The sequence below is a fragment of the Pseudomonas borbori genome (genome assembly GCF_900115555.1).
GTDB classification, from domain to species: domain Bacteria; phylum Pseudomonadota; class Gammaproteobacteria; order Pseudomonadales; family Pseudomonadaceae; genus Aquipseudomonas; species Aquipseudomonas borbori.
Genome location: NZ_FOWX01000004.1, coordinates 125878 through 182229, shown reverse-complemented (window position 1 = coordinate 182229; position 56352 = coordinate 125878). Strand labels below are relative to the sequence as shown.

Genomic DNA, 56352 nt, shown 5'->3' with positions numbered 1-56352 from the left:
AAGAGCGCCCAACCTCAGGACTCGCCAGCTCCACTCTGCAGTACCGAGGAAGCGACAATGGATGTCGCACCTATTGAGATGGGGCCTGAGCTGGTTGTGGCTGACACTGAAGGTCGTCCGCTAGTGAAAACACGGCTAATTACGCAAATTCCGGCAGGAGCGCCAACGTTCTCAGGCCCAAATGATGTCGCAGTAAAGCGTGGCCGACAGCTGGCCGCGGATCTCTTGAAAGGCGTAGCCACGCTACCCAATAAAACCCTTGAACTGGTATTTGACCCAGATATCCATAAGGGGTTGGTTGAAGGCACGCTAACCATCATGGAGGCCAAAGGGGGAGGACAGCGGGCTATTGCCATCGCCAGTGATAAGAAAATCGCTGGGCATGGCCGACTTCTTGAGGGTGGGAAAGCCAAGCAACTGGCCTCAGGCGCTTTCCATCTGCTCAGTATCGCCGTTGCCCAATCGCACTTGGCGGACATAAATCGGAGCCTGGCTGATATCCAGGGGGCCATCGAAAAACTACATCGGACGATTGACGACAAGGATCACGCCCAGCTCCGAGGCTCGATGAACTACCTCGAATACCTCGTGGGCTTTATGCGAGACCTGGAAACGCCCGATCTTTTCCCTCAGGAAAAACGCAATCAACTCGAAGCCATTAAGCACGAAACCATGCGTTGGATTGAGCAATTGCAGCTCGAGGCTTCACGCTTGAAGACTGATATTGACCAGCAGCGGGAGATCGATACTTTTGGCACTGGAGAAACCCACAAGGCATTGGTAGCCCATGCCAGCAAGGTAAATAGCCTGTTGCAGAAACGAGACGTGTTGTTAAGAGTTCTCGCGCTATTGGATATCGGTACGGCATACCTCGACCCAACAGCCAAAGGCAAGTGGACCCTAAGCCTGGGAGAAAAGTGTAGTCAGTCGTTCCAGGATATTGATGCGCTACTCACCAGCCAGCGTGATCGATCATTTGAACTGATGTCCAAAGCCATGTGGAATCGCAAGGGCACGTTAGAACAGAGACGTAACGAACTCGTCAGCCAAAACGAAGGGATGAGGGCGCTAACGCTTGAACACCAAAAGGCGTACAAGGCGACGACAGAAATGTTGTCACAGCACCTGAAGAAGTACCGTGACGATCATCAACCGATCCGTACAGCCCTCACCTTCGACCAACATGGCGAGGTGTGCAAGGTCACAATGTTCTAATTTTCGACTCCCCCGGAGAGAGAGGAGGGCTACCTCCTCCAAGCCATTAACTGCCCATAATAAGCGGTAAGCCCATGGAACGAGCGGACAACCTTCACCAATGTGCGCACTGCGCAGGAACGGGTACTTGCAGCAACAATAGTGCCGGCGAAAGTTGCGCGGTATGCATCAAAAAAAATGAATTACGAAAGGGTCAGTACTTCGGTCTGTCCTGCGGCACCTGCGGAGGCTTAGGTAAGACAGATACCGTCACCTACCGCATGACTCACCGGACCCAACCAATGCTTGCTTCCATGCTGGTCGTCATTTCTTTAACTCTGGTCACCATCTTTGGGCTTGGCAAGAGCCCGTACTTTCACGAGATCATGGCCTTCTGCACCACACTCATAGGCGGAGTAACTGGGTACTACTTCTCCAACAAAGGAGCAGGCGATACCAGGGCTTGACTCGCCCCCCCCAATAACCGGAATCCAGAGCCAGATGAAAGCGCGAGGCTTAGTGGAAAATAAGCGGCGCGCCACCTAACTACTCCCAGATCAACAAGCAGTTCGCTCATCTACGCTGACTTCCGTTAAGATCCGGTCGACATCGGAATTGCTGAAGGTTTAGAAATGGACTTCACCCCCGTCATCGCGCAAGCCTGGGGCACGCTGGGCTGGTTTATCCCGCTGATGCTGCTGCTCGGCCTGCTCAAGTCGCCCTGGGCCAAGGGCCAGATCGGCGAACTGCTGGTGCGGCTGTTTGCCCATTGGCAGTTGGACAAACAGACCTACCGCCGCCTGCACAACGTCACCCTGAGCACGCCAGACGGCACCACGCAGATCGACCACGTATTCCTCTCGCCCTACGGCATCTTCGTGCTGGAAACCAAGAACATGAGCGGCTGGATCTTCGGCAGCGAGCAGCAGCCACAATGGACGCAGAAGCTCTACAAGCGCACGTTCAAATTCCAGAACCCGCTGCGGCAGAACTACAAGCACCTCAAGGCCCTGGAAGCCACCCTGGGCGTTAACCCGGAGCATCTGCACTCGGTGATTACCTTCATCGGCGGCAGCATCTTCAAGACCGAGGTGCCGGCCAACGTCACTCAGGGCATCGGCTTTATCCGCCATATCCAGTCATTCCAGCAGCCGGTATTCAGCGAGGCTGAAGTCGACGCTCTGCTGCGCACCCTGCAAACCGGCCGCCGGGCGCCAACGCTCGCTACGAACCGTGAGCATGTGCAAAACCTCAAGCGCCGTAGTGATCCGACAGCCGAGCGGCAATGCCCGAAATGCGGCAGCGCCCTGCTGATCCGCACCGTGAAATCAGGGGCGAAAGCGGGGCAACAATTCTTGGGCTGCTCGGCGTTTCCCAAGTGCAGAACCGCTCAGCCAGCGGTGGCATTAACAAATTCCGATTGATGATGTTGGGCTATTCGACAGCCGGCTATTTTTAACGTGAGAAGCCTCAATCCTCCGTCTATAATCGCTGCATGTTGAATCCGACTGAAATCCGCCCAATTCTCAAGCAATGGGTCGTGAAAGCGATGCCCCACGAGGAGACTGACGTCTTCATCGAGGAGCTGTGCTTCATTGACAAGACCAGACGAGCAGATCTCGTCCATGCTAACGGGAAGCTAACCGCCTTTGAGATAAAGTCTCATGCAGACACTCTGGCCCGGTGGGAAGGTCAGCAGGAAGCTTACATGGCGTGCTTTGATGAGGTTTGGCTTTGCTGCCACTCAAAACATCTCGTGAAAGCATTGGAGTCTTGTCTTCCCCATGTCGGGGTTCTTGTCGTTGACGACTATTCAGGGCTGGCGATGATTAGAAAAGCCAAGTCTAATAAGTTCCAGAGCAAGTTCCATCTCACGGGTTTTCTCTGGCGCAATGAATTGGACACGCTTGCTAATCAACATGACGTGCCAATCAAAAGTCGCGATTTGATAAAAGAAGTGCGCCGCCAACTCAGCGACTCACTTCATATATCCGAGATCAGGGCGCACGTACTGGCATGCCTGAAACAACGGTACTGTTAGAGCAGTTCATCAGCATCAAGATCATCGAATTCATTATCAGCGTCAGCCATTGATTGAATCATCGCACAAATATGTTGATTGATTCGATATCCGTTCCACGTCCCGTTGTTTCCGTAGCTGGTAGACGTAGTAACGATTCTAGTATATTCACGAGTAGCCCAGCAGAAATCATCACCGTGATAACCAGGAAGATCCCTGATCTCTTGCGCGATTTCTATATATTTCACAAACTCTTTGTTTGCACCTTTTCGCCGTTGCCACCATTCTGTTGGCGTGTAATAACAACCAAAAGGAAGTACTGGCATGCCGGGGATATATTCCATAGGTGCGGTCGGATTTGTAGCCGCATAGTCTCCATACACCAGGTTAGATGTTATGCCACTGATGTCGACTCGCGACTGCCAAGCGACATCATAGCAAGCTGAAGAGCGAGTGCTATTTGATGCAGGCTTATCAATCGGGAAGGAAGTGCTCAGAAGAACCAGATTCTGAATTCCATACTCATTGAGCTGTCTCAGCGATAAATTAAAATCTGATCCCGACGCAGTACTTACCGGACTGGTAGCACCAAAATCCAAAATTACCGTTGCAGTATCAGGACTTTCAAGAGCGTCCAAAATCGACAATAACCTAATCCAGGATGTGGCGGTAGCCCTTCCTGGGCACGCAACTCTGATGGCTAAAGCCTGAAACTCTCGCTGCAGGGAAAGTGCACTTTGGATAACCTCTCGCTGAGGATCGTCATCAACCCATGAGACGACCGGTACAACATTCCCATTGACGCCTGCCACATCTGCAAAAAACCGTCGTTTATTTTCAAAAGCACCATCGGAATTATGCAACTCATTGGTACCGATAAACTCTTCGGCAACGTCCTTCGTAACTCTGGAGACGTCCAGAAAAAACTGATGGCCTGTCCAATCCGCGAGAAAGGTCTGCAGGTGTCTATCGTCATCACCTCGCATATCCAGCAAAGGCGTCAGGACGTCTCGCCTAGGATCCTCCAGATTTATCAAGGCCTTGATATCGTTTTGACCAACTCGTAAACAAGCTACGTATTGCATATTGCGCTCCTTGCATGTTGATAAGCATGGACTACGTCCGCCCTGCCGGTCAGATCCACAGTGCGCCCCGTGAGATCAGGCACGTAATGGCATGCCCTCACATTCTGCAGGGGATGTTGGGTGGGTCTATCGCGTGCAGACACTACGCCCGTCCCAGTGATCCTCGGAAAGCTGAGCAGGAGCCAAGAAAGATAGCAGTACGCCACCACAAAGCGAGGCGACTTTGGTCTGATTTCTTGGGGGGCGGCCTACGCAGGCATCCACGACCACTTCCGCGTCGGGAGCTCGTGATGATGATGATGCTCAGGAGCAGCAACTCTGATGAGAGTCAAATACGTGAGCAATTAGGGAACCCGGTTTACGGAGAATTAATCGTGGCCTGTCACCCTATTGCTCGCCCCGCCGCAATTCCAACCTGAGCGTGCACTAACCGAAAGTTTTCATAAATGGCTCAGCACAATGCCGGATTGCGGCGACCACATTCGGCGCCCGTTCGCAAAGCTCGGCTGAGCGAGCCAGTACCCGCTCCAGTGCTTGCAACTGCTCGCGGATCACTTCTTCTGGCCGCGCCACATCACACACCTGAGCGAACTCCAGCAGCCCTTGGCGCGACGCAAAGAGCGACTTGTTGCCAACAAGATCCAGCGCCAACACGTCCTCTGCAATGTAGGCCGTGGTGTTGACGATATCGTAGGCCGGTGCCAGCCGCGCATCGCGCTGGGTAGGGTCGGAATATAGCAGGCCGAAGTTCTTCAGATGGGCATCGCCGTTACCGACGATGCAGCTCAAGCTCACGATGGCGAATAGCTGCGCCAGCGAGTTCTGTACCTGCTCGGCCGGGCAGAACAAGCGGATGGCCTTGGCGATGGCCGAATAGCTCTTGCTGTATTTTTGCTCCGCAGCCAGTCCCATCAATGCCGCCATGTCCTCGAAGCCGATGGGGTTGAGCTGCTTATCCCGGTCGAAGCGGCGCATAACGAACAGCTTGGCGTTGCCGGACAGATAGAACTCCGGCACCGCAATGCCCGCGTCCCTGGCCACGGACATGCAGAGGAACTCGTTGATCGCCAGCCCCGGAAACTCGTCCCGGCCGCTCTTGATGATCAGCTCGGAGGTTTTCGAGGTGAAGCGCTGCGGCGCAGAGTCCTGCCGCTCTGGCACCAGTACCTTGGGCTGCACGCCCGATATACCGGCGCGCAGGATGTAGCGATCCACCAGGCCGGCAAAAATATCTTCTGCACCGTCCCAGGCGAGGATTTCGTCCAGCTTTTCTCCGGGGAACTGCTGCCTGCGCAACAGCGCATCGACCTCAGGCGAACTGACCGCTACCCGCCCGATAGGCGAACTGCTGCCAGACAGCGCCAGCAGCAACATCGGGTCAACGTTCGCCACCTTGGCCAGGCGGTTGCGCAACTGCTCCAGGACGTAGCCCTCTGGCAGGTTCATCTGGAAGATCGGGTGCAGTTCCCGGTGGCGGTATTCGTCCAGGCGCACCGGCATCAGCAAACTGATCGCCGCCTGCGCCTTGGCATCTTCGTGGTAGCGGAACAGATAGTCCCCAGCGCTGGTAATGATCTTCCCGCTGGCGCCCTGTGGCGTTGCAACCTGCAGCACGGCCGTCATCAGTCGAATACTCCGTGGATTTCGTCCAGCGTGGGCATGGCTGCCGGCACCACGCTGAGCTCACAGTCGAGGGCTGCCAGCACTCGCGCATAGGCCATCATCCCCACCGAGAGGTCGCCCTTTTCGATGGCGATAACCTTTTGTCGGGTGATGCCGGCCAGGGAGGCAAGTGCGGCTTGAGTAAGACCGCGATTCAGGCGGCGCTGGCGTAGCTGCTCGCCAAGTCGCAGCGTGATAAGGGAATAATCCATGTTCTGTATACGCAACAAGTGACATAAAATGTAACGTATACCGAACCACGGGGAAAATCAAAGCGGAAAAGGCTACTCAATTCCAAAAACCGACGCTACGCGGCCATATAGCGATCCACCACCAATCGCAATTCGCGGCTGCGTTGGCGGTAGGTTTCCAGCACCTGCTGATAGGTCTCTACGCTTGCATCCAATAGCGAGTACTGCAGGTCGAAGGCTTCGCTGTCCATCGCCTGCCACTGCGCGATCAATTGCAGATCCGGTTGGGCTTTCTGGCTTTGCGCATGGATCAGATAGGTCAGACCGGAGACGAAAAAATCAATCGTGTCCTCGACGCTCGCCAATAGCTCCAAGCATTGGCTGTGGGTCACTCCCTGCTCTTCGGTTCCCGGTAACAACATGCTGCCTCCTTTCACGCCGGTCCCAATCTGGGACTCATCAGTCCCTTATAGGGGCTGATCGGAGGCTGTCGCGTCAACACCTGATCCGCAACACGACCAGCAGCATCTGCTCAGTCATCGCCCGATGGAAAATCAAAACCTGACCGCTTCGCGGTACAAAAAACAGTACGCTGACGGCACAGTGCCCAGCTTTTACCGGCGATTTTCAAGGTAGTTGTCGCGTGAGCGTGTCACGCTGCCTTTGATGTTTGCTGCAGTACCGCTTCCCGCTCCGGGATTCAGGCACACGATCGGTGCCAGTGACCAGTTCCTGATGTCGCCGCTCCAGCGCTCCGGGTACCGTGCGCGTGCCGCCTCGTACAGCTCGATACGCTTGCCCAGCGTACTCGGCCAGGAGATCGAGCAGGTGCTGCCGGCCAGCCGCCTGCGCGAGGTGGTCGAGAGCGGCCAGCCGAGCGAGGCGCAACTGGCCTTCATCGAGGATCTGCTTGGCGTCTTCGGTTGAACGAACCGCCAGCCCCTATGCGCAACGGCGGTCTATAGTTTCAGTTCACCCCTCTTCCCGCTCTTACTGGCAAGGAGTCGTCATGAGCAAGGTTCACCACGTCGCCGTCCTGGTCGGCAGCCTGCGCAAGGGCTCGATCAACCGCAAGCTGGCCCTGGCCCTGGCCGAACTGGCGCCGGCCTCGCTGAAACTGGAAATCGTCGAGATCGGCGACCTGCCGCTGTACAACGAGGATATCGACCACGACCAGCCGCCCGAGGCTTACATCCGCTTTCGCGCCAAGCTCAAGGCGGCCGACGCGCTGCTGTTCGTCACCCCGGAATACAACCGCTCGGTGCCGGCGCCGATGAAGAACGCCATCGACGTCGGCTCGCGCCCCTATGGCCAGAGCGCCTTCAGCGGCAAGCCGGGCGCCGTGCTGAGCGCCTCGCCGGGCGCCATCGGCGGCTTCGGCGCCAACCAGCACCTGCGCCAGTCCATGGTGTTTCTCGATGTACCGATGATGCAGCAGCCAGAAGCCTATCTAGGCGGTGCCGGCAGCTTCTTCGAGGAGGCCGGCATGCTCGGCGACGGCATCAAACCGTTCCTGCGCAAGTTCATCGACGCCTATGCCGAGTGGGTGGAGCAGCAGGTAAAAGGCTGACCCGCGCGGGCCGCCGCGCATTCATCACCAACCGACCAGGAAGTCCCGACCAGGGTTGCCCCATGGCCGCAGCGTATGTCGAGGAAGCCTTCTGGCAGGATGCCGCCGTGGACAAGCGTCAGGTCGACGGGCTCGGCGCCGCCCTGGAGTTGCGCGCACGCAACGGCCAACCGATGGCCGACTTCCAACTGAAGAACGCCGAGCTGGCCGGCATCGATCTGGTCAACCACGGCGGGCACGCGGGCTTTAGCCTGCGCGACGCCGACCTGTACCGCGCCAACCTGCAGAATGCCCACCTGTTCGCCCTCGACCTGCGCGGCAGCTCGCTGATGAAGGCCGACCTGCGCCGGGCCAACCTGCACTGCGCCGACCTGCGCGACTGCAACCTGCTGGGCATCCTGCTCGACGGCGCGCGGCTGGACAACATCATCTGGGACCGCCAGCTGCTACAGGAGCGCAAGGGCCGCGAGCAACTGCGCGGCGGCGACAGCGTGGCCGCCATCCAGCTGTTCCAGGAGGCAGAGGAAACCTATCGTAACCTGCGCCTGCACCTGGAACAGGCCGGACTGTTCGAGCAGGCCGGGTTGTTCTTCCACCGCGAGATGGTCATGCGCCGCCTGCAGATGCCGCGCCACTCGGGCCGGCGTCTGCTGTCCTGGGTGGTCGACCTGTTCAGCGGCTACGGTGAGAAGCCGCTCAACGTGGTGCTGTTCTCCCTCGGCCTGATCGGCGTTTGCGGCCTGCTGTACTTCCTGGTCGGCGTGCGCCAGGGCGACCAGAGCCTGGGCCTGGCCTTCGAGCGCGGCCTGTGGGCCAATCTGACGGACCTGCTCGATTGCCTGTACTTCAGCGTGGTCACCTTCACCACCCTGGGCTACGGCGACATCACGCCCCAAGGCCTGGCCCGGCCGATCGCCGCCTTCGAGGCCTTCGTCGGCAGCTTCACCATGGCACTGTTCGTGGTGGTGTTCGTCAAGAAGATGACCCGGTAAGCGCCGCCGATCACGGGCACGACACACCTGTAGTGGGCTATCGCTCGCAGGCAGGAAGTCACCGAAACACCGGTTCAGCTCGGGATTGTGGATGCAGGGAAGTAGCACCGGGCGAACGCCCAAAAAAGAAAACCCCGCTGGTGCGGGGCCTTTGCAGACTGTGTACTGACCTCCGTGTTCCGCGCACCATCCTGGCGGCTATCCAGCGTGTCCCTTTTGGTTACTGTGCGCTTCCTGCGCTACGTCCATGAGCAGAAGGTTAGTCGCCCGCTGCCGATCGCAGTAGTGGCGATCGGCAGCACGCCATGTAAGCCAATACTTACATGGCGCCAATCTTCCGGCTCTATCATGCATCGTCGATCTTGTTAGATGCGGCCATCCTGGAAAAACAACAGATCCCGAACACGGCGGTCAGCGGGGGCTGGTCATGCGGGCTGTCGTTATTGCCCTCGGTTGCCTGGCCGCCAGTATCAGCCTGCCGACCCTGGCCAATGGTCAGAGCCAAATTGCCGATCCACAAGTCCGCGACCAGTTGCTCTGGGATGGCGGTTGTTTTGGGATGAAGTGCACGGCGCCGGTGGCACCTCGCTGTATTGCGCCAAGACCTTCACCGGCGCAGGTGGCGGCGGCCTGCTCAGCGTCAGCCCGATCTACAGCAGCCAGCAGTGAAAAGCGCCCTGCACTGCAACACCACTCGCCAGTGCAGCATCATGAACCCGCGCCATGTCTGTATGGCAGCCGATCTGCATAACCTCTATCCGGCGCTGGCGCGCATCGAGCAGACGCGGCGCAACGCCCGCTTCGGCGAGCTGCAGGTCGGCGAGCAAAGCGCTGGCTGCTCGACGTGCAACCGAGCCGCAGCTACTCCTCAAAGCGGCTCGTGGCATCGCGATCGCGTGGGTATCGTCTCGTCAGCGGAAACGGCGGTAACCAGGACTCGCGCCGGACGATCCAGCTCTCGTAGCTTGGCTTCAGTTGGTCAGGGGCATCCAAGGATCCCAGGTTCACTTCGATTTCGTCTGCGCTGCGGGCGAAAACGGACGAGCCGCAGCGGGGACAGAAAAATCGCCCGGCGTAGTCGCGTGTTTCGCCATCGATCGTCACCGCATCCTGAGGGAACACCGCCGATGCGTGAAAGAGCGCGCCATGATGCTTGCGGCAGTCGAGACAGTGACAAAGGCCGACCCGGTAGGGGCGTCCAGACGCCACGATGCGGACGTTGCCGCACAGGCAACCGCCGGTGAATCGGTCCATGCTGCGTCTCCTCTGCAATCGTCGAGAGCCATAGCGCCGGCGTCCAGGATGCGCCGTCCACTGAGGCGCTACGGCGCGACCCGCAACCGGCCTTTATCGGTGTTAGTGAAAATAGCAGCTAAAGGAACGCAGGGCCCCGCTTTGCCGACTCACCCGCTTCCGGGGCGCGGCGGCCGGAGGGCAAGTCGCTCACCGGCAAGACGGATGCCGCCGGGATGAGAGGCCCGCTCATGAGTATTCACGCTATCCCGACCGCGCCTTGACGCCCCTGCCCCCGCTTCAGCGCAACCATTGACCGGCCTCTTGCACCCGGGGCCATTGCCTCCCGGAGGGCAGCAGGTCGGTTTCAGGCCGCTGACCGTCGCTCTCGCCCAATTCCCGCCTCTCCATATCCGTAGGCTGGCCCTTTGCCTTGCCCTGCCAGGCAAAAAGGGGGGGGGGGCGCCTCCTCCGGCGCCATCGCGCACCGCCCGGCAACCCCCTCGCCTGACAGAAGGAGGATGCGACGCCCGGTTCACCGCAGCCAACGATGTTTCACCGCATATAAGGAAAACAATAAATGCAATTGAGCAGAAAAACCCTACTGGCACTGACCATCGCCGCCTCGACGAGCGCCCCGCTGGCCATGGCCAATCAGGCCGAAAGCCAGGGCTTCGTCGAAGACAGCCACCTGAAGTTCCTCACCCGCAACATGTACTGGCACCACGACTACCACACCTACCACGGTGACGACGTCGATCGCCGCGAGTGGGGGCAGGGCTTCCGCCTCGACTACACCTCCGGCTATACCCAGGGCACCGTCGGCTTCGGCGTCGACGCCAGCGCCTATGGCATCATTAAGCTCGATGGTGGTCAGGGGCACTCTGGCCGTGCTGGCGTACTGGTACCCGAAGGTGATGGCACCGCCGCCACCGCCAGTTCAGCCGGCGCTAATGTCAAGATGCGAATTTCCAACACCGAGTTGAAGTACGGCAATAACCTGCGCCCGTACAACCCGGTGTTCGCCGCTTCCGACCTCCGTCTGGTGCCGGGCACCGTGACCGGCCTGTGGCTGACCAGCAACGAGCTGGAGGGGGTGAGCCTGGAGGCCGCGCACCTGACCGCTGCCAAGGACTTCAACAGCACCAACAGTGACGATGACTTCTTCGCGGCTTACGCTGGCGTGGGTACCGATACGGCGGACTTCGTCGGCGGCAACTTCTCGATCACCGACCAGCTCAGCGCCAGCCTGTATGGCTCCGAGTACGCCGATATCTGGCGTCAGTACTACGGCAACCTCAACTACAGCTACCCGCTCAGCGATAGCCAGAGCCTCAACTTCGACTTCAACATCTATCAGACCGATGATGAGGGCAAAAAGCTGGCAGGCGAGATCGATACCACCGCTTACTCGCTCGCGGCGGCCTACACCATTGGTGCCCATACATTCAAGGTGACTTACCAGGAGATCGACGGTGACCAGCCGTTCGACTACCTCGGCCTCGGTCCGGGCACCTTCCACGACTCCATCTACCTTGCCAACTCCTCGCAGCTGGTGGACTTCAACGGCCCGAACGAGAAGTCCTACGGCGCGTTCTACAACTTGGACTTCGCCAGCTACGGCGTGCCTGGCCTGACCTTCGGTGTTCGTTACATCAAGGGCACCGACATCGACGGCAGCGACGTGGGCAACGGCGCCTATAGCTACTACGCCACCGCCGACGGCGAAGAGCATTGGGAGCGCGACGTCGACATCAAGTACGTGGTGCAGAGCGGCCCGGCCAAGAACCTCTCCACCCGCGTACGCTGGGCGACTCACCGCATCTCTGGCGGCGATGACAGCTGGGACGGCGATGCCGATCAGGTTCGTGTGATCCTCGAATACCCCTACGACATCTTCTGACGCGCCAGCGCCGGCCGGAGCACTCCGGCCGGCGTTTCACTGCGCCCGGGGCGCAAGCCAGGTCACTCCAGCAGCCGTTCCAGCAGCGTATCGCAGCCATCCAGCAGGGACTGGCTGACGAACTCGTGCGCCTGCTGCCCCTGCGCCATGCTGCCGGGGCCGCAGGCTACCCTGGCGATACGGGCGAAGAGGGTCGGCCCCACGTAGCCGCCTGACTGAAGAGAACAAAATAGAGAAATATCGAGCACACAACCGCTTAAAAAGCGAATTTTGGCATCCAAATTCGTGTGCTAAGGGAAGGGATGCCGCGTGCCAAAAACAATCGGTGGCCACCCTATTGATGAGGCCGAGCGTCTATATATGGGGTCGATTGCAGCCACTTATTTGTTCAAGGCAACCGGGTTAGGCATCGATAGAAAGCCCAATAGCATTCTCTGCCAATGGCCAACTTGTGCGCAAATCGGGGGCGCAGCTTTGGCGGTGGTGCGGATCCAGCAGGCCGCGGTAGCCGAGCGCCGAATAATCCACCTGCCCCCAGCGTCCTCAGAAAAACCACCTATGCTTTCTTGGCTAGCGGTCAGTTGCTGGCCGTGGTCACCCTGCCCCAGTGTTCAGCCCCCGCTTTCCTTTGTGAGGAGAAGCGTCATGCCTAGTTGTCGTCGTCTCAGCCTAGCCCTGCTTGCCTGGCTGGCGCTCGCCGGTTGGCCGGACCGGGACGTCCACTCCGCTGCGCAGACCGCGCCCGCATCCGCTGGCGTGTCTGCCGCCACGGAGCCGGGCGAAGGCGTGTTCCTCGCCGAGGAACTCGACCAGATGATGGCGCCTCTGGCGCTGTATCCGGACGCCCTGCTGGCCCAGGTGCTGATGGCCTCGACCTACCCTGGCAACGTCGCCGACGCCGTGGCCTGGTCCAAGGCGCACCCGGACGCCAGCGGTGACGACGCCGTGCGCCAGGTGGCGGACCAGCCCTGGGACCCGAGCGTGCAGTCGCTGGTCGCCTTCCCGGCGGTACTGGTCACCCTGGGCCAGGACCCGGCCTGGGTGCAGCGTGTCGGCGATGCCTTCCTCGCCCAGCCCGACGCGGTGATGGACTCGGTGCAGCGCCTGCGCCAGAAGGCACAGGCCGCCGGCAACCTCGAGTCCAACGAGCAGCAAACGGTCATCGTGCAGCCGGCAGAACCCGCCAGCACGACCACGGTGGTACAGCCAGCCAGCAGTCAGACCATCAGCATCGAGCCGGCCGACCCGCAGGTCATCTACGTGCCCAGCTACAACCCGACCGTGGTCTACGGCAGTTGGCCCTATCCGTCCTATCCGCCGGCGTATTACCCGCCACCACCGGGCTCCTACTTCGGCTCCGCGCTGGTCGCCGGTCTGGGTTTCGCCGCCGGCGTGGCGATCATCGATTCGCTGTGGGGCGACTGCAACTGGGGCCGCGGCGACGTCGACATCGACGTCAACCGCTACAACAACATCAACAGCAACCGGCAGATCAACGCCAACCAGAACAAATGGCAGCACAACGCGGTCAATCGCGACGGTGTGCCCTACCGTGACCGGGCCAGCCGCGAACAGTACGGCCAGCGCCTGCCCGGCAGCGAACAGCGCAATGACCTGCGCGGCCGCGATCCGGCGCGCGCCACCGAGCGCGAGCGCGAGCGCGCTCGCCAGAGCCTGACGGAGCGCGGCATCGATGCGCCGGCCACCAGCAACCGCGAGGCGCGCGAGCGCGCCCGGGTCGCCGACCGCGATCTGCGCAACCAACCGCAACGCGCCCAGGCCGGTGCTCAACCGCGCCAGGGCCGGCCAAGCAACACCCAGGCCCGCCAGCAGGCGCGCCAGCAGCACGCCAGCACGCCGCGCACGCGCGACAATGCCTTCGCCGGCGCCCGCAACCCCGCGCAGTCACGGGTCCAGGTCAACCGCGGCGAAGCCAGCCGGGCCGCCGCCAGCCGGCCACGCGCGACGAGTAGCAGCCGGCCGGTTCAGCGCCCTGCTCGCTCATCGTCCAGAGGTGGCGCCCGTCGGCGCTGAACGGAGGCTCGCCATGTACCCCATATTCCGCATGCTCCTGCCCGCACTGCTGCCCCTGCTGGCCCTGGACGTCCACGCCCAGCAGGCCTATCCCAGCCCGGCTGCTGCCGTCGAGGCGCTGATCGGCGCCCTGGGTACCGAACAGGGCGACCCCGTGCGCCTCGCCGCGCTGCTTGGCGATGACTGGCAAAACTATATTCCGACCGACAACATCGAGCGCAAGGATGTCGACGCCTTCCTCGCTCTCTACCGCGAGAAACATGTGATCCAGACGGCTGCACCAGATCGCGCGCACCTGGTGGTCGGCAACACGCCCTTGACCTTCCCCCTGCCGCTGCTCCAGAGCCAGGACGGCTGGCGCTTCGACACCAAGGCCGGCGGCGAGGAGATTCGCGCGCGGCGCATTGGCCGCAACGAGCTGGCCGCGATGGAGGCGGTGCGCGCCTACCACGATGCGCAGATGGACTATGCCGAGGTCGACCGCGACGGCGATGGCGTGCTGGAGTACGCGCAGCAGTTCATGAGCAGCGACGGCCACTACGACGGGCTCTACTGGCCCGAGGAACCGGGCCTCGAGCAAAGCCCGCTCGGCCCGCTGTTCGGCGACGAGCTGCCGGACGGCGAATGGCACGGCTACCACTACCGCATCCTCAACGCCCAGGGCCAGTCGGCGCCCGGTGGCGCCTACAACTACATGCTCGGCGACAACATGAGCCGCGGCTTCGCCCTGATCGCCTGGCCGGCTGACTATGGCGACAGCGGGGTGATGAGTTTCATGATCAGTCACGAAGGGCAGGTGTTCGAGAGCGATATAGGCCCGGACGGCGACCAGCAGGCCAAAGCCATGACCCTGTTCGACCCGGACAGCGGCTGGCACGTGGTCGAGGAGCCGGCAGCGCCCTGAGCGCCAGCCGGGCCCGCATCAGCGGACGGTCAAGCCCGTCAGGCTACCAGGCAGAATCGAACCGCAGGCGATACGATTGCGCCCAGGATCAGGTGCACCCCGAGTTTGCTCATGGCCACACCTGCCTGACCGGCAGCATCAATCAGCGTATCGATTTCTGGTTTTTCAACTGCCATGTCGGTGTACTTCTGCAAAGCGCTTCGATTCAGGTCGCACATGGCTGGCCTCCTCTGGTTCCGATCATCGTCGTGCCTGTGGGGCTTGGCCGCATTCTGTTCGGAGCAGGGGCTGGAAAAATGCCGCTTAGTGGCTTGAAGTGAACGGCATTGCAGGGCATGGGCGGGGCGTGCTCATTGCGCCTGACGCTGGCCGGGAACGATTTACCAGCCGACGCCAAAGCCCAGGCTGTAGTGGGTCTCGTCCAGCTCGCCTTCCGAGCCACTGACCAGGTCCTTCTCGGCCTTCATGTTCAACGAAGCCCAGTCGGTGACCTTGTAGCGCAGGCCCACCGCGGCATCCAGGGTGTAATCGGCGACATTGGCCAGCGGCTTGCCGACCTCGCCATTGCTGAACAGCTCGACGCTCTTGCCGACCAGGTAGCGGTTGTAGTCCCACTTCGCGCTCACGGCATAGAAGTTGTCCTTCTCGCCATTGGCATACAGGTAGTCGGTGCGGTTGAGCAGGCCGGCTACCGAGAACGCGCCCAGCTCGTTATCCCAGAACTGGTAACCCGGACCGGTACCGAGGGTGCGCTGCCGGGCCAGATCCTCGACCTGATCGCGCTTGTACTCGAGCCGCCCCTGCCAGAACCAGTGCTCGTCGAGAAAGCGGTCAAGGGCGTATTCGGCACCCCAGTTGTCCGTGGCCACCACACCGTCCTGGTACTCGCGGTCGTAGCCGGCTTCGGCATTGTGTCGCCACAGGCCATGACGGGCCTGGGTTTTCAGGTCGATGTCATAGTCATCGGTGTCGGTTTCGGCGCGTTTGTAGTCCAGCGCCGCGTCGATATTGCCCTTCCAGGTCAGGTCCTCGACCAGCGGCTTGGGCTTCATGATCCGCTCGATACTCGCCAGCTCGATGGTTCTCGGTCCTTCGCCATTGGCCAAGGTGACCTTGCCCTGCTCGGCGGCCAACAGGGCCTTGGCCCGCTCACCGGTCATCTTGCCTTCCTTGATCAGCAATTCCTGGTCGCTCTCCAGGGTGGCGATCTTCTTCCAATCCAGGGCAATAGCACCGCCGTAATCGGTTTCCAGGAGCAGCTTCTTGCCCTCGAAGAATTTGATGGTGCCGCTCAGCCGATCGCCGTTTTTCAACCACACGGTATCGGCCAGCAGAGGGCTGGTGGCTGCCGAAAGGGCCAGGCATAGCAAGGTTCTGGAAATCATAAGCGGGCTTGAACGGCTCTGATTGAATAAAAGCCGGGCATTATGCGCAAGCCCGGACACTGAACAAGGACTGACCGTCGGAATCAGTCGGAGTTCACGCCAGACGACCGGCGTCATACCGACACGGCCTCACCAGCCGAAGCCGATGCCCATCAGATAGTGGCGTTCGGATGAGGTGCGCCCCAGGCCACGGATCTGATCCAGTTCGTACAACAGCGACAGGCGAGCCCAGCTGTTGAGCCGGTAGCGCAGGCCGAACTCGCTGTCGAGTACATAGTCGACTTCAGCGATTTCGGGGATATGCAGTTCGGCGTTGCTGTAGAACTCCAGACGGGTGCCCCACAGCAGGCGCTTGTAGTCCCACTCCATGGAAAAAGTGTCGAATGCCAGATCTCCGGCAGTCGTATCGAAGTGAACACGATTGAACTGGCCGATCAGGTCGAAGCGGCCCAACTCGTCATCCCAGAAGCGATAACCGGGCCCGCTGCCGATCATCTGCAGGCGGGTGACGAACTCGAACTGGTCTTCCTGCTGCTCGCCGCCGACGCGCCAGAACCAGTGCTCGCTGAGGAAGCGGTCGAGGTCGTACTCCAGCTTCCAGTTATCGTCGACCTTGCTGCCGTTCTTGATCTCGTGTTCCAGATCGCCGGTCAGGACATGCCGCCAGCGACCATGCTCGACCCGGGTGTTGCCCTTGAGCTTCCATTCATCGGAGTCATCCTCGTTGCGCTCCATGTCCAGCTTGGCGTCGAGATTGCCCTCCCACAGCCGATCTTGCAGCACCGGCCGTGGCGGCACCAGGCGGGTAATACTGGCCAGCGGCACGGTCCGGCTGGTCGCATCGATGACCCGCACCATGCCTTTGCCTGCCGCGGCCAACTGTTGGCTGTGCTCGCTGCGCTTGCTGTCCACTCCCTGGCCCTGGCGACGCAGCAACAGGGGTTTGTCCGAACGCAAGGTATCGATATCCTTCCAGTCGATCAGCACCTGGCCGGCATAGCGGGTTTTCAACGCCAGCTTGCCGCCGTCGAGCAGCAGGATGTCACCGCTCAGGCGGTCGCCATTATTCAGCCAGACCGTGTCCGCCGACACCGGTAAGGCCAACCCCACGAATGCAGTTAACAGCAGGATGCGCAGCAGCATGGTCAGTCGACAACCAACGGGTCAGGGCAAGGCTGCCAAGCATGCCGCTTCGCCCCTGCCAGCGGCAAGCCAGCAAGCACGCCGCGAGGCGCTTTATCTGACCCTTGCACAAGTTCCGGCGGGCAAGGTGGTCAGCTATGGCCAACTGGCCGAGCTGGCCGGCCTGGGCCGCGCCGCGCGCTGGGTAGGACGCAGCCTCAGCCAGTTGCCGCAAGGCTCGACGCTACCCTGGCATCGGGTGATCGCCGCCAGCGGCCGCCTGAGCCTGCCGGCGGGCAGTGTCTCCGGCGCAGAGCAACGGGCGCGCCTGCGCGCCGAAGGCGTGCTGGTGGTCAATGACCGGGTGGATATCCGACGGCACGGCTGGCGCCCAATGGAGCACAGCGGTTAGAGTGCGCCCTGAATCCATTTTCCCCCTGCAGACAGAAACCCGCTCAATGCCCCGTAAAAGCTGGCGCGAAGCCCTCGCCGCCTATTCCAGCCCCTCCACGCTGGTGCTGTTGCTCCTCGGGTTCGCCGCCGGCCTGCCCTATATGCTGGTGTTCTCCACCCTTTCCGTGTGGCTGCGCGAAGCGGGGGTGGCGCGCGAAACCATCGGCTTCGCCAGCCTGATCGGCCTGGCCTACGCCTTCAAATGGGTCTGGTCGCCCCTGCTCGACCAATGGCGCCTGCCGCTGCTCGGCAGGCTCGGCCGGCGCCGCTCCTGGCTGGTCCTGGCCCAGGTGCTGATTGCCATCGGCCTGGCCGGCATGGCGCTGTGCGACCCGCAGACCAAACTGACCTGGCTGATTTCCCTGGCGGTACTGGTGGCCTTCGCCTCCGCCACCCAGGACATCGCCATCGATGCCTACCGCCTGGAAATCGCCGAAGACACCCGCCAGGCCGCCCTGGCCGCCAGCTACATGGCCGGCTACCGGGTCGCGGCGCTGCTGGCCACCGCCGGCGCCCTGTATTTCGCCGAGGGTTTCGGCTCCACCGTGCAGCTCTACCAGCACAGCGCCTGGGCCGGCACCTACCTGGTATTCGCCCTGCTGATGCTGCCGGGCCTGCTCACCAGCCTGTGGATGCGCGAACCGGCGGTGCCGCTGCAGACCCAGCTGGCTGCCGCGCTCTACGGTTTCAGCCACCAGATCGCGTCGGTGCTGGTGCTGATCGTGCTGCTGGTCTCGGTGCCGGCGATGCTGACCCAGTTCTACCACACCGATTTCGCCAGCCTGGTGCGCGGCGAAGCCAGCCTGCTCGACCTGCTGCTGGAAGACCGTGCCTTCCTGCGTGCCCTGCTCTACACCATCCTCACCACCCTGTGCCTGTCGCGCATGGGCCGCCGCGGCCTGGCGCCGGTGCTGACCCCGGTCAACGACTTCATCGTCCGCTACCGCTGGCAAGCCTTCCTGCTGCTGGGGCTGATCGCTAGCTACCGCATGTCGGACACGGTGATGGGCGTGATGGCCAACGTGTTCTACATCGACCAGGGCTTTACCAAGGACCAGATCGCCAGCGTCAGCAAGCTGTTCGGCCTGGTCATGACCCTGCTCGGCGCCGGCATCGGCGGCCTGCTGATCGTGCGCTTCGGCATCCTGCCGATCCTGTTCATCGGCGGCGTCGCCTCGGCGGCGACCAACCTGCTGTTCATGCTGCTGGTGAGCATGGGCGCCGACCTGCAGATGCTGATCGTCACCATCTCCGCCGATAATTTCAGCGCCGGCCTGGCCACGGCGGCGTTCGTCGCCTACCTGTCGAGCCTGACCAACCTGCAGTTCTCCGCCACCCAATACGCCCTGCTCAGCTCGATCATGCTCCTGTTGCCGCGGCTGATCGGCGGCTATTCCGGGGTCATGGTGGAGAAACTCGGCTATGAGCAGTTCTTTATCATCACCGCCCTGCTGGGGGTGCCGACCCTGATCCTGATCGTCCTGCAATGGAAGCGCGAACGCCCGCAAACCAACGGCTCGACGCCGCCCGAAGCGGCCGATACACCACCATTGAAGACTGAAGCCAACAGCTAGCCCAGATGTAAAAAGCCCCGGTACATGACCGGGGCTTTTGCATTGCCGGGGGCCGCTTAGAACTGCGCCGCATCCAGCAGGTACAGCGATTCGCTGCCGGCCTTGACCGAGGCGGTCAGCGAGTGGATGCGCGGCAGGATGCGGGCGAAGTAGAAGCGCGCGGTGCCGAGCTTGCTGGCGTAGAAGTCGTCCTGCTCTTGCTTGGCCTGTGCGGTGCGTGCCATCAAGGCCCACATGTAGGCGTAGGCGGTGTAGCCGAACACCTGCAGGTACTCGACCGAGGCCGCGCCGATCTCGTTGGGGTTGACCTTGGCCCGCTCCAGCAGATCACTGGTCATCTGCTCCAGGTTGGCGATGGCGGCCTTGAGCGGCTCGACGAACTCAGCCAGGCTGCTATCGGCCGAGTCGGTAAAGGCCTTGATCTCCTCGGCGAAGTGCCGGTAGAAGGCGCCGCCGCTGCCGATCACCTTGCGCCCGACCAGGTCGAGGGCCTGGATGCCGTTGGTGCCTTCGTAGATCTGGGTGATGCGGCAGTCGCGCACCAGCTGCTCCTGGCCCCACTCGCGGATGAAGCCGTGGCCGCCGAACACCTGCTGGCCGTGGATGGTGGTCTCCAGGCCCATGTCGGTGAGGAAGGCCTTGGCCACCGGGGTCAGCAGTGCCACCAGCTCTTCGGCGCGCTTGCGGGTAGCGGCATCCTCGCTGAACTTGGCGGTATCCAGTTGCATGGCGACGTAGCTGGAGAAGGCGCGGCCGCCCTCGTTCAGCGCCTTCATGGTCAGCAGCATGCGCCGTACGTCGGGATGCACGATGATCGGGTCGGCGACCTTGTCCTTGGCCTGCAGGCCGGTCGGCGCGCGGCTCTGGATGCGCTCGCGGGCGTAGTCGATGGCGCTCTGGTAGGAGCGCTCGCCGGTGGCCAGGCCCTGGATGCCGACGCCCAGGCGCTCGTAGTTCATCATGGTGAACATCGCCGCCAGGCCCTTGTTCGGTGCATCGACGATCCAGCCGGTGGCGCCGTCGAAGTTCATCACGCAGGTGCTGGATGCCTTGATACCCATCTTGTGCTCGATCGAGCCGCAGGACAGGGCGTTGTGCTCGCCGAGGCTGCCGTCGGCGCCGACCATGAACTTCGGTACCAGGAACAGCGAGATGCCTTTGGGTCCGACCGGCGCGTCGGGCAGCTTGGCCAGCACCAGGTGGATGATGTTCTCGCTCAGGTCATGCTCGCCGCCGGTGATGAATATCTTGGTGCCGCTGATCTTGTAGCTGCCGTCGGCCTGGGGCTCGGCCTTGGTGCGGATGATGCCGAGGTCGGTACCGGCGTGCGGCTCGGTCAGGCACATGGAACCGGCCCAGGTGCCGGCGTACATGTTCGGCAGGTATTTTTCCTTGAGCTCCTCGCTGGCATGGGCGTTGAGCGACAGACAGGCGCCGGCGGTCAGCATCGGGTAGAGGCCGAACGACAGGTTGGCCGCGTTGACCATCTCCTCGACCTGGGCCGAGATCACCTTGGGCATGCCCATGCCGCCGAACTGCGGGTCGCCACCGACACCGACCCAGCCGCCCTCGGCATAGGTCTGGTAGGCCTCGGGGAAGCCGGCCGGGGTCTTCACCGCGCCGTCGTGCCAGCTGCAGCCTTCCTCGTCGCCGCTGCGGTTGAGCGGGGCGATGATCCCCGCGGTGACCTTGCCGGCTTCCTCGAGAATGGCGCTGGCGGTGTCTTCGTCCACCACTTCGGCCAGGGCCGGCAGTTGGGCCCATAGCTTGGACACTTCGAACACCTCGTTGAGCACGAAGCGCATGTCGCGCAGGGGAGCTTGGTAGTCAGCCATGGAAAATCCTCGAACGAAGTAACAGGGTTAAGGCAGGCCTGGGAGTTTAACCGAGCAACATTTCGGACACATAGGGTCGTGTTATGACCAAATAGTCACAGCCTGCCTGGCAAATTCCAGGCAGCAAAAACCCGCCAACCGGCGGGCTTTTGCCTGACCTCAAGCGCTGGTCAGAGGCCGAAATGCTCGGCCGGCAGGCTCATCATGCACTCGCTGCCGGCCTCGGCCGCCGCCAGGTGCGCTGCAGTGCGCGGCAGCAGACGCTTGAAGTAGAAGGCGCAGGTCGCCAGCTTGGCCTGGTAGAAGGCCGCATCGCCGCTACCCGCGTCGAGCTTCTGTTGGGCGACCACGGCCATGCGCAACCAGAAGTAGGCCAGGGCAACGTAGCCGGAGTACATCAGGTAATCCACCGACGCGGCGCCGACCTCGTCGGGGTTCTTCATCGCCGCCAGGCCGATCTTCTGGGTCAGCTCACCCCACTGCTGGTTCAGCGTCGCCAACTGCGCCACGTAGCCCTTGAGCTGTGGGTGCTCGGCCTGGACCTCGCAGAATTTGTGGACGATCCGGGTGAAGCCGCGCAGCAGCTTGCCCTGGCTACCGAGCACCTTGCGCCCGAGCAGGTCGAGGGCCTGGATGCCGTTGGTGCCTTCGTAGATCGGCGCGATGCGGCAATCGCGGACCAGTTGCTCCATGCCCCACTCGCGGATATAGCCATGGCCGCCGAACACCTGCATGCCCAGGTTAGTCACCTCCAGGCCGGTGTCGGTCATGAACGCCTTGCAGATCGGGGTGAGCAAGGCCAGCAGGTCTTCCGCCTCCTCGCGCTGCTCGGCGCTGTCGGCACTGTGGGCCTGGTCGAGCAACTGCGCGGTGAAGTAGGCCAGGGCGCGGTTGCCCTCGTTGAACGCCTTCATGGTCAGCAGCATGCGCCGCACATCGGGGTGCACGATGATCGGATCGGCCGGTTTGTCCGGCGCCTTCGGCCCGGTCAGGGCACGCATCTGCAGGCGCTCATTGGCGTATTTCAAAGCACCCTGGAAGCTCGCCTCGCCGAGACACAGGCCCTGCATGCCGGTGCCCAGGCGGGCGTGGTTCATCATGGTGAACATGCAGTTGAGGCCCTTGTTGACCTCGCCGATCAGGTAGCCGGTGGCGCCATCGAAGTTGATCACGCAGGTGGCCGAGGCCTTGATCCCCATCTTGTGTTCGATCGAGCCGCAGGACACGCCATTGCGCTCGCCCGCCTCACCGCTTGCGTCGGCAAGGAACTTGGGCACGATAAACAGCGAGATGCCGCGGGTACCGGCCGGTGCGTCCGGCAGCTTGGCCAGCACCAGATGAACGATGTTCTCGCTCATGTCGTGCTCGCCGGCGGAGATGAAAATCTTGCTGCCGCTGATCGCATAGCTGCCGTCGGCCTGAGGCACGGCACGGGTCTTGATGATGCCCAGGTCGGTGCCGCAATGGGCTTCGGTCAGGCACATGGTGCCGGTCCAGCGGCCTTCGGTCATGCGGACCAGGTAGGTCTGCTTCTGCTCTTCGCTGCCGTGGGCATGGATCGCCGACATCGCGCCGTGGGTCAGGCCCGGGTACATGCCCCAGGAGGTGTTGCTGGCGCCGACCATCTCGCTGACCAGCAGACCGAGCGAATGCGGCAGCCCCTGGCCGCCGTAGGCCGGGTCGGCCGCCAGGCTCATCCAGCCACCCTCGCCGTATTGGGCGAAGGCTTCCTTGAAGCCCTTGGGCGTGGTCACCACGCCATTGTCGAACTGGCATTCTTCCTCGTCGCCGGAGCGGTTCAGCGGGGCCAGCACCTGCTCGCAGAATTTGGCGCCTTCCTCGAGGATGGCAGCGACCATGTCCGGAGTCGCATCGACGGCACCGAGCGCGGCGTAGCTGGCGGGAAAGTCGAAGACTTCGTCGATCAAGAAGCGCGTATCGCGCAGGGGGGCCTTGTACTCGGGCATGGTCGTTCTCCGTCAGGCAGGCGCGCAAGGCGCGGGTCGATACGCCTTACGCTACTGCCGGAGCGGGCTGCGCCACAACGACCGTACGCCCGCTGAATGCAGCGCCATAAACAGCCGGTACGCGGTCGGCGGATGGGTTAGCGGCGCCATCCTCCGCGCGATCGAGCACGATACCCATCGACGGCCAATAAAAAAGATCGGCAGCGTGTGCCAAACCCACGAGAGGCGATCTAACCGCTGGTTGATCCGTGACGCGAACCTTCCCCCCATACGAAAAAAGCCGCGACCCCGAAAAGTAGCGGCTTTTCCTGGCGAGATCGCGCTAGGGCTTAGTAGCCCAGGGCGAAGTCGTCTTCGTGCAGGTCCATCAGGTTGCCGGCACCGGACAACATGGCGGCCACGTGACTGCGGGTTCGCGGCAGGATGCGCGCGAAGTAGAAGCGCGCGGTCTGCAGCTTGGCCTTGTAGAAGGCTTCGTCGCCCGTACCGGCGGCGATCTTCTCGGCCGCCAGGCGCGCCATATCGGCCCAGAAGTAGGCCAGGCAGACGTAGCCGGAGTACATCAGGTAGTCGACCGAGGCCGCGCCGACTTCTTCGCGGTCCTTCATCGCCGCCATGCCGACCTTCATGGTCAACTCACCCCACTCCTTGTTCAACTGGGCCAAGGGCTCGACGAAGGCCTTGACCGCCTCGTTGCTTTCGTTGGCCTGGCAGAACTTGTGCACGATCTTGGTGAAACCCTTCAGCGCTTCGCCCTGGGTCTGCAGCACTTTGCGCCCGAGCAGGTCGAGGGCCTGGATGCCGGTGGTGCCTTCGTACAGCATGGAAATGCGGCTGTCGCGCACGTTCTGCTCCATGCCCCACTCGGCGATAAAGCCGTGGCCGCCGTAGATCTGCACGCCGTGGTTGGCCGCTTCGAAGCCGACTTCGGTCATGAACGCCTTGGCGATCGGGGTGAGGAAGGCCAGCAGTGCGTCGGCCTGCTTCTTCTCGGCTTCGTCCTGGCTGTACTTGACGATGTCGACCTGCTTGGCGGTGAAGTAGACCATGGCGCGGTTGCCTTCGGCGAAGGCCTTCATGGTCAGCAGCATGCGCCGCACGTCGGGGTGCACGATGATCGGGTCGGCGGCCTTGTCCGGCGCTTTCGGGCCAGTCAGGGAACGCATCTGCAGACGCTCGCGCGCATACTTGAGGCCGCCCTGGAAACCAATTTCGGCATGGGCCAGGCCCTGCAGCGCGGTACCCAGGCGAGCGGTGTTCATAAAGGTGAACATGCAGTTCAGGCCTTTGTTGGCCGGGCCGATCAGGTAGCCGGTGGCGCCGTCGAAGTTCATCACGCAGGTGGCGTTACCGTGGATGCCCATCTTGTGCTCGATCGAGCCACAGGACACGGCGTTGCGCTCGCCGACTGCGCCCTCGGCGTTCGGCAGGAACTTGGGCACGATGAACAGCGAGATGCCCTTGGTGCCCTGCGGCGCGTCGGGCAGGCGGGCCAGGACGATATGGACGATGTTGTCGGCCATGTCGTGTTCGCCGGCGGAGATGAAGATCTTGGTGCCGGAAACCTTGTAGCTGCCATCGGCCTGGGGTTCGGCCTTGGTCCGCAGCATGCCCAGGTCGGTGCCGCAATGCGGCTCGGTCAGGCACATGGTGCCGGTCCACTCGCCGGAAACCAGCTTGGTCAGGTAGGCATGCTTCTGCTCGTCGGTGCCGTGCTCGGCGATGGTGTTCATCGCGCCATGGGACAGGCCGGGGTACATGCCCCAGGACCAGTTGGCGGTACCGACCATTTCGCTGACCACCAGCCCCAGCGACTCCGGCAGGCCTTGGCCACCGTGGTCGACGTCATGGGCCAGGCTCGGCCAGCCACCCTCGACGAACTGCTTGTAGGCTTCCTTGAAACCGGTCGGGGTCTTAACCCCGGACTCGCTCCAGGTGCAACCTTCGGTGTCACCCACAGGGTTCAACGGCGCCAGGACCTGCTCACAGAACTTGGCGCCCTCTTCGAGGATGGCGTCGACCATGTCCGGGGTAGCGTCTTGGCAGCCAGGCAGGCTCTGATAATGCGCTTCGTAGCCGAGCAACTCGTCACGAACGAAACGGATATCACGCAAGGGGGCCTTGTAGTCAGGCATAGCGGTTAACCTCTGCGGTGGACTCTTAGTGTGTTTGGGTGACCGACTCGGCGGTCGCTTGGGGGATCGCTCCCGACTGCCTGGCGACGTCTTGGCTACCGAGCAATCAAACAAGTGTTTGAAACATACGTTTACGCCCCGCCCTTGTCAAGCGCCGCGGGACCGGCGAGCGGAGGTTGTGCAAATACCGGGCGGAGTTCCGCTCGCTGCGCGGCGAGACCTGCCGGACAGGTACTCGACGATGCACTGCTTGCGGCTGTGGAGGAGTCCGCTACGGCCTACGGATCGCAGATTTCTCGAGGGAATGGGTCGGAGCAGCGTGATCGGGGCTTTTGTAGAGCGCAAGCGGCTTGCTCATCGCTGAGGACGGGGGAAAGCGTAGCAGGCGCCTGGGCAGCGCGGGTCAGGTCGGGAGAAGCGGCGGACGCAACCGGGTCAGGCCTTGGTGTCGATCAACGTGCCCAGCACTTCGTCGGCGGTACGCACCACACGCGCACCGGCCTGCGCTTCGTGCTGGCCGACACGCAACGCCACCAGGCTCTCGCTCAGGTCCGCACGACCTTGCCCAGCCGCCCCGGACGACGGATCGACTTGATTCGGCGCGGGGGTCTGCGCCGCCTGTGGTGGCCCGGCAACGGGATTTCCGGCGATCTCGGCAGCGGCCTGATCGACCCGACGCTGCCCCGCCTGAATGCTGCTGATGCCTGAACTGAAGACGTTAGCGGAGATTTCCATAAACCAGCTCCCGCAGGTGAACTCCATCGATGCCCTGCATTGAAGCAGATATTCCGCCCGCAACGTACTGGCAAATAGCTATGGCAGAAGGCCTGCTTATAGCGCCAACCCCAGCAACGCCAGATCGAGACGCTCCGCCACCGCCGCCGGCGTCGCCTTGGCCAGGCGCGGCACTCGCCCCAGGCAAGGCGCCGGCAAGCGCTCGGCGAGGGTCGCCAGGTTCTCCTCCAGGCGCGACGTCTTGGGGTCGATCACGTTGGCCACCCAGCCGGCCAGGGTCAGGCCGTCGCGGGCAATCGCCTCGGCGGTCAGCACGGCGTGATTGATGCAACCCAGGCGCACCCCGACCACCAGAATCACCGGCAGACCCAGGCTGATCGGCAGATCCGACAGTGCGGCCTGACCGGCCAGCGGCACGCGCCAGCCGCCAGCGCCTTCGACCAGGGTGAACTCCGCGCCCTGGTCCAGAATCGCCTGCACCGGTCCGCGCAGCGCCTGCAGATCCAGCAGCACGCCGGCCTCGCGCGCGGCCAGATGCGGGGCGATGGCCGGGGCGAAAGCCAGTGGATTGACCTCCTCGTAGCGCAGCGCCAGGCTGCATTCGCCAAGCAGGGCCAGGGCGTCGTCGTTGCGCAGGCCGGCGGGCGTCCTGCTGCAACCGGAGGCTACCGGCTTGGCGGCGGCGGTCGACAACCCGGCCATGCGTGCGGCATGCAGCAAGCCGGCGGCAATGGTGGTCTTGCCGACTTCGGTGTCGGTGCCGGTGACGAAGAAGGCTGCAGTCATCTCAATTCTCTTTGCGCAAAATGCCGTAGACCACCCGATAGCTCGCCGGCAGTCCTGGCGCCTGGCGGAACCGCTCGTAGGCGGCGAGCAGCGCCAGCATCCGTGCGCGCCCGGTCAGGCCGCCCGGGCGACCGGGGTTGAGGTTGTGCGCGCCCAACGCCTTGAGCTCATGGGTCAGGCTGCGCAGATCGGGGTAGTGCAGCACCTCGGCCTGATTTTCCAGACTGAGCAGCTGCAGGCCGCTGTCCGCGCAGAGCTGCTGGTAATCGCCGAAACGGCGGAAGCGGTTGACGTGGACGAAACCGTCCACCGCCTGCCAGCTGTCGCGCAACTCCTGCAGGGTGCCGACGCACAGGCTGCTGAAGGCCAGCACACCACCGGGGCGCAATACGCGCCGCGCTTCGCCGAGCACCGCGGCAAAGTCCGCGCACCATTGCAGCGCCAGGCTGGAAAACAGCAGGTCGCAGGACGTGTCGCGCAGCGGCAGGCGTTCGGCATCGCCAGCGACAAACTGCTGCGCGCCACCCAATGGCCGGGCGTGGCGCAGCATGCCCTCGGCAATATCCAGGGCCACTCCCTCGGCGGCGCCGTAGCGCTCGCCCAGAGCACGACTGAAGTAGCCGGTGCCACACCCCAGGTCGAGCCAGCGTTGCGGGCTCAGACTGGCCGGCAAGCGCGCCAGCAACTCCCCGCCTACCTTGCGCTGCAGGGCCGCGACGCTGTCGTAGCTGTCGGCCGCGCGGGAAAAGGACGCCGCCACCTGGCGCTTGTCCGGCAGGCCGCCGGTCTGGAACGGCTCGCTCATCGGCTGCCCCCGACGTAGGGTGCGCCGTGTGCACCATGGGCCACACGCGAATGCTGGGGGGCATGCGATTGGTGCGCACAGCGCACCCTACGGGCATCAGTCATCACCGACCTCATGCAGAAAGGCCTGGATCGCCGCGGCGATCTCGTGGGGTCGCTCCAGCGCGAAGGCGTGGCTGGCGTTGTCGACCAGGCCGACCTCGACATCCGGCAGCAGCGCCAGCAGCGCGGGCGCCGCTGCTGCCGGCACCAGGCCGTCGCCACCAGCGAACAGGTGCAGCTGTGGGCCGACGAAGTCCTGCACGGCGGCGCGGGTATCCAGCGCCGCCAGCACATCCAGCCCGGCCAGCAGACTCTCGGCACCCGCCTGCGGCGCCGCGCCCAGCAGCAGCCGCGACAAGCCGCGTGGGTCCGCCGCGCCCTGGGCGCAGAGCAGGGCAAAGCGCTTCAGGGTGGCGCGTGCATCCGCCGCGCAACCCTGACGAAACACGCCGAAGGTCTCGGCCGCCATCGCGCTGGGCCAGGTCGGCTCGGCGACGAAGCGCAGATTGCTGGCCAGGCACAGCAGGCCGGCACAGCGCTCGCCACGCCGCGCCGCCAGCTCACTGGCGAGCATGCCGCCGAGCGACCAGCCACCGAGCCAGGCGTCCTGGGGCAGGTTGGCATCGAGCTCGTCCAGCCAGTCGGCGGGGGCGCTGGAATCGAGCAACGGCAAGGGCTCGATCTCGACCCGCAGGCGCGAATCGAGACCGCGCAGGGCCTCGGCCAGCGGCTCCAGTGGGGCAATGCCAAGGCCCCAGCCGGGCAGCAGGATCAGGCGATCACGCATCGCCATGCTCCAGTAGCGTCCAGCACTCGGCCAAGGCCTCCAGCAGCAGTTCGAGCTGGGCACTGCTGTGCGCCGCCGACAGGGTGACGCGCAGGCGTGCACTGCCGGCCGGCACCGTGGGCGGACGAATCGCGGTGACCAGCAAACCGCGCTCGCGCAACAGCTGCGACAAGCGCATGGCCCGGGCGCTGTCGCCGATCAGGATCGGCTGGATCGGCGTGGCGCTGTCCATCAACTCCAGACCCATAGCCCGGGCACCCTCACGGAAGCGTTTGATCAAGGCGTTCAAGTGCTCACGCCGCCAGTGCTCGCTGCGCAGCAGCTCCAGGCTCTTCAGGGTGGCGCAGGCCAGGGCCGGCGGCTGGCTGGTGGTGTAGATATAGGGGCGGGCGAACTGCACCAGGGTTTCGATCAGCTCCTCGCTGCCGGCGACGAAGGCGCCGGCCGTGCCGAAGGCCTTGCCCAGGGTGCCGACCAGCACCTGCACGTCATCCTGGCCCAGGCCGAAGTGCTCGACTATGCCGCCGCCCGTGGCGCCCAAAGGGCCGAAGCCGTGGGCGTCGTCGACCATCACCCAGGCGCCTTTGGTCTTGGCCGCCGCACACAGCGCCGGCAGGTCGGCCAGATCGCCGTCCATGCTGAACACCCCGTCGCTGACCACCAGGGTATTGCCCGTGGCCTTGTCCAGACGCGTGCTCAGGCTGGCCGCGTCGTTGTGCAGATAGCGCGAGAAGCGCGCCCCGGACAGCAGGCCGGCATCCAGCAGCGAGGCGTGATTGAGGCGGTCTTCCAGTACCGTATCGCCCTGCTCCAGCAGCGCGGTGACCGCGCCGAGGTTGGCCATGTAGCCGGTGGAAAACAGCAGCGCCCGCGGTCGCCCGGTGAATTCGGCGAGGGCCTCTTCCAGCTCGTGGTGTGGGGTGCTGTGACCGATCACCAGGTGCGAGGCGCCGCCGCCGACGCCCCAGCACACCGCACCGGCGCGCCAGGCCTCGATCACCTGCGGGTGATTGGCCAGGCCCAGGTAGTCGTTGGAGCAGAAGGCCAGCAGCTCGCGACCGTCGACCCGCACCAGCGGGCCTTGCGGGCTTTCCAGCAGCGGGCGTTGGCGATAGAGGCTGGCGGCACGGCGTTCGGTGAGGCGGGCGGCAAGGTCGAAGGGCATGCAAGCCTCGGCAAGGAGCATGGAAGTAGGAGCGGGCCATGCCCGCGAAATGCTCGCAGCCTTCGCGGGCATGGGACTAGGCGTCCCCCCCCCCGCTCCTACTCGGAAAAATCAAACTGCGGCGTTATAGAACAGCTTGGAGTCGCGCTGCTCGGCCAGCGCCTGCTCGATGGCCGCCTGATGCACCTCGTCGGCGTGCTCTTCGCGTGCTTCCGGCTGGATGCCGAGACGGGCGAACAGCTGCATGTCCTTGCCGGCCTGGGGGTTGGCGGTGGTCAGCAGCTTCTCGCCGTAGAAGATCGAGTTGGCGCCGGCGAAGAAGGCCAGGGCCTGCATCTGCTCGTTCATCGCCTCGCGCCCGGCGGACAGGCGCACATGCGACTGCGGCATCATGATCCGCGCCACGGCGAGCATGCGGATGAAGTCGAAGGGATCGACGTCCTGCTCGTCGGCCAGCGGCGTGCCCTGCACCTTGACCAGCATGTTGATCGGCACCGACTCCGGGTGCTCCGGCAGGTTGGCCAGCTGGATCAGCAGGCCGGCGCGGTCGTCCAGCGACTCGCCCATACCGAGGATGCCGCCGGAGCAGATCTTCATCCCCGCATCGCGCACGTAGGCCAGGGTCTGCAGGCGCTCGTTGTAGGTGCGGGTGGTGATGATGTTGCCGTAGAACTCCGGCGAGGTGTCCAGGTTGTGGTTGTAGTAATCGAGGCCGGCCTCGGCCAGGGCCGCGGTCTGCTCCTGGTCCAGCTTGCCCAGGGTCATGCAGGTTTCCAGGCCCATGGCGCGCACGCCCTTGACCATCTGCAGCACGTAGGGCATGTCCTTGGCCGACGGGTGCTTCCAGGCCGCGCCCATGCAGAAGCGGGTGGAGCCGATGGCCTTGGCCTCGGCGGCGGCTTCCAGCACCTTCTGCACCTCCAGCAGTTTTTCCTTTTCCAGGCCGGTGTTGTAGTGGCCGGACTGCGGGCAGTACTTGCAGTCTTCCGGGCAGGCGCCGGTCTTGATCGACAGCAGGGTCGAGACCTGCACGCGGTTCTGGTCGAAATGCGCGCGGTGCACGGTCTGCGCCTGGAACAACAGGTCGTTGAAGGGTTGTTCGAAGAGCGCCTTGACCTCGGCGAGGGTCCAATCGTGACGCAGGTGGGCAGCGGTGGTGGCGCTCATCGGTGATTCCTTGTTAGTTGTAGCGGCTGCTAAAGTCAGCCAGCACGACACGGATGTCCGGCATATTTAAGGAAGCTTTATGCGCTGTCAACCAGATGACCAACCCAAGGTTTACAACTGGTTAAAAAACAAACAGCATTGCGCACTCTGCGACGAAGCTGCCGACACCCCACACAGCCTCTGCATCAGTTGCGAAAGCGAGCTGCCCTGGCTCGGCGCCCGCTGCCAGGTTTGCGCCCTGCCACTACCGCACGCCGGCCTGACCTGCGGCGCTTGTCTGCAACGCCCACCCAGTTTCGATCGGGTCGAGGCACCCTGGCGCTACGCCTTCCCGGTCGATAGTTTGATCACCCGTTTCAAGCACCAGGCCAAGTGGCCATTGGGACGTCTGCTCGGCGGGTTGTTGTCACAGCACCTGCTGCATGCCTTCGACGAAGGCCTGGCCAGGCCCGACCTGCTGCTGCCGGTGCCGCTGGCCGAACGCCGGCAACGCCAGCGCGGTTTCAACCAGGCGGCGCTGCTCGCCCAGTGGCTGAGTGAACAGCTGCAGCTGCCATTGCAGCAACACTGGCTGCAACGGATTATCGATACCCCGGCGCAGCAGCAACTGGACGCCGCCACCCGCAAGCGCAACCTGCGCCGGGCCTTTGCCCTGGCGCCCACGAGCCGGGTCGGTGGCCTGCACCTGGCCCTGGTCGACGACGTGCTGACCACCGGCGCCACCGCCGAGAGTCTGGCGCGCCTGCTGAAAAAGGCCGGCGCGGCGCGGGTCGACATCTATTGCCTGGCGCGCACGCCAAAACCTGGGGACTGATGCAGACTCGGGCACTCCCCCCGGATTGCATCCGGGCTACGGAGCTAGGCTGATCGCCGCGTAGGCTGCGCCGCGCGCACCAAGCCCCATGCCATGGTGCGGCAGCCGGTGTGCACGGCGCATCCTGGCGCCAAGAGCCGGCGCAATCACGTCGACCGCAGCTTGCCGGGCCCCGCCCGGCCATGCATAAGCGCTACACTCTTCGGCCCAGAGACCGGAGCCGATCATGTCCCACCCATTTGCCGCACTCACCCCCGACCTGGTACTGGATGCCGTAGAGAGCATTGGCTACCTCAGCGATGCCCGCATATTGGCGCTCAACAGCTACGAGAACCGCGTCTACCAGGTGGGTATCGAGGGTGAAACCCCGCTGATCGCCAAGTTCTACCGGCCGCAGCGCTGGAGCGACGCGGCGATTCGCGAGGAACACAGCTTCACCTTCGAGCTGGCCGAGTGCGAGGTGCCGGTGGTGGCGCCGCTGCTGCGCGATGGCGAAACCCTGTTCGAGCACGCCGGGTTCCGCTTCACCCTGTTCCCGCGGCGCGGCGGTCGCGCACCGGAGCCAGGCAACCTGGAGCACCTCTATCGCCTCGGCCAGTTGCTCGGCCGTCTGCATGCGGTCGGCTCGCTGCGCCCCTTCGCCCACCGCGAAGCCTTGCAGGTGGAGAACTTCGGCCACGCCTCGCTGGCCACCCTGCTCGAGGGCGACTTCATCCCGCGCAGCCTGCTGCCGGCCTACGAATCGGTGGCCCGTGACCTGCTCAAACGCCTCGATACCCTGTTCGCCGACAACCCGGTGCAGGCGATCCGTCTGCATGGCGATTGCCACCCCGGCAACCTGCTGTGCCGCGACGACAGCTTCCACATGGTCGACCTCGACGACTGCCGCATGGGCCCGGCGGTGCAGGACCTGTGGATGATGCTGGCAGGCGAGCGCCATGAACGCCTCAGCCAGCTGTCCGAACTGATCGACGGCTACCAGGAGTTCCACGACTTCAACCCGCGCGAACTGCCGCTGATCGAAGGCCTGCGCTCCCTGCGCCTGATGCACTACAGCGCCTGGCTGGCGCGGCGCTGGGACGACCCGGCGTTCCCCCACAGTTTCCCCTGGTTCGGCAGTGAACGTTATTGGGGCGAGCAGGTATTGATGCTGCGCGAACAATTGGCGGCGCTGGACGAGGAGCCGCTCAGGCTGTTCTGACGCGATTGGCGATGCCCCGTAGCCCGGATGCAATCCGGGAACCCTAATCCCCCGGATTGCATCCGGGCTACGTCGACCTGGACGCCTACCATCACAGGTAAACCCTGAGACGTCGGCGCGCTGTAAAGCCTTTCTTACGCAAATCCGCTTTTCTCCTGGCAGGAAAAACCTGAGCATGCAGACAAGTGTCGAACGTCGCGACTAGAATCCACGGCCTTCGTTACCCGCCCAAACAAGGACTCTCCATGGCCACCGCCAACCCGCGTCGCGGGTACATTCTGGGCCTGACCGCCTATATCATCTGGGGCCTGTTCCCGCTGTATTTCAAAGCCATTCAGACGGTCCCCGCGCTGGAAATCATCGTCCACCGTGCCCTCTGGTCGGCCGTCTTCGGCGCCGCGCTGCTGCTGGTGTGGAAACACCCGGGCTGGCTGCGCGAGCTGCGCGACAATCCCAAGCGCCTGGCCGTACTGGCGCTCTGCGGTCTGCTGATCGCCAGCAACTGGCTGGTGTATGTCTGGGCGGTGAACAACGAGCGCATGCTCGAAGCCGCACTCGGCTACTACATCAACCCGCTGGTCAATGTGCTGCTCGGCCTGCTGCTGCTCGGCGAACGCCTGCGCCGCCTGCAATGGCTGGCGGTCGGCCTGGCCGCCGTGGGCGTCGCGCAGCAGGTGTGGCAGGTCGGCAGCCTGCCCTGGGTGTCGCTGGTGCTGGCGCTGACCTTCGGCTTCTACGGCCTGATCCGCAAACAGGCGCCGGTTGCCGCGCTGCCCGGCCTGGTAGTGGAAACCTGGCTGCTGTTGCCATTGGCGATCGGCTGGCTGCTCTGGCACCCGGCCGCGATGAGCAGCCAGACCGAGTTCTGGAGCACGCCCGAGGCGCTCTGGCTGATGGCGGCCGGACCCATCACCCTGATCCCGCTGGTGTGCTTCAACGCCGCCGCGCGCCACCTGCCCTACACCACCCTGGGCTTTCTGCAATACATCGCCCCGACCCTGGTGCTGCTTCTGGCGGTCGCTGTATTCGGCGAGCGTTTCGAGTCGAGCAAGCTGCTGGCCTTTATCTGCATCTGGGCCGGTCTGGCGCTCTACAGCGTCGATGCCTGGCTGACCCTGCGCAAGCGCGGTCAAGGCTGATCACGCCGGAGCGGCGCCACGCTGTACAAAAAACGCACAGCCAGCTGCATACCGCGTCAACCTTGGCATGCAGCCATCCATCCCGACCTTATCCACAGAAGCATCCCCGGCCTCTGTGCACAAGTTATTGAAACAGCTGCTTTTTTAACCAGAACCCGGAAAGCTGCGGGGCACTAGCAGGGGAGCCGGAACTCCCCAGCTTATCCACAGCGATACCCACGCCAGCCGTGGATATGTGCACAACTACGCATCGGTGCGCAGGTTGAGCTCCACCATCAGGTCGTCGGCGAGGGTTTCCAGCTTGGCCTGCAACACATCCAGGGACAACTCCAGGGGCACCGCCAACTGCGCTTCGGCGTGGAACAGCAACTCACTGCTCATCGGTGCCGGTGCCACTTCGGTGATCAGGCTTTCCAGGTTGACCCCGTGTTCGGCGAGCAGACGGGTGATGTCGCGGATGATGCCCGGGCGGTCATTGCCGACCAGGTCGAGATGAATCGCTTTCCAGTTGCCGGAGGGTTCGGCCCCGCCTTGCTCCAAGAGCACGCGAATGCCCTCGGCGCTCAGCCCCTGCAGCGCCTCGACCAGTTCGGCATGGGCCTTGGCCGGCACCGCGACGCGCAGAATCCCGGCGAACTGGCCGGCCATGCGCGACATGCGACTTTCCAGCCAGTTGCCGCCGTGGTCGGCCACGCATTGGGCGAGACGTTCGACCAGCCCGGGCTGATCCTTGGCGATGACGGTTAGTACCAGATGGTCCATGGCAAGCCTCTCGTTGTTGTTCAACAGTCAGGTAATGGAAATCCACGCGCGCGGCAGCGGCTGCGCGTTCAGTCGCCGTCTGGTGGCAATGCCAGCCAGTAGGTGTGGAACAGCTCGTCGCGCACATAGCCGAGCCGCTCGTACAACGCCTGCCCGGCCAGATTGCTCTTCGCCGTCTGCAACTGCAAACCGCAGGCGCCAGTGCTTTCGGCATGGGCGCGGGCGCTGTTCATCAGAGCTTCGCCAACCCCCTGGCGCCTGGCGGCCGCGAGCACATAGAGGTCGCTCAACAGCCAGGCCGGCTGCAGCGCCAGCGAAGCCTGGAACGGGTAGAGCTGGACGAAGCCCAGCGCCGCCCCCTGCGCGTCACGCGCCAGGAATAGCACCGAATCGCCGCTACTCAGGCGCTGCGCCAGAAAAACCCGGATCGCCGCCAGCGGCTTTTCCTCCCTGTAGAACTGCAGATAGCCGGCAAATAACCGGGTCAGGTCGTCGAGATCGGCCGGGCCGGCCGCGTGTATGCGCATCGATCACTTCCTCCGCTCACTCGGATTGCGCAGCGCCGCCATTGGCGCTTGGCGACCCCTGCTGTGATCGCAGTATAGGCAGCCTGGGCAACAGCCGCCGCGCAACCGGCGCAATTTATGTGTACCTGTTTAATTATTTTATGGAACAATAATCACCAATATTGAGAACAAAACACCATCCACGTGACTGCAAAGCGTCTCTTGGTCGTACGGCGACGCGCACCCACTGATTTTCCAAGAATCTTGATGTAGTATGCCGCGCCTTGGACTACAAGACTTTTCCCCCGGTCCGAAGCGGCTATCGAGTAGAGCTGAAGAGCTGAGCAGAGTGAGGCAAGTGATGACTGAACGCGTTCAAGTGGGTGGCCTGCAGGTCGCCAAAGTGCTGTTCGACTTCGTGAACAACGAAGCCATCCCCGGTACCGGCATCGCCGCCGACAAGTTCTGGACCGGCGTCGAGGCCGTGATCAACGAACTGGCCCCGAAAAACCGCGCCCTGCTGGCCAAGCGCGACCAGATCCAGGCGCAGATCGACGCCTGGCACCAGGCCCGCTCCGGTCAGGCTCATGATGCAGCCGCCTACAAGGCCTTCCTGCAGGAAATCGGTTACCTGCTGCCGCAGCCGGCCGACTTCCAGGTTAGCACCGCCAATGTCGACGAAGAAATCGCCCGCCTGGCCGGCCCGCAACTGGTAGTGCCGGTGATGAACGCGCGCTTCGCCCTCAACGCCTCCAATGCCCGCTGGGGCTCGCTGTACGATGCCCTCTACGGCACCGACGCGATCAGCGAGGAAGGCGGCGCCGAGAAGGGCCGCGGCTACAACAAGGTGCGCGGCGACAAGGTCATCGCCTTTGCCCGCGCCTTCCTCGACCAGGCCGCACCGCTGGCCGCCGGCTCCCACGTCGACGCCACCGGCTACCGCATCGAAGCCGGCAAACTGCTGGTCAGCCTCAAGGGCGGCAGCAACAGCGACCTGCTCGACGACAGCCAGCTGGCCGGTTTCCAGGGCGACGCCCAGGCGCCGATCGCCGTGCTGCTCAAGCACAACGGCCTGCACTTCGAAATCCAGATCGACGCCAGCACCCCGGTCGGCCAGACCGATGCCGCCGGGGTCAAGGACCTGCTGATGGAAGCGGCGCTGACCACCATCATGGACTGCGAAGACTCGATCGCCGCGGTCGATGCCGACGACAAGGTGGTGGTCTACCGCAACTGGCTGGGCCTGATGAAAGGCGACCTGGCCGAGAGCGTGACCAAGGGCGGCCAGACCTTCACCCGCACCATGAACCCGGACCGGGTCTACACCCAAACCGACGGCGGCGAGCTGACCCTGCACGGGCGCAGCCTGCTGTTCATCCGCAACGTCGGTCACCTGATGACCATCGACGCCATCGTCGACAGCCAGGGCTTCGAGGTACCGGAAGGCATCATGGACGGGCTGCTGACCAGCCTGATCGCCATCCACAACCTGAACGGCAACACCAGCCGCAAGAACACCCGCACCGGCTCGATCTACATCGTCAAGCCGAAGATGCACGGCCCGGAAGAAGTCGCCTTCACCAGCGAACTGTTCGGCCGCGTCGAGGACGTCCTCGGCCTGCCGCGCAACACCCTGAAAGTCGGCATCATGGACGAAGAGCGGCGCACCACGGTCAACCTCAAGGCCTGCATCAAGGCCGCCAGCGAGCGCGTGGTGTTCATCAACACCGGCTTCCTCGACCGCACCGGCGACGAGATCCACACCTCGATGGAAGCCGGCGCCATGGTGCGCAAGGCAGCCATGAAGAGCCAGAAGTGGATCGCCGCCTACGAAGACAACAACGTCGACGTCGGCCTGGCCTGCGGCCTGCAGGGCCGCGCACAGATCGGCAAGGGCATGTGGGCCATGCCCGACCTGATGGCGGCGATGCTCGAGCAGAAGATCGCCCACCCGCTGGCCGGCGCCAACACCGCCTGGGTCCCTTCGCCGACCGCCGCCGCGCTGCACGTGCTGCACTACCACCAGGTCGACGTGTTCGCCCGCCAGGCCGAACTGGCCCAGCGTGCGCCGGCGTCGCTGGACGACATCCTGAGCATCCCCCTGGCCGCCGAAACCAACTGGACGTCCGAGGAAATCCAGAACGAACTGGACAACAACTCGCAGGGCATCCTCGGCTACGTGGTGCGCTGGATCGACCAGGGCGTCGGCTGCTCCAAGGTGCCGGACATCAACGACATCGGCCTGATGGAAGACCGTGCCACCCTGCGCATCTCCAGCCAGCACATGGCCAACTGGCTGCGCCATGGCGTGGTTACCCAGGAGCAGGTGATCGAGAGCCTCAAGCGCATGGCCCCGGTGGTCGATCGGCAGAACGCCGGCGACCCGCTGTACCGCCCGCTGGCGCCGGACTTCGACAGCAACATCGCCTTCCAGGCCGCCCTGGAACTGGTGATCGAAGGCAGCAAGCAGCCCAACGGCTATACCGAGCCGGTGCTGCACCGCCGCCGCCGCGAATTCAAGGAAAAGAGCAAGGCGAAAAACGGCCTGTAATCGCCGCCGCAACACCGAGAAACCGCCCTTCTGGGCGGTTTTTTTATGTGCCATGTAGCCGTTATCTGCTGCATGAGAGATAAGGTTTTTGTGGGAGCGGCGTCCGGCCCCATGCGGCAAATCCCCACATTGCCGTATCAGCCCCAGACGACCTATAGTGGCACCTCTCTGTTTTGGCCCGCTCGCATGGCGCGCATCCAACCGCACCGACACCTGCTGACCCTCTGGCTCACCAGCCTGGCCTTGGTGTTTGCCGCGCTTATGCCAATGCCCGGGCAAACCGCCGGGGCGTCGGTTACCTGGACGCAAATGTGTACCGCGCGGGGCTACGTCCAGGTTGCCGTGGAGCAACCGGCGGACACGGGCGGCTCCCAACACTCGAGCAACCCCTGCCTGTGGTGCAGCCTGCATTGCAGCCAGGCGCAACTGCCCGGCAACACATTCGACCTGGCGCTGTTCGTCGCGCCGCGCCTCGGCATCACAGGCGCCAGGACAACCTTCCTCCCTCACCGCCGCACCTGGCCCGCGGCGCTCTCGCGCGCTCCTCCCCGGCAGGCCTGAAGTCCACCTGCACACAGCAACTATAAGCATCTGCTAACGCTAGTGGCCTGTACGGCTAGTTGGTTAACTCAAGTTCGGATGACTGAGGTTCTGAGACAAGGCGCTGCGACGAGTCATAGCTGGCTATGGCGAGGAGCAGCAACGCAGTATCAGGGCCTCAGGCGCCGAAATTGACTAATTGAACTAGCCACACAGGCCACTAACTGCCGGCGCGGCCATTGCCGCGCCGGCAGCCATGATTCGTGCCCGCTCGATAGCGGGCGCTTTGGGGAACCGCATGAACAGCAAGTACCTGGCCGGCCTGCTGGCCGGCATAGTCGGCGGCGCCAACGCCGCCGACGGCCAGCCGCACGCTCTGCACCTGGAGCCGACCACCATTACCGCCACCCGCGAGGCGCAGAAACTCAGCGAAATACCCGCCAGCGTGGTGCGCAGCGAAGGCCATGAGATTGCCGAACTGCGCCCCCGGCACCCCAGCGAAGTGCTCAACCGCATGCCCGGCGTGCGCCTGAGCAACCTGTCCGGCGAAGGCCACTCCACCGCCATTCGCCAGCCGCTGACCACCGCCCCTGTGTACCTGTTTCTCGAGGACGGCATTCCCACCCGCTCCACCGGCTTCTTCAACCACAACGCGCTCTACGAGATCAACGTGCCGCAGTCCGGCGGCCTCGAAGTCAGCAAGGGGCCGGGCAGCGCCCTCTATGGCTCCGATGCCATCGGCGGGATCGTCAACGTGCTCACTCCGGAGCCGCCACCCCAGGCCGAATTCGGTCTCTCCAGTGAAATCGGCAGTTACGGCTGGAAGCGCCTGCTGCTGGACGCCGGCGACTCCAACGAGCGCGACGGCTTTCGCGCCAGCCTCAATCTGACCCGCATGGACGGCTGGCAGGAACATGCCGGTTACGACCGACAGAGCGCCCTGCTGCGCTGGGATCGCCAGCAAAGCGACGCGCTGCGGGTGAAGACGGTGCTGTCCTACTCGCAGATCGACCAGGCCCATGTCGGCAGCCTCAATCAGGCCGAGTACCGCCACGACGAGCGGCACAACAACATCCCCTTCTCTACCCGTCAGGTCGAAGCACTGCGCATTTCCAGCGCCTTCGACTATGAACTGGACGCCAACAGCCTGTTGTCTTTCACCCCCTATTTTCGTGACAACAGCATGGACATCATCCCCAGCTGGTCGGTCAGCTACGACCCCAGCGACTACACCACCGCCAACCGCTCGTTCGGCTTTCTCAGCAAATACCGCGTCGACTTCGAGCCGCTGCGCACCCGCCTGATCGTCGGCCTGGACTACGACTACAGCCCCGGCTCGCGCGAGGAAGACTCGATCGCCCTGACGCGCACGAGCAACGCCCATGGCGCCACCGACTATCAACTCAACCAGGCCGTGGCGCCGGTACGCATCTACGACTACGACGTGACCTTCCAGAGCATCTCGCCCTACCTGCACGGCGAACTGTCGCCCAGCGACAAGCTGCGCCTGACCGCCGGCCTGCGCTACGACCGGATGCAGTACGACTACGACAACCGTTTCAACGGCGGCCAGGCCGGCGCCAGCCAGGGCGTGTCCGGCGCCTTCCCGGGCAATGGCTGGTACGGCCATGCCGGCGACGACAAGGTGCGCTACCGGCACCTGAGCCCCAAGCTCGGCGCCACCTATGCCTTCACTCCATCGCTGAGCGCCTTCGTCGCCTACAGCAACGCCTTCCGCGCGCCTTCGGAGAGCCAGGTGTTCCGTGGCTCGCGGGAAAGCAATGCGCTGCGGGCCCAGGCCGCCGCCGACGCCCTGCTCGATCTCAAGCCGGTGCTGGTGGACAACTACGAAATCGGCCTGCGCGGCTACGGCAAACGCCTGGACTACCAGGTTTCGCTGTACCACATGACGAAGAAGGACGACATCCTCAGTTTCCAGGATCCGCTGACCAACCAGCGCCGTGCGGTGAACGCCGGGGAAACCCTGCACCGCGGCATCGAGCTGGGCCTGGGCGTGCAACTGAGCGATGCCTGGCGCCTGGACAACAGCCTGTCCTACGCCAAGCACAGCTACGAGAAATGGTCGGTGTCCGACAGCCTCGACTACAGTGGCAAGGAGATGGAAGCGGCGCCCCGGGTGATCGGCAACAGCCGCCTCAACTACGCCCCAGCGGCCTTCAACGGCGGCCGGGTCGAGCTGGAATGGCAGCATCTGGGCAGCTATTGGCGCGATGCGGCCAACACCAGCAAATACGGTGGCCATGACCTGCTGCACCTGCGCGGCAACTACCTGTTCGACGCGCAGACGGAAGTCTTCGCCAGCCTCAGCAACCTGCTGGACAAGCGCTATGCGGAAACCTCCGGCTTGAACAACAGCGGCCCCACCTACAACGCCGGCCTGCCACGCAACCTCACGGTTGGCGTGCAACTGCGCTGGTAAAGGACAGACCCGATGAAACGACACACCCTATGCTGGCTGGTCCTGTTGCTGCTGAGCGGCCTCGCGCAGCTGGCCCTGGCCGCTGGCGGCGACCATGGCAAACACGGCGGCCAGCACGGCGAACTCGCCGTCGGCCTGGCCTCGGGCCCGGATGGCGCCCTCTATGCGGCACGGGTCGCACACGGCCACATCCAGATCCAGCGCAGCCAAGACGACGGCAACAGTTGGCAGGCCCACGCCCGGGTCAACCGGGACGCCGAAGCCATCGCGGCCGACGGCGAGAACCACCCGCAGCTGGCCGTGGGCACGGATGGCGCGCTCTATGTCAGCTGGTCGCGGCGCTTCGAGCAGCGCTTCACCGGCGATGTGCGTTTCGCCCGCGCCGACAATGGCCGCGACTTCAGTGCACCCATCACCGTGCACCGGGATCGCAGCCTGACCGGACACAGCTTCCAGCGCATGCACCTGGGCGCGGACGGGCGCCTGCAACTGGTCTGGATCGACGGCCGCGAGGGTATGGCCGCCAAGCAGGCCGATCGTGAGTACAGCGGATCGGCGCTGTATGCCACGCACTCGGATGACGGCGGGCGCAATTTTGCCGCCGAATACAAGCTGGCCGACCACTCCTGCCAGTGCTGCCGCCTGGCCCTCACCGAGGATAACGACGGCAGTCTGCTGCTGCTGTGGCGCCAGCTGTTCGCCAACAGCGAGCGCGACCATGCCCTGTTGCGCCTGCCCCGCCAAGGCGCGGCCGAGCCGCTGCAACGCGCCACCTTCGATGCCTGGCGCATAGATGCCTGCCCGCACCACGGCCCGTCGCTGGCGGTGGATGACGCCGGCAAGCGCCACGCGGTCTGGTTCAGCCCCCACGGCGAGGACGGCCCGCTGTTCTACGGCCAGCTCGCCCCGCAGGGGGTACAAGGCCAGCGGGCCGTCGGCGGGCCGCGCGCGGCGCATGCCAGCGTCGCCAGCCTGGGCCAGCGGGTGGTGCTGCTGTGGAAGGAATTCGACGGCGAACAGACCCAACTACTCGCGGAAATCTCCGACGACGGCGGCCGCAATTTCCGCCGTACAGCGCTGGCCCAGAGCAACGGCCCCTCCGACCACCCCCGCCTGTTGCGCCACGGCCAGCGGCTGCTGGCGTTCTGGCACAGCGAACAGCACGGCCTCAAAGGATACCCCCTGCCATGACCCACTTCTTCTCCCGCTGCCTGTACAGCCTCTGCCTGATCGCCAGCCTGGCCTGCGCCCAACCCTCGATCGAGGCGCTGAACAAGGAGCAGGCCCGCCTGCTCGTCGACCCCGGCCAATACCGGCAACCCACCCTGCTGGCGCTGTGGTCGCTGGAATGCGCCTACTGCAAGAAGAACCTCGCCCAGTTCGGCGAACTGCTGCGCCAGCACCCGGGCATCCAGCTGATCACCCTGGCCAGCGAACCGGCCGCCAGCGCTCATGCCGAGGCACTGGAAAAACTGGCAGTGCCCGGCCGCCACTTCGCCTACGGCAACGAAGCGCCCGAAGCCCTGGCCTTCGCCATCGATCCGAACTGGCGCGGCGAGCTGCCGCGCACCCTGCTGTTCGATGGCCAGGGTGGCCGCCAGGCACTGTCCGGGGTGATAGCGCCGCAGCGCGCCTTGCAGTTGCTTGGCCTGGAGTAAGCCTGAACCAGGCGAGCGACTTCGCCGACAGGGCGGACGGTCAGACCCGACTAGACTTACGTCCAATGGGCACCCTGACCGTTGCGGCAGACCATAGTCACTCACAGTTGCTTCGAGGCCGCGCGGCATGAGCAAATCGGACGCTTACACCCAGGCGGGCAAGACAGCGGTGCTGCAGAACATCCACGGCACCGTGGAGTTCCTGCAGAAATACCCCCCGTTCAACCAGATGGACCTGGCCCACCTGGCCTACCTGGTGGAAAACTGCCAGCTGCGCTTCTACAGCGCCGGCGAGACCATCATCAAGCCGACCGACGGCCCGGTCGAATACTTCTACATCGTCAAGCAGGGCCATGTGCATGGCGAGCGTCCACACTCGGCCAAGCGCGGCACGGAAACCACCTTCGAAATCACCAGCGGCGAATGCTTCCCGCTGGCGGCACTGATCGGCGAGCGCGCCACCCGCACCGAACACCTGGCCGCCGAAGACACCTTCTGCCTGCTGTTGAACAAGCCGGCCTTCGTCAAGCTGTTCGCGTTGTCCAACCCGTTTCGCGACTTCGCCCTGCGCGGGGTCAGCAGCCTGCTCGACCAGGTCAACCAGCAGGTACAGATGCGCGCGGTGGAAAGCCTGGGCGCGCAATATTCGCTGGACAGCCGCCTGGCTGAACTGGCCATGCGCCAGCCAATCAGCTGTACGCCGGCCACCCCGCTGCGCAAGGCCGTGCAACTGATGCACGAGCAGCACGTCGGCTGCATCGTCATCGTCGATCCGGCGCTCAAACCCTTGGGCATCTTCACCCTGCGCGACCTGCGCCGGGTGATCGCCGACGGCAGCTCGCTGGATCAGCCGATCGCCAGCCTGATGACGCTCGAGCCCTTCTACCTGCCGCCCGACGCCAGCGCCTTCGAGGCGGCGATCGCCATGACCGAGCGGCATATCGCCCATATCTGCCTGGTCGAGCACGAGCGCCTGTGCGGCGTGGTCTCCGAGCGCGACCTGTTCAGCCTGCAGCGGGTCGACCTGGTCCACCTGGCCCGCACCATCCGTCATGCCGGCACGGTCGAGACCCTGGCCGCGCTGCGCAGCGATATCCGCCAACTGGTCGAGCGCATGCTCGCCCACGGCGCCAGCTCGACCCAGATCACCCACATCATCACCCTGTTCAACGACCACAGCGTATGCCGGGTAATCGAACTGACCCTGGAAGACCTCGGCGACCCCGGCGTGCCCTTCACCTGGCTGTGCTTCGGCAGCGAAGGCCGCCGCGAGCAGACCCTGCACACCGACCAGGACAACGGCATCCTGTTCGAGGCCGCCGACTCGGTGACCGCCGCCGACATGCGCCGACGCCTGCTGCCGCTGGCCGTCGAGATCAACCAGCGCCTGGCCCAGTGCGGTTTCACCCTGTGCAAGGGCAACATCATGGCCGGCAACCCCGAGCTGTGCCTGTCGCGCCATGAATGGACGCGGCGCTTCAACAGTTTTATCGATGAGGCGACCCCGGAGAACCTGCTCAAATCGAGCATCTACTTCGACCTGCGGGTGGTCTGGGGCGATCCCCACGGCTGTGACCTGGTGCGCCAGGGTCTGCTCAAGCAGATCGCCGGCAACAGCCTGTTCCAACGCATGATGGCCGAAAACGCCCTGCGCCAGCGCCCGCCGGTCGGGCGCTTCCGCGATTTCGTGGTGGCCCGCAAGGGCGCCGAAAAGGACACCCTCGACCTCAAGGTGCAGGGCCTGACCCCCTTCGTCGACGGCGCCCGCCTGCTGGCCCTGGCCCACGGTATCGAGACCTGCAACACCCTGGAACGCCTGCGCGAGCTGATCGCCAAGGGCGTGATCGAACCGCTCGACGGCGCCGCCTATGAAGAGGCCTACCACTTCATCCAGCAGACGCGCATGCAACAGCATCAGCTGCAAGCCCAGCAGGATCGGCCCTACTCCAACCGCATCGATCCCGACAGCCTCAACCAGCTGGACCGACGCATCCTGCGCGAAGCCTTCCGCCAGGCCCAGCGCCTGCAAAGCAGCCTGGCCCTGAGGTACCAGCTATGAGCCAGTTCACCTGGTTCAGCGGCCGCGGCCCCGCGCTGCTCGAAGCGCAACTGGATCGGCGCATCGGCCTGGCCGAACCTGCCGCCCTCGACCACCGGCCGCTGGGCGAACAGCGCCTGGTGGTGCTCGACCTGGAGACCAGCGGTCTGGACATGAAACGCGACCGGTTGCTGTCGATTGGCGCGGTGGCGATAGACCGCGGCGCCATCGATTTCAGCCAACAATTCGAATGCACCCTGCACCGCCTCGACCACAAGGTCGGCCCCAGCGTGCTGATCCATGGCATCGCTCCGAGCGCGATCGCCAACGGCGTGGAACCCGCCGAAGCGCTGCTGGATTTCATGGAGTTCGTCGGCGACAGCCCGCTGCTGGCCTTCCACGCCGGGTTCGACCAACGCATGCTCGCGCGCGCCCTCAAGCAGAGCCTGGGCTACAGCCTGCGCCACCGTTTCTTCGATATCGCCGAACTGGCGCCGCTGCTCTGCCCGCAGGCCAAGCTCCCGCGCGGCGGCCTGGACGACTGGACCCGCTACTTCGGCCTGCAGGTACAGCAGCGCCACCACGCCAGCGCCGACGCCCTGGCAACTGCCGAGCTGGCCCTGATCCTGTTCAGCAAGGCGCGCCGGCAACAGCTCGACAGCCTGCTGGCCCTGCAGCAACGCCTGGCCAGCTGGCAGCGACGCCAGCGCGCGCATTCGCTGTAAGGCCTGGCCATTGGTGCGCATGGCGCACCCTAGCCGGCATTCGCCGCACCTCGTAGGGTGCGCCGCGCGCACCGCAACACCGTGGCCCGGATTGCATCCGGTCTACCTGAACCCTGTAGGGTGGATGACGCTCTTTTCATCCACCATGGACGAGCCTACAGATCGCGCATCAGCAAGCCGTACTGCAACTGCACCTCGGCCGGCAGCGGCAGATAGAGCACATGGCCGTCGCCGGGGGCGACCTGCATACCCTGGCCCTGGCGGTTTTCCAGGTGATCGAGGCTGAAGCGCAGGTTGCCTTGGGGCGTCATCAGCTCCAGGCCATCGCCGAGGGCGAAGCGGTTCTTCACCCGCACCTCGGCCAGCTCGCCGCGCCGTTCGCCGGTCAGCTCGCCGACGAACTGCTGCTGCTCGGACACCGAGCTGCCGCGCTCGTAGTTCTGGTATTCGTCGTGCACGTGACGACGCAGAAAGCCCTCGGTGTAGCCGCGATGGGCCAGGGATTCCAGAGTGCCCAGCAATGACTTGTCGAACGGCCTGCCGGCCACGGCATCGTCGATCGCCTTGCGGTAGACCTGGGCGGTGCGCGCCACGTAGTAGTGGGATTTGGTCCGGCCCTCGATCTTCAGCGAATGCACGCCCATCTGCACCAGGCGCTCGACATGCTGCACCGCGCGCAGATCCTTGGAGTTCATGATGTAGGTGCCGTGCTCGTCCTCGTAGGCGGCCATCTGCTCGCCGGGACGGCTGCCGTCCTCCAACAGGAACACCTGCTCGGTCGGCGCGCCTACGCCCAGGGTCGGTTCGACGAGGCGCACGATATCGCCCAGCTCGTTCTCCTGCGCCGGCTCGGCCTTGTACTGCCAGCGGCAGGCGTTGGTGCAACTGCCCTGATTGGGATCGCGCTTGTTGATATAGCCGGACAGCAGGCAGCGCCCGGAATAGGCCATGCACAGCGCGCCGTGGACGAACACCTCGAGTTCCATGCCCGGCACTTCGCCGCGGATCTCGGCGATTTCTTCCAGCGACAACTCGCGCGACAAAATCACTCGACTCAAGCCCTGCTGTTGCCAGAACTTGACGCTGGCCCAGTTCACCGCATTGGCCTGCACCGACAGGTGGATCGGCATCTGTGGGTAATGCTCGCGCACCAGCATGATCAGGCCGGGGTCGGACATGATCAGCGCATCCGGCCCCATCAACACCACCGGCAGCAGGTCCCTGAGGAAGGTCTTCAGCTTGGCATTGTGCGGCGCGATATTGACCACCACGTAGAACTGCTTGCCCTGGGCATGAGCCTCGGCAATGCCGAGCGCCAAGTTGGCGTGATCGAACTCGTTGTTGCGCACCCGCAGGCTATAACGCGGTTGCCCGGCATACACCGCATCGGCCCCGTAGGCGAAGGCATAGCGCATGTTCTTCAGGGTGCCGGCTGGGGACAGCAGTTCGGTATGACGGGGTGCAGAAACCATATGCCGCAGGCTCGAGAATCCAGGAGGGGGCGCGATTCTAAGCACGCAGCTGGCAACCGGCCTTGATCTGCATCTATAAAAAACCGGAATCCTGCACACAGCAAAACGCCCCGTTTCCGGGGCGTCCTGTTTAGCGCTCTAGCACTCAGTGATCGATCGCGGCACCTGCACCACGCGGGATGCGGATGTCTTCGATGATGTGCTGGATATGCTCCGGCGGTGCAGCGGTAACCGTGGATACTGCGATGGCAGCGATGAAGTTGAAGATCATGCCCAGGGTACCGATGCCTTCAGGCGAGATACCGAACCACCAGTCAGCCGGCCCGGCAGTCGGGAAGATGAACTTGTAGTAGACGATATAGCTGAAGGTGAAGGCCAAACCGACCACCATGCCGGCGATCGCGCCTTCCTTGTTCATCTTCTTGGAGAAAATCCCCATGACGATGGCCGGGAAGAACGAGGCCGCCGCCAGACCGAAGGCGAACGCCACCACCTGCGCGACGAAGGCCGGCGGGTAGATGCCGAACAGACCGGCGACCACTACCGCCACACCGGCGGCAACCCGCGCGGCGAGCAACTCCTTCTTCTCGCTGATGTTGGGCATCAGGTTGCTCTTGAGCAGGTCGTGCGAGATCGAGGTGGAGATTACCAGCAGCAAGCCCGCGGCAGTCGACAGTGCCGCCGCCAGACCACCGGCAGCGATCAGCGCGACCACCCAGCCCGGCAGGTTGGCGATTTCCGGGTTGGCCAACACCATGATGTCGCGGTCCACGTACAGCTCGGTAGCCGCTTCGCTCGGGGCATTGGTCACCATGCGCTCACCGTTGACACCACGCTCGGGGCCGAAGGTCGGCGCACCGGCGAACGGAGCACCCGGGCCGTACTGGATCTTGCCGTCGCCGTTCTTGTCCAGCCAGGCGATCAGACCGGATTTCTCCCAGTTGGTCACCCACTGTGGCGCTTCGCTGTAGCTGGTTTCCGGAATGCTGCTGAGCAGGTTGATCCGGGCAAAAGCGGCGATAGCAGGAGCGGTGGTGTAGAGGATGGCGATGAACAGCAGGGCATAACCGGCGGACAGACGCGCCGCACGCACGGTCGGGGTGGTGAAGAAGCGTACGATCACGTGCGGCAGACCGGCGGTACCGACCATCAGCGCCATGGTGATGAAGAACACGTCGATGGTCGACTTGCTGCCATCGGTGTAGGTGGCGAAGCCCAGTTCGGTACTCAGACCGTTGAGGCGTTCGAGTACGGACTGGCCGGTGCCCACCACTTCGCTACCGAAGCCCAGCTGCGGGATCGGGTTGCCGGTGATCATCATCGAGATGTAAATCGCCGGCACCATGTAGGCGAAGATCATCACGCAGTACTGCGCCACCTGGGTGTAGGTGATGCCCTTCATGCCGCCCAGCACCGAGTAGAAGAACACGATGCACATGCCGATCACTACGCCGGTGTTGATGTCCACTTCCAGGTAGCGGGAGAAGACGATACCGACGCCGCGCATCTGCCCGGCCACGTAGGTGAAGGAGATGAAGATCACGCACACCACCGCCACCAGACGCGCGGTCTGCGAGTAATAACGCTCGCCGATGAAATCCGGCACGGTGAACTTGCCGAACTTGCGCAGGTAGGGCGCCAGGCACATGGCCAGGAGCACGTAACCGCCGGTCCAGCCCATCAGGTAGACGCTGCCGTCCAGACCGATGAAGGAGATGATCCCGGCCATCGAGATGAACGAGGCGGCCGACATCCAGTCGGCGCCGGTGGCCATGCCGTTGAGGATCGGGTGCACGCCCTTGCTGGCGACGTAGTATTCGCTGGTGGAACCGGCACGGGTCCACAGGGCGATGCCGATATAAAGCGCGAAGGTCGCGCCGACGAACAGGTAGATCAGAGTTTGGGTATCCATGCTCGGCGCCTTATTCTTCGTGGACGTCGTGTTTGCGGTCGTACTGATTCATCTTCCACACGTAGAAGAAAATCATTAGGACAAACACATAGATTGACCCCTGCTGGGCAAACCAGAAGCCCAGAGGGAAGCCGAAGAACTGAATGGCATTGAGCTGGTCGACGAACAGAATCCCTGCGCCGAACGACACTGCGAACCAGACGGCCAGCAGGGTCAACATCAGTCGCAGGTTATCTTTCCAGTAGGCCTTGGCGGCCTCTTGCTTGGATACGGACATGTGAGGGACTCCTCGTTTTTGTTGTTTTGACCCTTGCAACTTAGCAGTCCCAGTGGTGACCGCCAGTGAGACTTTGGTCGAGTGCCCCCGCCCTGCCACTTGCAGACCGCGGACAAGCCCCCATTTGCGCGACGTTCAGGCACACAACCCGAGCCGCCGGGCGCCGCCGCCCCTACCAAGGTCGAATGCGCGGCAGCCGCTCAAGTCCGGGATTGGCGGGCAAAACGACGGCCGCCGTAGCGGCTGCGCCTGCAACCGGTAACCTTCGGCCGGTTTTCCGGTCCATACAGCTATGCACCTCTGCCTCGGGAGCCCGCCATGAACCGTCCCATCCGCCTTGGCCTGATCCTCCTGCTCAGCCTGTGCGGCCCCGCGCTGCAGGCCGCGCAGGTGCAGTACTACCCGTTGCCGGCGGGCGCCGGCCCGCATGACGTGGCACCGGCGGCGGATGGCCGGGTCTGGTACAGCGCGCAACGCCAGGGCGCCCTGGGCCGCCTCGACCCGCAAAGTGGAGCGACCGAACAGGTGCCGCTGGGTCCGGGCTCGGCCCCCCATGGGGTGATCGTCGATGACCAGGGCGCAGCCTGGGTCACCGACAGCGGCCTCAACGCCATCGTCCGGGTCGATGGCAGCAGCCTCGCCATCGACGTCTTCCCCCTGCCGCCCAGCGCGGCCCAGGCCAACCTGAATACCGCCGCGTTCGATCCACAGGGACGCCTCTGGTTTACCGGGCAGAACGGCTTCTACGGCCGCCTCGACCCGGCCAGCGGACAGATCGAGGTCTGGCCGGCGCCGCTGGGCCGCGGCCCCTATGGCATAACCGCGACCGCGGACGGCAGCGTCTGGTACGCCTCGCTGGCCGGCAACCATATCGCCCGCATCGACCCGCTCAGCGGCGCGGCCACGGTGATCCAGCCGCCCACCGAGGACCAGGGCGCCCGGCGCATCTGGGGCGACTCGCACGGCCACCTGTGGATCAGCGAGTGGAACAGCGGCCAGGTCAGTCGCTACGCCCCTGAGGCGCACAGCTGGCATAGCTGGAAACTCCCGGGCCACGCGCCGCGCGCCTACTCGGTGTATGTCGATGAGCGGGATCAGGTCTGGCTGACCGACTTCGCGGCCAATGCCATCGTGCATTTCGATCCGGTCCGGGAACGCTTCCAGAGCTACCCCAGCGACCGCCCCAACGCCAACGTGCGGCAGATGCTCGGCCGTCCGGGCGAGGTCTGGGGCGCCGAATCGGGCACCGACCGGCTGGTGGTCATTCGTTATTGAGCCATGCAACCGCCGGGCGAACGCAGTACTCTTTCGACGAACCTGATTCAGGAGGCAGCATGTCCAGCCCCAGCATGACCCTGTTCTACTCGCCCAGCTCGCCCTTCGTGCGCAAGGTCATGCTGCTGTTGCACGAGACCGGCCAGCTCGACCGGGTCGCCCTGCAGGAGGTGCAACTGAGCCCGACCAACCCTAGCGCGGCGGTCAATGCGCAGAACCCGGCCGGCAAGATTCCCGCGTTACGCCTGGCCGACGGCAACGTGCTGCACGACAGCCGGGTGATCCTCGACTACCTCGACCAGCAACATGTGGGTGACCCGCTGATCCCGTCGCAGGGGCCGGCGCGCTGGCGGCGCCTGACCCTCGCCGCGCTGGCCGATGCGATCCTCGACGCCGCCGTGCTGATCCGCTACGAGACCTTTCTGCGCCCGTCGGAAAAACGCTGGGAACAATGGCAGGAGGGGCAGCAGGCAAAGATCGAGCGCGCCCTGCAGCAGTTCGAGAACGAGGCGATTGCCGAGCTGGCCTGCCACTTCGACATCGCCGCGATCGGCGTCGCCTGCGCCCTCGGCTACCTGGATCTGCGTCAGCCGCAACTGGGCTGGCGCGAACGCTTCCCGCAACTGGCGGCCTGGTATGCCGAGGTCAGCCAGCGGCCATCGATGCAGGCGACCCGACCACCGGCCTGAGCCACCGCAACCACTCTTCGCAGGAGCCAGGGGGACGCCGAGCCCTTGCTGGCTCCTGCATGCCAACCAAGGACGGCACCATGAAAAAACTCGCACTGCCACTGATCACCCTGCTGGCGTTCGGCGCCTACACCCTCTACGTGATGTTGCAGGCCGAACAGTCGCTGCTGCAATTCGGCCTGCAACTGATGTCCAGCGCAGACACCGCCCAGGTGCTGATCGACCTGTACATACTCGCCACCCTGGCCTGCGTGTGGATGTACCGCGACGCCAAGGCGCGGGGTAAATCCCTGGTTTATCTGCTGCCGTTCCTTGTCCTGACCGCCGTGTTCGTGTCGGTCGGCCCACTGCTCTATCTGGTGGCCAAGGCCCTGGGCAAAGACAGCCCGGCCTGCCGTCATCCCCAAGAGGATATTTAACGCCCCTCTCTTTTATCAAGAGAGCCAACCCAGGTAGTTTTTCGACGGTCTGCTAAGGGTGTTCGCCGCGAATGTACTGTTCCAGTTGCTGGATCAGGCCGGCCTGCTCGGCGATGGTGTGCTTGACCAGGTCACCGATCGACAGCAGGCCGATCAGCTCGCCCTCGGCCACTACCGGCAGATGGCGCAGATGGCGGTCGGTCATCAGTTGCATGCAAAACTGCAAACTGTCCCGCGGGCCGACCGTGACCACCTCGCTGGTCATGATCTCGCTGATTTTGCTGCCGAAGGCCGAGCGCTGCAGCAACTCGATCTTGCGCACATAATCGCGCTCGCTGACGATTCCCACCAGGCGGCCCTGTTTCAGCACCAGCAACGCGCCTATACCCTTCTCGGCCAGCAGCTTGACCGCGTCTAACACCAGGGTATCGGGGCCGACGCTATGGACGGCGGCCTGCGCCTTGGCTCTAAGCATCTCGGCAACGGTTTTCATGCAGTGGCTCCCACTCTGCGGCTTATCGGACATTGAGGATAATGCGCGGATCGGTCCTGGTCGCCAAGCCGCTGCAGCGATCACAAACTGAACATTGCTCGCCCCCACGCTCCGCGCGGGTATGCCGTCCGAAAATATGCGCCATGGACGCCCCTGCTTGTGGCCGATCACGGGCGACAGACCGCGACAGGGCGGTCACGGGATATTCAGTCCAGCCTGAAGCGCCCGGTATTCTGCGCCAGCCCCTGGCTGCCGCGGCGCAAGTGCTCGGCGGCTTCGCTCACCGCCTGGGCGCCGTCGAGCATGGCGCTGGCGCCCTGGTCGACCTGCTGGATATTGCCGCTGACCTCGTCCGCGGTGGCCGCCTGCTGTTCGGCGGCGGTGGCGATCTGCGCCAGGCGGTCGCTGACCCGCTGCACCGACTCGACGATCCCGGCCAGGTCCTCGCCCATGGCCAGCACGCTGCCGACATCGCCCTCGGCCTGCAGCACGGCCGCTTCCATCAAACTGACCGACTGGCCGACCACCCGGTGCAGGTCGGCCACGGTCTGGGCGATTTCCGCGGTGGAGTTCTGTGTGCGCTGCGACAGCGAGCGCACCTCGTCGGCGACCACGGCGAAGCCGCGGCCCTGCTCGCCGGCGCGCGCCGCCTCGATGGCGGCATTGAGCGCCAGCAGGTTGGTCTGTTCGGCAATGCCCTTGATCACATCGACCACCCGGGTGATCTGCTCGGTCTGCATGCGCAGTTGCTGCAGGGTCGCCGCGCTGTCGCCCAGGCGGCTGCCGAGCTGGCGCATGCTGGCGCTGGTGCGCACGCTGCGCTGGTTGCTCTGGTTGGCGATCTCGCGGGTTTGCCCGGCTTCCACCGCGGCCTCCTCGCAGCTTTGTGCCACGCTTTGCGCGGTGGCGGCCATCTGCGTGGCGGCGGTGGCGATCTGGCTCATCTGTCCCTGCTGCTGCTCCACCGCCGCCAGCGCGCTCTGCGCCTGGCTGCTGAGCAGCTGCACGGTGCCGCCGAGGCTCTGGCTTTCCCGATCGACGCCCTGCAGCGAGCCGCGCAACTGGGCGACCGCGGCATTCAGCGCGGTGGCGATGCTCGCCAGATCGTCTGCGCCATGCACCTGCATGTGCACGCGCAAGTCGCCGTCACGCAGGCCTTGCGCGGCGGCGATGATGCCGGCGGTGCTGCGCCGAATCGAGGCATTCAGGCACAACAGCACATAGAGCGCCAACAGGGTCAGCACGCCGAACACGGCGATCACCTGCCACATTTCGCGCTGCGCCTGCTGGCGGTAGTCGCCCAGGCTCAGGGCGAACTGCTGGTACAAGGCCTGCTGCAGGTCCGTCAGCTGCGCCTGCAAGGCGTCGACCCGCTCGATGAACTGTTGCGGGCTCAAGGCCATGGGGCTGGTCTCGAACATGTCGCGGTCGATCTCCAGAAGAAACCTGTCGAAACCTTGCTCGGCCTCGGCAAACGAGGCCTGCAAATCGCCCATCGACGCCGCCGTCTGCGGGCCGAGGGTCGCACGCGCCTTGATCAACTGGCCGCGCGACTCGTCCAGGGCGCGGCGCAGATCGCGGATCAGCACCCGGCTCTGCAGGGTGAAATGCTGCGAGAAGACCGCGCCATAACCCTGGCTGGCGAAGCTACCGAGACGCTCCTGCAGGCGCGGCAGGGTGAAGGTCAGTTGCTCCATCATCAGGTAGGTGTCGAGGTTCGGGTCGAGAATCAAACCGCTGTCGGTGGCCACCTGTTCACGTAGCGCCATCAGTTGCAACAGGGTCTTTTGGTAACGCTCCAGGGCATCCGGTAGCGCCATCTTGCCCAGCGCCGCCACACTCAGCTCGGCGCGCAGCCCTTGCAGGGCAGTCAATTGCGTACGCGCCTGGGCGCTCGACGACGCACTCGCCAGCAGGGTCGCGGCCTGCTCCAGCGCCTGATCGAGGTCGCTCGCGCGTTGTTCCAGGAGTGCCTTGGCCGGCTGGTCGGTGCCCTTCCAGCGCGCCAACAAGGTGCGCTGTGCGATCAGCTCACGCTGCACCGAACCCAGCGCCTGCACCCCGTGCATGCCTTCCAGCTCGTGGTCTATCAGGCTCAGGCGGGCCAGGTGATCGCTGGTGATCACCCACAACGCATAGCCCAACGGCAGGACGAACAAGACGAACAGCAGCTGAAATTTACGCGCGAAGCTGAACCGCTCCAGTACGCGCACACCCGGCTTGAGTACTCCAGTCATAACGACACCCCAACGAGTCCATGCACACCTGGCAGCAGGTGTGGCAAAGAACACCATCTAGCAAGAATTACGCCGGGCTACTCGAGTCAGGACTTGTGAAAAAATCGAGCGCCATAGCGCAACGCCGCAGCGAGGGATTTTCACAAGCTATCAGCTCAGGCAAGCAGCACGGACGGCTGCTTGCAGCATAGGCCAATAACGTTTCAGCACTGCGGCTGATTGGCGGTATAGCGCTGCGCCGGATTGATCGCCACGTCGAACTCACGCAAGGCGCTGGTGCCGATCAGCAGCGGATAATCGAAGTGGCTGCGGTCGGTGAGGTTGACCTCGACGGTGCGCAGCTGGTTACCCAGGCAGAGTTGCATATCGACCACCGGGCGCTTGGCCAGCGCCGGGCTGCTGGCTGCCCCCTGCTCCTCGGCGCGGCTCTTGATTTCGCTGATCCGCGCCAGGGGCTGCTCGAACAGGGTGTCGTCGGCCTTCTCGGTAGCCAGGCGGAAACGCACCCAATCCTCACCGTTGCGCTGGAACTGCTCGATGTCCTTGGCCGACAGCGAGGCGGTCAGCGCACCGGTGTCCATCTTGGCTTTCAGGGTCTGGCCGACTTGCGGCAACTCGATGTATTCGTAGCGCCCGTAGAGCGTCGGCTGATTGGCCAGCGCCGGCAAAGCGACCAGGACCAGGAGTGCAGCAACAATCTTCATAATCTGTCAGTGCTCCGTAAAAACGTCAGGAACTCCGACAGGCCCCACGGCGGATGGTTCGACCGGCTGTCGGCCGACACGGCCCCGAGGCCGGTTGAGGCGAGCTGCCCCCGGTCGCACCAACAGTAACGCCGGCGCCCCCGCCTGCTACACTGCGCGCCATTTCGATTTACAGGCCTGAACCGTGACCCACACCGCTTTCTCCTCACTGCCGCTGTCCGCCGCCATGCTGGCCAACCTCGAGTCGCTCGGTTACACGGCGATGACGCCGATTCAGGCGCAGAGCCTGCCGGTGATGCTCAAGGGCATGGACCTGATCGCCCAGGCCAAGACCGGCAGCGGCAAGACCGCGGCCTTCGGCATCGGCCTGCTCAACCCGCTCAATCCGCGCTACTTCGGCTGCCAGGCGCTGGTGCTGTGCCCGACCCGCGAACTGGCCGACCAGGTGGCCAAGGAAATCCGCCGCCTGGCCCGTGGCGCCGACAACATCAAGGTCCTGACCCTGTGCGGCGGCGTGCCCTTCGGCCCGCAGATCGGCTCGCTGGAGCACGGCGCGCAGATCATCGTCGGCACCCCGGGACGCATCCAGCAGCACCTGGCCAAGGGCACCCTGAAGCTCGACGGCCTCAACACCCTGGTGCTCGACGAAGCCGACCGCATGCTCGACATGGGCTTCTACGACAGCATCGCCGAGATCATCGGCCAGACCCCGAGCAAGCGGCAGACCCTGTTGTTCTCCGCCACCTACCCGTCGAGCATCAAGCAGTTGTCCGCGGCCTTCATGCGCGACCCGCAGCAGGTCAAGGCCGAGGCCCTGCACGACGACGCGCAGATCGAGCAGCGCTTCTACGAGATCGACCCGGAGCAACGCATGGACGCGGTGGTCAAGCTGCTCGCCAGCTTCCGTCCCGAGTCCTGCGTGGCCTTCTGCTTCACCAAGCAGCAGTGCCAGGAAGTGGTCGACCACCTCGCCGCCAACGGTATTTCCGCCGCGGCACTCAATGGCGACCTGGAACAACGCGACCGCGACCAGGTGCTGGCGATGTTCGCCAACCGCAGCCTGTCGGTACTGGTGGCCACCGATGTGGCCGCCCGCGGCCTGGACATCGACGCCCTGGACATGGTGATCAACGTCGAACTGGCGCGCGATTCGGAAATCCACATCCACCGCGTCGGCCGCACCGGCCGCGCCGGCGAGAAAGGCATGGCCATGAGCCTGGTCGCCCCCGCCGAGGGCCATCGCGCCCAGGCCATCGAGACCCTGCAGAAGAGCCCGCTCAACTGGCACCCGCTCAGCAGCCTCAAGGCCAAGGCCGGCGAACCCCTGCAACCGCCGATGATCACCCTGTGCATCGGTGGCGGACGCAAGGACAAGGTCCGCCCCGGCGACATCCTCGGCGCCCTCACCGGCGAGGCCGGCATCCCCGGCAGCCAGGTCGGCAAGATCGCCATCTTCGACTTCCAGGCCTATGTCGCGGTCGAACGCAGCATGGCCAAACAGGCCCTGAAACGCCTGAGCGAAGGCAAGATCAAAGGTCGCTCGCTGCGCGTACGCACGCTGTAAGGCACTCGCCTGCGATCGCCATGGCCATAGCTTTGGTCTTGAGAGCAGCCCTGCGGCCTGCATTCGCCGCGGGGCGCGCCTCCCACAACAGCCCGACGATACCCACGTACCTGTAGGAGGCCCGACCTCGGGGCGATGCTCTTGCTTTTGCTCTCTGCCCCAAAGCAGCAGCCCTGCGGCCCGCATTCGCC

At 64.1% G+C, this 56352-nt stretch carries 53 protein-coding genes (1 of these 53 only partly in view); 26 read left to right on the top strand and 27 right to left on the bottom strand.

Features of this window, described 5'->3' with window-relative positions:
• From BM315_RS04545 to BM315_RS04530, 4 genes are all read left to right on the top strand, one after another.
• Nucleotides 1-1215, top strand: the 3' portion of a protein-coding gene (locus BM315_RS04545) for a hypothetical protein (RefSeq protein ID WP_141123922.1). 90 nt of this gene lie to the left of the window's left edge; 1215 of the gene's 1305 nt are visible here — the last part of the coding sequence; the start codon falls outside the window, past its left edge; its stop codon occupies nucleotides 1213-1215.
• Between the two features lie 74 nt (nucleotides 1216-1289).
• Nucleotides 1290-1661, top strand: a complete 372-nt coding sequence (locus BM315_RS04540; RefSeq protein ID WP_090498265.1) for a hypothetical protein — start codon at nucleotides 1290-1292, stop codon at nucleotides 1659-1661.
• A gap of 165 nt (nucleotides 1662-1826) precedes the next feature.
• On the top strand, nucleotides 1827-2618 hold the full coding sequence (locus BM315_RS04535; RefSeq protein WP_090498263.1) for a nuclease-related domain-containing protein: 792 nt from the start codon (nucleotides 1827-1829) through the stop codon (nucleotides 2616-2618).
• Nucleotides 2619-2689: 71 nt separating this feature from the next.
• Nucleotides 2690-3235 (top strand): sce7726 family protein, encoded by a 546-nt coding sequence (locus tag BM315_RS04530; RefSeq protein ID WP_090498261.1) that lies wholly within the window; start codon nucleotides 2690-2692, stop codon nucleotides 3233-3235.
• On the opposite strand, the gene BM315_RS04525 is transcribed toward BM315_RS04530, so the two are convergent.
• From BM315_RS04525 to BM315_RS04510, 4 genes are all read right to left on the bottom strand, one after another.
• A complete protein-coding gene (locus tag BM315_RS04525) occupies nucleotides 3232-4299 on the bottom strand; it encodes a beta family protein (RefSeq protein WP_090498259.1) in 1068 nt (355 codons plus the stop codon). The genes BM315_RS04530 and BM315_RS04525 overlap by 4 nt on opposite strands.
• Before the next feature lie 426 nt (nucleotides 4300-4725).
• Entirely contained in the window at nucleotides 4726-5922 is a 1197-nt protein-coding gene (locus BM315_RS04520) for a type II toxin-antitoxin system HipA family toxin (RefSeq protein WP_090498257.1), read from the bottom strand.
• A complete protein-coding gene (locus tag BM315_RS04515; RefSeq protein ID WP_090498255.1) occupies nucleotides 5922-6173 on the bottom strand; it encodes a helix-turn-helix transcriptional regulator in 252 nt (83 codons plus the stop codon). The genes BM315_RS04520 and BM315_RS04515 overlap by 1 nt, the downstream gene beginning before the upstream one ends.
• A gap of 95 nt (nucleotides 6174-6268) precedes the next feature.
• Nucleotides 6269-6574 carry a hypothetical protein gene (locus BM315_RS04510; RefSeq protein WP_090498253.1) on the bottom strand — a complete coding sequence of 102 codons (306 nt, stop codon included), beginning with the start codon at nucleotides 6572-6574 and terminating at the stop codon, nucleotides 6269-6271.
• A gap of 313 nt (nucleotides 6575-6887) precedes the next feature.
• Here BM315_RS04510 and BM315_RS04505 point away from each other — a divergent pair, with 313 nt between their 5' ends.
• The 3 genes from BM315_RS04505 to BM315_RS04495 all read left to right on the top strand — a co-directional run bounded on the left by BM315_RS04505 (nucleotide 6888) and on the right by BM315_RS04495 (nucleotide 8714).
• Nucleotides 6888-7079: a hypothetical protein gene (locus tag BM315_RS04505; protein ID WP_090498252.1), complete on the top strand. Its 192-nt coding sequence runs from the start codon at nucleotides 6888-6890 to the stop codon at nucleotides 7077-7079.
• A gap of 82 nt (nucleotides 7080-7161) precedes the next feature.
• Nucleotides 7162-7722: an NADPH-dependent FMN reductase gene (locus tag BM315_RS04500; RefSeq protein WP_090498250.1), complete on the top strand. Its 561-nt coding sequence runs from the start codon at nucleotides 7162-7164 to the stop codon at nucleotides 7720-7722.
• 62 nt (nucleotides 7723-7784) lie between these two features.
• Complete coding sequence (locus BM315_RS04495; RefSeq protein ID WP_090498248.1) at nucleotides 7785-8714, top strand: ion channel; 930 nt, start codon at nucleotides 7785-7787, stop codon at nucleotides 8712-8714.
• Between the two features lie 650 nt (nucleotides 8715-9364).
• Here BM315_RS04495 and BM315_RS24625 read toward each other — a convergent pair.
• A complete protein-coding gene (locus BM315_RS24625) occupies nucleotides 9365-9541 on the bottom strand; it encodes a hypothetical protein (protein WP_170862161.1) in 177 nt (58 codons plus the stop codon).
• Between the two features lie 34 nt (nucleotides 9542-9575).
• Nucleotides 9576-9968, bottom strand: a complete 393-nt coding sequence (locus tag BM315_RS04490) for a GFA family protein (protein WP_090498246.1) — start codon at nucleotides 9966-9968, stop codon at nucleotides 9576-9578.
• Between the two features lie 559 nt (nucleotides 9969-10527).
• Here BM315_RS04490 and BM315_RS04485 point away from each other — a divergent pair.
• Nucleotides 10528-11850, top strand: a complete 1323-nt coding sequence (locus tag BM315_RS04485; protein ID WP_090498244.1) for an OprD family porin — start codon at nucleotides 10528-10530, stop codon at nucleotides 11848-11850.
• A 62-nt stretch (nucleotides 11851-11912) separates the two neighbouring features.
• Here BM315_RS04485 and BM315_RS25385 read toward each other — a convergent pair whose 3' ends face one another.
• The gene (locus BM315_RS25385; protein ID WP_141123921.1) at nucleotides 11913-12131 is read right to left on the bottom strand and encodes a hypothetical protein; all 219 of its coding nucleotides are present in this window, start codon (nucleotides 12129-12131) and stop codon (nucleotides 11913-11915) included.
• 364 nt (nucleotides 12132-12495) lie between these two features.
• Here BM315_RS25385 and BM315_RS04480 point away from each other — a divergent pair, with 364 nt between their 5' ends.
• Nucleotides 12496-13884 (top strand): DUF3300 domain-containing protein, encoded by a 1389-nt coding sequence (locus tag BM315_RS04480; RefSeq protein WP_090498242.1) that lies wholly within the window; start codon nucleotides 12496-12498, stop codon nucleotides 13882-13884.
• Between the two features lie 13 nt (nucleotides 13885-13897).
• A complete protein-coding gene (locus BM315_RS04475; protein ID WP_090498240.1) occupies nucleotides 13898-14788 on the top strand; it encodes a DUF2950 domain-containing protein in 891 nt (296 codons plus the stop codon).
• Nucleotides 14789-14826: 38 nt separating this feature from the next.
• Here BM315_RS04475 and BM315_RS04470 read toward each other — a convergent pair whose 3' ends face one another.
• The 3 genes from BM315_RS04470 to BM315_RS04460 all read right to left on the bottom strand — a co-directional run bounded on the left by BM315_RS04470 (nucleotide 14827) and on the right by BM315_RS04460 (nucleotide 17316).
• Nucleotides 14827-15006: a hypothetical protein gene (locus BM315_RS04470; RefSeq protein ID WP_090498238.1), complete on the bottom strand. Its 180-nt coding sequence runs from the start codon at nucleotides 15004-15006 to the stop codon at nucleotides 14827-14829.
• A 162-nt stretch (nucleotides 15007-15168) separates the two neighbouring features.
• Nucleotides 15169-16173: a DUF481 domain-containing protein gene (locus tag BM315_RS04465; protein ID WP_090498236.1), complete on the bottom strand. Its 1005-nt coding sequence runs from the start codon at nucleotides 16171-16173 to the stop codon at nucleotides 15169-15171.
• Between the two features lie 129 nt (nucleotides 16174-16302).
• On the bottom strand, nucleotides 16303-17316 hold the full coding sequence (locus BM315_RS04460; protein ID WP_090498234.1) for a DUF481 domain-containing protein: 1014 nt from the start codon (nucleotides 17314-17316) through the stop codon (nucleotides 16303-16305).
• Between BM315_RS04460 and BM315_RS04455 the strand changes: the two genes are divergently transcribed.
• Together BM315_RS04455 and BM315_RS04450 are read left to right on the top strand one after the other, a co-directional pair.
• On the top strand, nucleotides 17315-17707 hold the full coding sequence (locus tag BM315_RS04455) for an MGMT family protein (RefSeq protein ID WP_090498232.1): 393 nt from the start codon (nucleotides 17315-17317) through the stop codon (nucleotides 17705-17707). The genes BM315_RS04460 and BM315_RS04455 overlap by 2 nt on opposite strands.
• A 46-nt stretch (nucleotides 17708-17753) precedes the next feature.
• Nucleotides 17754-19322 (top strand): AmpG family muropeptide MFS transporter, encoded by a 1569-nt coding sequence (locus tag BM315_RS04450; RefSeq protein WP_090498230.1) that lies wholly within the window; start codon nucleotides 17754-17756, stop codon nucleotides 19320-19322.
• Nucleotides 19323-19378: 56 nt separating this feature from the next.
• Here BM315_RS04450 and BM315_RS04445 read toward each other — a convergent pair whose 3' ends face one another.
• The 9 genes from BM315_RS04445 to bioB all read right to left on the bottom strand — a co-directional run bounded on the left by BM315_RS04445 (nucleotide 19379) and on the right by bioB (nucleotide 30745).
• Nucleotides 19379-21157, bottom strand: coding sequence for an acyl-CoA dehydrogenase C-terminal domain-containing protein (locus tag BM315_RS04445; RefSeq protein ID WP_090498228.1), 1779 nt, complete (start codon nucleotides 21155-21157; stop codon nucleotides 19379-19381).
• A 170-nt stretch (nucleotides 21158-21327) separates the two neighbouring features.
• Nucleotides 21328-23124 carry an acyl-CoA dehydrogenase C-terminal domain-containing protein gene (locus BM315_RS04440; protein WP_090498227.1) on the bottom strand — a complete coding sequence of 599 codons (1797 nt, stop codon included), beginning with the start codon at nucleotides 23122-23124 and terminating at the stop codon, nucleotides 21328-21330.
• A 329-nt stretch (nucleotides 23125-23453) separates the two neighbouring features.
• Entirely contained in the window at nucleotides 23454-25259 is a 1806-nt protein-coding gene (locus BM315_RS04435; RefSeq protein ID WP_090498225.1) for a phenylacyl-CoA dehydrogenase, read from the bottom strand.
• A 435-nt stretch (nucleotides 25260-25694) separates the two neighbouring features.
• A complete protein-coding gene (locus tag BM315_RS04430; RefSeq protein ID WP_090498355.1) occupies nucleotides 25695-25994 on the bottom strand; it encodes a hypothetical protein in 300 nt (99 codons plus the stop codon).
• A gap of 96 nt (nucleotides 25995-26090) precedes the next feature.
• Entirely contained in the window at nucleotides 26091-26780 is a 690-nt protein-coding gene (bioD, locus tag BM315_RS04425; RefSeq protein ID WP_090498224.1) for a dethiobiotin synthase, read from the bottom strand.
• A gap of 1 nt (nucleotide 26781) precedes the next feature.
• Nucleotides 26782-27585, bottom strand: a complete 804-nt coding sequence (bioC, locus tag BM315_RS04420) for a malonyl-ACP O-methyltransferase BioC (protein WP_090498222.1) — start codon at nucleotides 27583-27585, stop codon at nucleotides 26782-26784.
• 96 nt (nucleotides 27586-27681) lie between these two features.
• A complete protein-coding gene (locus BM315_RS04415; RefSeq protein ID WP_090498220.1) occupies nucleotides 27682-28413 on the bottom strand; it encodes an alpha/beta fold hydrolase in 732 nt (243 codons plus the stop codon).
• A complete protein-coding gene (gene bioF, locus BM315_RS04410; protein ID WP_090498219.1) occupies nucleotides 28406-29578 on the bottom strand; it encodes an 8-amino-7-oxononanoate synthase in 1173 nt (390 codons plus the stop codon). The genes BM315_RS04415 and bioF overlap by 8 nt, the downstream gene beginning before the upstream one ends.
• A 111-nt stretch (nucleotides 29579-29689) precedes the next feature.
• Nucleotides 29690-30745, bottom strand: coding sequence for a biotin synthase BioB (gene bioB, locus BM315_RS04405; RefSeq protein ID WP_090498217.1), 1056 nt, complete (start codon nucleotides 30743-30745; stop codon nucleotides 29690-29692).
• A 79-nt stretch (nucleotides 30746-30824) separates the two neighbouring features.
• On the opposite strand from bioB, the gene BM315_RS04400 reads away from it, so the two are divergent.
• The 3 genes from BM315_RS04400 (at nucleotide 30825) to rarD (ending at nucleotide 33899) form a co-directional block, all read left to right on the top strand.
• Entirely contained in the window at nucleotides 30825-31559 is a 735-nt protein-coding gene (locus BM315_RS04400) for a ComFC family protein (protein ID WP_090498215.1), read from the top strand.
• Nucleotides 31560-31785: 226 nt separating this feature from the next.
• Nucleotides 31786-32760: a serine/threonine protein kinase gene (locus BM315_RS04395; RefSeq protein ID WP_090498213.1), complete on the top strand. Its 975-nt coding sequence runs from the start codon at nucleotides 31786-31788 to the stop codon at nucleotides 32758-32760.
• 245 nt (nucleotides 32761-33005) lie between these two features.
• On the top strand, nucleotides 33006-33899 hold the full coding sequence (gene rarD, locus BM315_RS04390) for an EamA family transporter RarD (protein WP_090498211.1): 894 nt from the start codon (nucleotides 33006-33008) through the stop codon (nucleotides 33897-33899).
• A gap of 243 nt (nucleotides 33900-34142) precedes the next feature.
• On the opposite strand, the gene BM315_RS04385 is transcribed toward rarD, so the two are convergent.
• Nucleotides 34143-34661 (bottom strand): glycine cleavage system transcriptional repressor, encoded by a 519-nt coding sequence (locus BM315_RS04385; RefSeq protein ID WP_090498209.1) that lies wholly within the window; start codon nucleotides 34659-34661, stop codon nucleotides 34143-34145.
• Between the two features lie 68 nt (nucleotides 34662-34729).
• The gene (locus BM315_RS04380) at nucleotides 34730-35188 is read right to left on the bottom strand and encodes a GNAT family N-acetyltransferase (RefSeq protein ID WP_090498207.1); all 459 of its coding nucleotides are present in this window, start codon (nucleotides 35186-35188) and stop codon (nucleotides 34730-34732) included.
• Nucleotides 35189-35528: 340 nt separating this feature from the next.
• On the opposite strand from BM315_RS04380, the gene BM315_RS04375 reads away from it, so the two are divergent.
• From BM315_RS04375 to BM315_RS04345, 7 genes are all read left to right on the top strand, one after another.
• A complete protein-coding gene (locus tag BM315_RS04375) occupies nucleotides 35529-37718 on the top strand; it encodes a malate synthase G (protein ID WP_090498205.1) in 2190 nt (729 codons plus the stop codon).
• A gap of 186 nt (nucleotides 37719-37904) precedes the next feature.
• Nucleotides 37905-38279, top strand: a complete 375-nt coding sequence (locus tag BM315_RS04370; protein ID WP_170862160.1) for a DUF2946 domain-containing protein — start codon at nucleotides 37905-37907, stop codon at nucleotides 38277-38279.
• Between the two features lie 277 nt (nucleotides 38280-38556).
• The gene (locus BM315_RS04365) at nucleotides 38557-40698 is read left to right on the top strand and encodes a TonB-dependent receptor (RefSeq protein ID WP_090498200.1); all 2142 of its coding nucleotides are present in this window, start codon (nucleotides 38557-38559) and stop codon (nucleotides 40696-40698) included.
• Nucleotides 40699-40710: 12 nt separating this feature from the next.
• Nucleotides 40711-41889, top strand: coding sequence for a sialidase family protein (locus BM315_RS04360; protein WP_090498198.1), 1179 nt, complete (start codon nucleotides 40711-40713; stop codon nucleotides 41887-41889).
• Nucleotides 41886-42356 carry a TlpA family protein disulfide reductase gene (locus BM315_RS04355; protein WP_090498196.1) on the top strand — a complete coding sequence of 157 codons (471 nt, stop codon included), beginning with the start codon at nucleotides 41886-41888 and terminating at the stop codon, nucleotides 42354-42356. The genes BM315_RS04360 and BM315_RS04355 overlap by 4 nt, the downstream gene beginning before the upstream one ends.
• Nucleotides 42357-42483: 127 nt before the next feature.
• Nucleotides 42484-44415, top strand: coding sequence for a putative nucleotidyltransferase substrate binding domain-containing protein (locus BM315_RS04350; protein WP_090498194.1), 1932 nt, complete (start codon nucleotides 42484-42486; stop codon nucleotides 44413-44415).
• Entirely contained in the window at nucleotides 44412-45119 is a 708-nt protein-coding gene (locus BM315_RS04345; RefSeq protein ID WP_090498191.1) for a 3'-5' exonuclease, read from the top strand. The genes BM315_RS04350 and BM315_RS04345 overlap by 4 nt, the downstream gene beginning before the upstream one ends.
• Before the next feature lie 155 nt (nucleotides 45120-45274).
• Here BM315_RS04345 and trhP read toward each other — a convergent pair whose 3' ends face one another.
• The 3 genes from trhP to BM315_RS04330 all read right to left on the bottom strand — a co-directional run bounded on the left by trhP (nucleotide 45275) and on the right by BM315_RS04330 (nucleotide 48780).
• A complete protein-coding gene (gene trhP, locus BM315_RS04340; protein WP_090498189.1) occupies nucleotides 45275-46591 on the bottom strand; it encodes a prephenate-dependent tRNA uridine(34) hydroxylase TrhP in 1317 nt (438 codons plus the stop codon).
• Between the two features lie 145 nt (nucleotides 46592-46736).
• Complete coding sequence (locus BM315_RS04335) at nucleotides 46737-48503, bottom strand: sodium:solute symporter family protein (RefSeq protein ID WP_090498187.1); 1767 nt, start codon at nucleotides 48501-48503, stop codon at nucleotides 46737-46739.
• Between the two features lie 10 nt (nucleotides 48504-48513).
• A complete protein-coding gene (locus tag BM315_RS04330) occupies nucleotides 48514-48780 on the bottom strand; it encodes a DUF4212 domain-containing protein (RefSeq protein WP_090498185.1) in 267 nt (88 codons plus the stop codon).
• A 318-nt stretch (nucleotides 48781-49098) separates the two neighbouring features.
• Here BM315_RS04330 and BM315_RS04325 point away from each other — a divergent pair, with 318 nt between their 5' ends.
• The 3 genes from BM315_RS04325 to BM315_RS04315 all read left to right on the top strand — a co-directional run bounded on the left by BM315_RS04325 (nucleotide 49099) and on the right by BM315_RS04315 (nucleotide 51163).
• A complete protein-coding gene (locus tag BM315_RS04325; RefSeq protein ID WP_090498183.1) occupies nucleotides 49099-50055 on the top strand; it encodes a Vgb family protein in 957 nt (318 codons plus the stop codon).
• Between the two features lie 59 nt (nucleotides 50056-50114).
• Complete coding sequence (locus tag BM315_RS04320) at nucleotides 50115-50744, top strand: glutathione S-transferase family protein (protein ID WP_090498181.1); 630 nt, start codon at nucleotides 50115-50117, stop codon at nucleotides 50742-50744.
• Nucleotides 50745-50824: 80 nt separating this feature from the next.
• Nucleotides 50825-51163 carry a DUF2834 domain-containing protein gene (locus BM315_RS04315; RefSeq protein ID WP_090498353.1) on the top strand — a complete coding sequence of 113 codons (339 nt, stop codon included), beginning with the start codon at nucleotides 50825-50827 and terminating at the stop codon, nucleotides 51161-51163.
• Nucleotides 51164-51215: 52 nt separating this feature from the next.
• Here the strand turns inward: BM315_RS04315 and BM315_RS04310 are convergent, their stop codons facing one another.
• The 3 genes from BM315_RS04310 to rloA2 form a co-directional block, all read right to left on the bottom strand.
• Nucleotides 51216-51656, bottom strand: a complete 441-nt coding sequence (locus tag BM315_RS04310) for a CBS domain-containing protein (RefSeq protein ID WP_090498179.1) — start codon at nucleotides 51654-51656, stop codon at nucleotides 51216-51218.
• 206 nt (nucleotides 51657-51862) lie between these two features.
• Nucleotides 51863-53893: a methyl-accepting chemotaxis protein gene (locus tag BM315_RS04305; protein ID WP_090498178.1), complete on the bottom strand. Its 2031-nt coding sequence runs from the start codon at nucleotides 53891-53893 to the stop codon at nucleotides 51863-51865.
• Nucleotides 53894-54096: 203 nt separating this feature from the next.
• Nucleotides 54097-54597, bottom strand: coding sequence for a retropepsin-like aspartic peptidase RloA2 (rloA2, locus tag BM315_RS04300; protein ID WP_090498176.1), 501 nt, complete (start codon nucleotides 54595-54597; stop codon nucleotides 54097-54099).
• Between the two features lie 184 nt (nucleotides 54598-54781).
• On the opposite strand from rloA2, the gene dbpA reads away from it, so the two are divergent.
• Nucleotides 54782-56161 carry an ATP-dependent RNA helicase DbpA gene (gene dbpA / locus BM315_RS04295; protein WP_090498174.1) on the top strand — a complete coding sequence of 460 codons (1380 nt, stop codon included), beginning with the start codon at nucleotides 54782-54784 and terminating at the stop codon, nucleotides 56159-56161.
• The last annotated feature ends 191 nt before the right edge of the window (nucleotides 56162-56352 follow it).

Bases quoted from the DNA above. Each gene is read 5' to 3' on its own strand.
- BM315_RS04540 (WP_090498265.1), top strand. From the start codon at position 1,290: ATGGAACGAGCGGACAACCTTCACCAATGTGCGCACTGCGCAGGAACG.
- BM315_RS04535 (WP_090498263.1), top strand. From the start codon at position 1,827: ATGGACTTCACCCCCGTCATCGCGCAAGCCTGGGGCACGCTGGGCTGG.
- BM315_RS04530 (WP_090498261.1), top strand. From the start codon at position 2,690: ATGTTGAATCCGACTGAAATCCGCCCAATTCTCAAGCAATGGGTCGTG.
- BM315_RS04525 (WP_090498259.1), bottom strand. From the start codon at position 4,299: ATGCAATACGTAGCTTGTTTACGAGTTGGTCAAAACGATATCAAGGCC.
- BM315_RS04520 (WP_090498257.1), bottom strand. From the start codon at position 5,922: ATGACGGCCGTGCTGCAGGTTGCAACGCCACAGGGCGCCAGCGGGAAG.
- BM315_RS04515 (WP_090498255.1), bottom strand. From the start codon at position 6,173: ATGGATTATTCCCTTATCACGCTGCGACTTGGCGAGCAGCTACGCCAG.
- BM315_RS04510 (WP_090498253.1), bottom strand. From the start codon at position 6,574: ATGTTGTTACCGGGAACCGAAGAGCAGGGAGTGACCCACAGCCAATGC.
- BM315_RS04505 (WP_090498252.1), top strand. From the start codon at position 6,888: ATGTCGCCGCTCCAGCGCTCCGGGTACCGTGCGCGTGCCGCCTCGTAC.
- BM315_RS04500 (WP_090498250.1), top strand. From the start codon at position 7,162: ATGAGCAAGGTTCACCACGTCGCCGTCCTGGTCGGCAGCCTGCGCAAG.
- BM315_RS04495 (WP_090498248.1), top strand. From the start codon at position 7,785: ATGGCCGCAGCGTATGTCGAGGAAGCCTTCTGGCAGGATGCCGCCGTG.
- BM315_RS04490 (WP_090498246.1), bottom strand. From the start codon at position 9,968: ATGGACCGATTCACCGGCGGTTGCCTGTGCGGCAACGTCCGCATCGTG.
- BM315_RS04485 (WP_090498244.1), top strand. From the start codon at position 10,528: ATGCAATTGAGCAGAAAAACCCTACTGGCACTGACCATCGCCGCCTCG.
- BM315_RS04480 (WP_090498242.1), top strand. From the start codon at position 12,496: ATGCCTAGTTGTCGTCGTCTCAGCCTAGCCCTGCTTGCCTGGCTGGCG.
- BM315_RS04475 (WP_090498240.1), top strand. From the start codon at position 13,898: ATGTACCCCATATTCCGCATGCTCCTGCCCGCACTGCTGCCCCTGCTG.
- BM315_RS04470 (WP_090498238.1), bottom strand. From the start codon at position 15,006: ATGTGCGACCTGAATCGAAGCGCTTTGCAGAAGTACACCGACATGGCA.
- BM315_RS04465 (WP_090498236.1), bottom strand. From the start codon at position 16,173: ATGATTTCCAGAACCTTGCTATGCCTGGCCCTTTCGGCAGCCACCAGC.
- BM315_RS04455 (WP_090498232.1), top strand. From the start codon at position 17,315: ATGGTCAGTCGACAACCAACGGGTCAGGGCAAGGCTGCCAAGCATGCC.
- BM315_RS04460 (WP_090498234.1), bottom strand. From the start codon at position 17,316: ATGCTGCTGCGCATCCTGCTGTTAACTGCATTCGTGGGGTTGGCCTTA.
- BM315_RS04450 (WP_090498230.1), top strand. From the start codon at position 17,754: ATGCCCCGTAAAAGCTGGCGCGAAGCCCTCGCCGCCTATTCCAGCCCC.
- BM315_RS04445 (WP_090498228.1), bottom strand. From the start codon at position 21,157: ATGGCTGACTACCAAGCTCCCCTGCGCGACATGCGCTTCGTGCTCAAC.
- BM315_RS04440 (WP_090498227.1), bottom strand. From the start codon at position 23,124: ATGCCCGAGTACAAGGCCCCCCTGCGCGATACGCGCTTCTTGATCGAC.
- BM315_RS04435 (WP_090498225.1), bottom strand. From the start codon at position 25,259: ATGCCTGACTACAAGGCCCCCTTGCGTGATATCCGTTTCGTTCGTGAC.
- BM315_RS04430 (WP_090498355.1), bottom strand. From the start codon at position 25,994: ATGGAAATCTCCGCTAACGTCTTCAGTTCAGGCATCAGCAGCATTCAG.
- bioD (WP_090498224.1), bottom strand. From the start codon at position 26,780: ATGACTGCAGCCTTCTTCGTCACCGGCACCGACACCGAAGTCGGCAAG.
- bioC (WP_090498222.1), bottom strand. From the start codon at position 27,585: ATGAGCGAGCCGTTCCAGACCGGCGGCCTGCCGGACAAGCGCCAGGTG.
- BM315_RS04415 (WP_090498220.1), bottom strand. From the start codon at position 28,413: ATGCGTGATCGCCTGATCCTGCTGCCCGGCTGGGGCCTTGGCATTGCC.
- bioF (WP_090498219.1), bottom strand. From the start codon at position 29,578: ATGCCCTTCGACCTTGCCGCCCGCCTCACCGAACGCCGTGCCGCCAGC.
- bioB (WP_090498217.1), bottom strand. From the start codon at position 30,745: ATGAGCGCCACCACCGCTGCCCACCTGCGTCACGATTGGACCCTCGCC.
- BM315_RS04400 (WP_090498215.1), top strand. From the start codon at position 30,825: ATGCGCTGTCAACCAGATGACCAACCCAAGGTTTACAACTGGTTAAAA.
- BM315_RS04395 (WP_090498213.1), top strand. From the start codon at position 31,786: ATGTCCCACCCATTTGCCGCACTCACCCCCGACCTGGTACTGGATGCC.
- rarD (WP_090498211.1), top strand. From the start codon at position 33,006: ATGGCCACCGCCAACCCGCGTCGCGGGTACATTCTGGGCCTGACCGCC.
- BM315_RS04385 (WP_090498209.1), bottom strand. From the start codon at position 34,661: ATGGACCATCTGGTACTAACCGTCATCGCCAAGGATCAGCCCGGGCTG.
- BM315_RS04380 (WP_090498207.1), bottom strand. From the start codon at position 35,188: ATGCGCATACACGCGGCCGGCCCGGCCGATCTCGACGACCTGACCCGG.
- BM315_RS04375 (WP_090498205.1), top strand. From the start codon at position 35,529: ATGACTGAACGCGTTCAAGTGGGTGGCCTGCAGGTCGCCAAAGTGCTG.
- BM315_RS04370 (WP_170862160.1), top strand. From the start codon at position 37,905: ATGGCGCGCATCCAACCGCACCGACACCTGCTGACCCTCTGGCTCACC.
- BM315_RS04365 (WP_090498200.1), top strand. From the start codon at position 38,557: ATGAACAGCAAGTACCTGGCCGGCCTGCTGGCCGGCATAGTCGGCGGC.
- BM315_RS04360 (WP_090498198.1), top strand. From the start codon at position 40,711: ATGAAACGACACACCCTATGCTGGCTGGTCCTGTTGCTGCTGAGCGGC.
- BM315_RS04355 (WP_090498196.1), top strand. From the start codon at position 41,886: ATGACCCACTTCTTCTCCCGCTGCCTGTACAGCCTCTGCCTGATCGCC.
- BM315_RS04350 (WP_090498194.1), top strand. From the start codon at position 42,484: ATGAGCAAATCGGACGCTTACACCCAGGCGGGCAAGACAGCGGTGCTG.
- BM315_RS04345 (WP_090498191.1), top strand. From the start codon at position 44,412: ATGAGCCAGTTCACCTGGTTCAGCGGCCGCGGCCCCGCGCTGCTCGAA.
- trhP (WP_090498189.1), bottom strand. From the start codon at position 46,591: ATGGTTTCTGCACCCCGTCATACCGAACTGCTGTCCCCAGCCGGCACC.
- BM315_RS04335 (WP_090498187.1), bottom strand. From the start codon at position 48,503: ATGGATACCCAAACTCTGATCTACCTGTTCGTCGGCGCGACCTTCGCG.
- BM315_RS04330 (WP_090498185.1), bottom strand. From the start codon at position 48,780: ATGTCCGTATCCAAGCAAGAGGCCGCCAAGGCCTACTGGAAAGATAAC.
- BM315_RS04325 (WP_090498183.1), top strand. From the start codon at position 49,099: ATGAACCGTCCCATCCGCCTTGGCCTGATCCTCCTGCTCAGCCTGTGC.
- BM315_RS04320 (WP_090498181.1), top strand. From the start codon at position 50,115: ATGTCCAGCCCCAGCATGACCCTGTTCTACTCGCCCAGCTCGCCCTTC.
- BM315_RS04315 (WP_090498353.1), top strand. From the start codon at position 50,825: ATGAAAAAACTCGCACTGCCACTGATCACCCTGCTGGCGTTCGGCGCC.
- BM315_RS04310 (WP_090498179.1), bottom strand. From the start codon at position 51,656: ATGAAAACCGTTGCCGAGATGCTTAGAGCCAAGGCGCAGGCCGCCGTC.
- BM315_RS04305 (WP_090498178.1), bottom strand. From the start codon at position 53,893: ATGACTGGAGTACTCAAGCCGGGTGTGCGCGTACTGGAGCGGTTCAGC.
- rloA2 (WP_090498176.1), bottom strand. From the start codon at position 54,597: ATGAAGATTGTTGCTGCACTCCTGGTCCTGGTCGCTTTGCCGGCGCTG.